Origin of the sequence: Microbispora sp. NPDC049125 (genome assembly GCF_040802045.1) — a bacterium.
Classification (GTDB): Bacteria; Actinomycetota; Actinomycetes; order Streptosporangiales; family Streptosporangiaceae; genus Microbispora.
On record NZ_JBEZDW010000003.1, the window covers coordinates 226,527 to 283,123 of the forward strand.

The following is a 56,597-nucleotide window of genomic DNA, read 5'->3' on the forward strand; positions in this document are numbered from 1 at the left end:
AACCGCCTGGTCATCGAGAACGCCCACATCGTGCCCGTGGTCGGGGACGAGATCCCCTCCGGTCACATCGTCGTCGAGGGCGACCGCATCACGGCCGTCGGCCCGGGGGCGGCGGGAGCCGTGCCCGAGGGGGCCGAACGGGTCGACGCGGCCGGCTGCCTGGCGACGCCGGGGCTGGTCAACACCCACCACCACCTCTACCAGTGGGCCTCCCAGGGCGTTACGCCCGACGGGACCCTGTTCGAATGGCTGGTGGCCAGCTACCGCCTGTGGGCCGGGATGGACGCCGAGGTCGTGTCGGGCGCGGCGACGGCGGGGCTGGCGTGGCTGGCCAGGTCGGGCTGCACGACGTCGACCGACCACCACTACATCTTCCCCAAGGGGCGGGGCGACCTGTTCGACGCGGAGATCGAGGCCGCCCGCCGGGTGGGCCTGCGCTTCCACCCCTGCCGGGGCTCCATGGACAGGGGGCGGTCCCAGGGCGGGCTGCCGCCCGACGACGTCGTGGAGGAGATGGACGAGGTCCTCCAGGCTACCGACGACGCGATCCGGAAATATCATGATCCGTCGTTCGGGTCGATGCTGCGGATCGCGGTGGCCCCGTGCTCGCCGTTCTCGGTCAGCGGGGAGCTGATGACCCGCTCGGCCGAGCTCGCGCGCTCCCACGGCGTACGGCTGCACACGCACATCGCCGAGACCGCCGACGAGGACGAGCACTGCCGGGAGCAGTTCGGCGTGCTCCCGGTCGAGTACCTCGACCGGCTCGGCTGGCTCGGCCCGGACGTCTGGCTCGCCCACTGCGTCCACCTGACTGACAAGGACGTCGCCCGGTTCGCCGAGACGGGCACGGGGACCGCCCACTGCCCGTCGTCCAACGGCCGTCTCGGCGCCGGGATCGCCCGCGTGAGCGACCTGCTGCGCGCCGGCGCCCCCGTGGGGCTGGGCGTGGACGGGGCCGCCTCCAGCGAGATGACACCGCTCGCCGGCGAGATCCGGATGGCCATGCTCATGCAGCGGGCACGGTACGGCCCCCGGGCCCTGACCGCGAGGCAGGCCCTGGAGATGGCGACCCTCGGCGGCGCCCGCTGCCTCGGGCGGGAGGCGGAGATCGGCTCGCTGGAGCCCGGCAAGCTCGCCGACGTGGCCCTGTGGCGGCTCGGCGGCTACCACGCCGCGATCGACGACCCGGTCGTCGCCTTCGCGTACGGCCAGACCCCGCCGCTGGCCCGGCTGCTCGTCGGGGGCCGCACGGTCGTGGCGGACGGCGAGCTGCGCACGGTCTCCGACGCGGAGGCCGCCGAACAGGGGGCCCGCGCGCACCGCCTGCTCACCAGCGGCGATCATTCATAGCGTGAGTCGTCGCCGAGCACGAGGTGTGAGCGCATGAACGGGCACGTCGTCATCGCCCCGGACAAGTTCAGAGGGTCGCTGACCTCCCCGGAGGTGGCCGGGCACGTCGCGGCCGGGCTCGGTGACGTGCCGGTCGTCCGCCTGCCGGTGGCCGACGGCGGGGACGGCACCATAGACGCCGTCGTGGCCTGCGGCTTCGAGCGGGTCGAGGTGGAGGCGACCGGCCCGGCGGGTGAGCCCGTCACCGCCTCCTACGCCGTGCGCGACGAGCCGGGCCACGGCCGCGTCGCGGTGGTCGAGCTGGCCGAGGCGTCGGGCCTGCGACGGCTGCCGGGCGGCTCGGGGGCCGGCTCGGGGGGCGGGCTCGCCCCGCTGACCGCCACCAGCCGCGGGACCGGCGACCTGATCGCGCACGCCGTACGGCACGGCGCCACACGGGTGGTCCTGGGGCTCGGCGGCAGCGCGTGCACCGACGGGGGCGCCGGGATGGTCCAGGCCCTCGGAGTGCGGCTGCTGGACGCCGCGGGCGCCGAGCTGCCGCCGGGTGGCGCGGCCCTGCGCGACCTGCACGAGATCGACGTCTCCGGATGCCTGCGCGGCTTCGAGGTCGTCGTGGCGAGCGACGTGGACAACCCGCTGCTCGGCCCGTACGGCGCCGCCGCCGTCTACGCGCCGCAGAAGGGCGCCGGCCCGGCCGACGTGGCGGTGCTGGAGGCGGGCCTGGCCCGGCTGGCCGCCGTCGCCGCCCACACCCACGGGCTGGCGGGCGCCGCCGAGCACGACGGCGTCGTGCGGAGCATGGGCGTGGCGGGCATGCCGGGCGCGGGCGCGGCGGGCGGGGTCGGCTTCGCCGCGCTGGCGTTCCTGGGCGCCGACCTCCGCCCGGGCATCGACTACCTGCTGGAGCTGCTGGAGTTCGACCGGCACGTGCGCGGCGCCCGGCTGGTCGTGACGGGGGAGGGCTCGCTCGACGAGCAGTCCCTGCGCGGCAAGGCCCCGGTGGGGGTGGCCTCGGCCGCCGCCCGGCACGGCGTACCGGTGGTCGCCGTCTGCGGCCGGCGCGCGGTGACCGGCGAGGAGCTCAAGGCGGCCGGGATCGAGGCGGCCTACGCCCTGACCGACATCGAGCCCGACGTGGAGCGGTGCATGACCGAGGCAGGCCCGCTCCTCGAACGGCTCGTGCGGGAGTCGGTCGCCGTCCATCTGGGAAGGGGATGACGCCCATGACGCCTGATGACGTGACGCCTGCTGACATGACGCCGTACGACCTGGTGGTCCGGTCGCGGCGGACGGTGACGCCGGAGGGAGAGGGTCCGGCGGCGGTGGCGGTGCGGGACGGCCGCATCGCGGCCGTTCTCGGCTACGGCGAAGACGTCCCGGCCAGACAGGCGGCCGACCTGGGCGACGTCGCGCTGCTCCCCGGCCTGGTCGACTCCCACGTGCACGTCAACGAGCCGGGCCGCACCCACTGGGAGGGCTTCGCCTCCGCCACCAGGGCGGCGGCGGCCGGGGGAGTGACGGCGATCGTCGACATGCCGCTCAACTCGCTGCCGCCCACGGTGAACGTGCCCGCGCTGGAGGTCAAGCGCAAGGCCGCCGCGGGGCAGTGCCACGTCGACGTCGGCTTCTGGGGCGGCGCGATCCCCGGCAACCTGGCGGACCTGAGGCCGCTGCACGACGCGGGGGTGGCGGGCGTCAAGTGCTTCCTGTCCCCGTCGGGCGTCGACGAGTTCCCCGCGCTCGACCGCGACGGGCTGCGGGCCGCGCTGGCGGAGGTGGCCTCGTTCGGCGGTCTGCTCATCGCGCACGCCGAGGACCCGGGGCTGCTCGCCGAGCCCGGCGGCCCGACGTACCCGGAGTTCCTCAGGTCCCGGCCCCAGGACGCCGAGCGGCGGGCGGTGGAGCAGGTGATCGAGCTGGCCGCCGAGACCGGCGCCCGCGCGCACATCGTGCACGTGTCGGCCGCCGCGTGCCTGGAGCCGCTGCGCCGGGCCCAGGCCGCCGGGGTGCGGATCACGGCGGAGACCTGCCCCCACTACCTGACGCTGAGCGCCGAGGAGGTCAGCGGGCCCGCCTACAAGTGCTGCCCGCCGATCAGGGAGGCCGCCAACCGCGACGCCCTGTGGGAGGCGCTGGCCGAGGGCGTGCTCATCGGCGTCGTCTCCGACCACTCGCCTTCCACGCCCGACCTCAAGGTGCCCGACTTCGCCGCCGCCTGGGGCGGCATCTCCTCGCTGCAGCTCGGCCTGCCCGCCGTCTGGACCGCCGCGCGGTCCAGGGGGTACGGCCTGGGTGACGTGGCGCGCTGGATGGCCGAGGGGCCGGCGCGGCTGGCCGGGCTGTCCGGCAAGGGCGCGATCAGGGTGGGCGCGGACGCCGACCTGGTGGCGTTCGACCCGGACGCCGAGTTCACCGTCGACGCCGGCGCGCTGCACCACAGGAACGCGGTCTCGCCGTACCACGGCAGCACGCTGGCCGGGGTCGTGCGGACCACCTGGCTGCGCGGCGCGCCCGTCGACTTCACCACGCCTCGCGGCCGGTTCCTGAGCAGGGAGACCCGATGAGCAGGACGATCCGGTGAGCGCCTTCACCCGGCTGCCCGACCTCGCCCTCCGGACGTACGGCGGGTCGGTCGTGGCGGCCAACGACGAGTCGTTCGCCGAGCGTGAGGCCCTCATCCGGCCCGGCCCTGCGCAGTTCCGGCCGCACACGTTCGGAGCCAAGGGCCAGGTCTACGACGGATGGGAGACCAGGCGGCGCCGGGAGCCCGGCCACGACTGGGCGATCGTCCGGCTCGGCCTGCCGGGGGTCGTCAGGGGCGTGGTGATCGACACCGCGTGGTTCACCGGCAACTACCCGCCGTACGCGTCGGTGGAGGCGTGCGCGGCCGACGGCCATCCGGCGCCCGAGGAGCTGGACGGCTGGGTGGAGATCGTGCCGAAGAGCCCGCTCAAGGGCGACGCGGCGCACGAGTTCCCCGTCACCGACCCCCGGCGCTTCACCCACGTGCGGCTGAACATCCACCCGGACGGCGGCGTCGCCCGGCTGCGCGTCCACGGCGAGGTCGTCCCCGACCGGGCGTTCCTCGACGGGCTCACGATCGACCTGGCCGCCCTGGAGAACGGCGCGCTCGTCACCGCGTGCTCCGACGAGTTCTACTCCTCGCCGAACAACGTCATCGCCCCCGGGCTGGCGAGGAACCAGGCCGAGGGCTGGGAGACGTCCCGGCGGCGCGACGGCGGCAACGACTGGCTCGTCGTCGCGCTGGCGGGCGCGGGCACGGTGGCCGTGGCCGAGCTGGACACGACGAACCTGCTGTTCAACGCGCCCGGCTGGGCGTCCGTCCGGGGCGCCGACGCCGGGTCTGCCTCGCTCGACGACCCCGGCGCCTGGTTCACGCTCCTGCCGAGGACGCGGCTGCAGCCCGACACCCGCCACCGGTTCCGGCTGGACGACGACCGCAAGGTCACCCACGCGCGCCTCGACATCTACCCCGACGGAGGGCTCGCCCGGCTGCGGCTGCTCGGCTCGCTGGCCGCCGGAGGGGCGTGATCAGTGCCAGACGGTGATCGTGGAGCCCATCGGCTGCTGGCCGGTGGGGTTCTCCTGGACCACCCTGCCGGTCCCGACCAGCTTGCGAACCTTGACCCGGAACCCGGCCGCCCGCAGCTCGGACACGGCGTCCTTGAGGTCCTTGAACCGCACGTCCGGCACGTTGACGAAGTCGGGCGGCGCCTGCGAGTTGTCCTTCTCCCAGGGCCAGTGCCACCCTTCGTCGGGCCCCTTGGAGACCGTGAGGTGGACGACCGCCCCGGCCACCACCTCGGCGCCGCCTGAGGGGTCCTGCGCGATCACCGTGCCGGGCTGGGCGTCGTCGACGGTCTCGTCGATCTGGACGTTGAAGCCCTTCTCGCGCAGGAAGGGCTCGGCCTGGTCGCGCATCATCTGGCGGACGTCCGGCATGAGCAGCCCGGCGCTGAGGACGATGTTGACCGTGCCGCCCTTCTTGACCCGCTTGCCCACCATCGGGCTGGTGCGCAGGACCTGGCCGCGCGGCACGGTGTCGCTCGGAGTCTTGCTCACCCTGCCGACGCTCAGCCCCACGTTGGCGATCGTCGCGCGGGCGTCCGCCTCGCTCAGGCCCTCGACCTTCGGCACCGGCACCGTCTCGGGCCCGGCCGACGGGATCAGCGTGAGCACGGAGCCCTTCTCCACCTCGGCGCCGGCTCCCGGCTCGGTGTCCAGGATGTTGTCCTTGTCCACCTTGTCGTCGAACCGGGCCTTGCCGATGCGCACCTCGAACCCGGCCGTCAGCGCCGCCTGTCTGGCGATCTTGACGTTCTGGCCGAGCAGGTCGGGCACCTTCGTGTACCGGCCCTGGGAGAACCACCAGCCGCTGAACGCGATCCCCGCGACCATGACGACGGCCAGGGCGATGAGGAACCAGCTCGGCCGGAACCCGCGCCGCCGCCGCGAGCCGCCCGCGTCGGCGGGGCCCGCCGGCAGCTCGGAACGCGGCTGGATCATCGTGTGGCCGGCCGTGCCGTACGGCGCGGCCGGCGAGGGGTAGGAGCCCGACGCGTGCGGCGGGGCCGCTCCGGCCGCGGCGGCGGGCGGCGGGGAGGAGTGCCGGCCCGTGTTGCCGGTCCGCGGCAGCGTGCGGTGGATCTCGACGGCGGCGACCAGCATGGCGGTCGCGTCGGCCGGGCGCCTCGCCGGGTCCTTGTCGGTGGCCGCCGCGACCAGCGCGTCGATCGACGGCGGCACGTCGGGGGCGATCGACGAGGGCGCGGGGACCGTCTCGTGGACGTGCCGGTAGGCGATGGACATGGGGGTCTCGCCCCCGTACGGCTGGGCCCCGGTGAGCAGCTCGAACAGCATGATCCCGGTGGCGTAGACGTCGCTGCGCGCGTCCACGAGCCCGGTGGTGACCTGCTCGGGAGACATGTAGCCGATCGTCCCGATCATCATGCCGGTCTTGGTCTGGTTGCTGGCCTCGACGGCGCGGGCCAGGCCGAAGTCCACCACCTTGACCCGGCCGTCGTCGGTCAGCAGCACGTTCTCCGGCTTGACGTCCCGGTGGACGAGCCCCGCCTGGTGGGCGGCGCCCAGCGCGGCGAGCACCGGGATGACCATCTCCAGGGCCTCGCGGGCCGGCAGCCGGCCTCGCCGGCCGAGGACGTCGCGCAGGGTCTTGCCCGGGACGTACTCCATCGACAGGTAGACGTGGGCCCCGTCGGTGCCCTGGTCGAAGACCTGGACGACGTTGGGGTGGGAGAGGCTGGCCACCGACTTCGCCTCGCCGATGAACCGCATGACGAACTGCGGATCCCCCGCGAGGGAGGGATGCATCACCTTGACGGCGACCGTGCGATCGAGCCGGACGTCCAGGGCCAGGTAGACGGAGGCCATGCCCCCCCGGGCGATCCGGGACTCGACGCGGTATCGCCCGTCGAGCAACTGCCCCACGAGCGGGTCCGTCAGCGTCGTGTCCACTCGCCTGAGTTTACGGGTGATTTGCCACTCCCAGGCTTCGGGAATCCCAAACCGAGACCTATTCCAGGGCCATTGCGTACCATCCGAAACGCCCGCCGCAGGCGAAACGGGGCCTTACCGTCCTGCCGATATCGCCGAGGACATCCCTCACGCGGGCCGGGCGGGGGAGGACGCCTCGGCGTACCGCCGCCGCGGGATGCGGCCCGCCTGCCTGGCGAGCCTTCCCGACTCCACCGCCGAGCGCATCGCCGCGGCCATCAGATCGGGCCTGCGCGCCCGGGTCACCGCGCTCGCCAGCAGCACGGCGTCGCAGCCGAGCTCCATCGCCAGCGCGGCGTCGCTCGCCGTGCCGATCCCCGCGTCGAGGATCACCGGCACCGTGGCGGCCTCCACGATCAGCTCGATGCTGTGCGGGTTGCGGATGCCGAGCCCGGAGCCGATCGGCGAGCCCAGCGGCATCACCGCCGCGCAGCCCGCCTGCTCGAGGCGGCGGGCCAGCGCAGGGTCGTCGCCGATGTACGGAAGCACCACGAAGCCGTCCGCGACCAGCCGCTCCGCCGCGTCGAAGGTCTCGATCGGGTCCGGCAGCAGCGTCCGCTCGTCGGCGATGACCTCCAGCTTCACCCAGTCGGTCTCCAGGGCCTCGCGGGCCAGCCGGGCGGTCAGCACGGCCTCCCCGGCGGTGAAGCAGCCCGCGGTGTTCGGCAGCACCTTGATCCGGCGCGCGCGCAGCAGGTCGAGCACCGATCCGCGTGACGCGGGGTCGAGCCTGCGCATCGCCACCGTCGTCAGCTCGGTGCCGGACGCCTCCAGGGCCTGGTCGAGCACCTCCAGCGAGGGCGCCCCCCCGGTGCCCATGATGAGCCGGGACCCGAACTTCTCCCCGCCCAGCACGAACACGTCGTCCGCGGTCTCCGTCATGCCATTCACGCCGTTCTCACCCTCACTGTGTGCGTCACCGTCACCGGCATGATCACCCTCCCTGCACGGCCGTCAGCACCTCGACCAGGTCGCTCTCCGCGAGAGGCGTGGAGTCCCACGCGCCCCTGCTGACCACCTCGCCGTTGACCGCCACCGCGACGCCCGACGTCAGCGGCGTCAGCGCGCGTACGGCATGGCTCACCGTCGCCCCGTCGGGCAGCTCGAACGGCCCTCCGTTGACCACGACCCTCATCCGCCGAACCTCCCTGGATCACACGACTTCACGACCTGTGGCACCTCGCCGCCGGTGAGGAACGCCACGACCGCCTCGGCGGTGACCGGGGCCAGCAGCACGCCGCTCCTGTGGTGCCCGGTGGCCGCCAGCACGCCGGGCGGCCCGGCGGGGCCGATCAAGGGGAGGTTGTCCGGGGTCCCCGGGCGGAAGCCGACCGTGGTCTCGGCCAGCTCCAGCTCGGTGATGCCGGGGACCAGCTCACGGGCGTCGCGCAGCAGCTCGTAGACACCGCCCGCGGTGACCCTCCCGTCGAAGCCCAGCTCCTCCACCGTGGCCCCCAGCGTGATCTCGCCGTCGCCCCTCGGCACGAGATAGGCCGGCGAGCCGTGCACCAGCCCCCGTACGCAGCGGGTGAGGAACCCCTCTGGCCCGCGCAGCCGCAGGATCTGCCCCTTGACCGGCCGTACGGGCAGGCCGGGCAGCAGCGACGGCGACCAGGAGCCCGCGGCCACGACCACCTGCCCGGCCCGCGCCTCCCCGCCCGAGCCGAGACGTACGGCGAGGCCCCCGGCGTCCAGGGGGACGATCCCGGCGGCGCGGTCGGGGACGAGCTCCCCACCGGCCCGGCCGAGCGCGGCGAGCAGGGCGCGGACGACGCGGCGGGGGTTGACCCAGGCGTCGCCGGAGGCCAGCAGCCCTCCACGGACTGACGGCGCGAGCATCGGCTCCAGCGCCCGGCACTCCCGGCCGGTGAGCCGCTCCACCGGCAGGCCCAGCGTCCGCTCGAACGCGCCGAGCTCGTCGAAGTACGCCATGTCGTCGGCGCTGTGGGCGACCTCGAGCGTGCCGTCCGCGCGGTGGTCGAGGGAGGCGCCGCTCTCGTCCTCCAGCTCGGCGCGGAACGCGGGCCACGCGGCCAGGGACGCCAGGCCGAGCCGCAGCAGCGGCTCCTCGGTGTAGGTCACCTCGCTGACGGGCGCGAGCATGCCGGCCGACGCGTGGGACGCCCCGCTCCCGGGGGCGGGATCGACGACGGCGACCGACAGGCCCGCACGGGCCGCGCGCCACGCGACGGCCAGCCCCACCACGCCGCCGCCCACCACGATCACGTCGCGGGACGCCTGACGGGTCGCGTCGAAGGGCTTTTCGCGGGCCACGTCGCCGGGGGAGACCCCCGTACGGGCTCGCCGCGGATCGGCCACAGCGCTCCCTTCGCCGGCATTACCCGGATCAGGTCGTATGGCGGTCGAGAGCCTCACGCTCTCCTCTCAGCCCGGTCAGCCGGGCTCCCGCGCGTCTTACGGCCCCAGCCTAGTCCCGTTCGCCCGTGTCACGCACAACACCTGCTTCTACGGCTGTGCGCACTACTTGCCCAACTCGTTATCAGGACTCCATTGGCGGGCGGCCCCGCTGACAATCTATGGTCAGGAGGTGGATCACGTAGTGGTGGTGGGCGCCGGTCTGGCCGGCGTACGGAGCATCGAGGCACTTCGGGCCCACGGATTCCCGGGCCGGATCACGCTGATCGGCGAGGAACGCCATCGCCCCTATGACAGGCCGCCGCTGTCCAAGGCGGTGCTGCTCGGCGCGGCCGACTCCACGGTGGTGGACTCCGACCTCGACGCCCTCGACGTACGGCTGTGCCTGGGGACGGCGGCCAAGGGCCTGCGCCGAGGCGTGCTGGAGACGACCGAGGGCGAGCTGGAGTACGACGGCCTCGTCCTCGCCACGGGCGCCTCCCCGATCCGGCTGCGGGGGGAGGGCCGGCAGTACGTGCTGCGGACCATCGACGACGCGCTCGCGCTGCGTGAGCGGCTCGTCCCCGGGGCGCGGGTCGCCGTCGTCGGGGCCGGGTGGATCGGCGCGGAGGTCGCCACGGCGGCCGCGCGGGCGGGCTGCTCGGTGACGGTGGTGGAGGCCGGTGAGGGCCCGCTGGCGGCCGCCGTGGGCTCGGTGGGCTGCTACACGATCCCCTGGTACGCGCAGGCGGGCGTGGAGCTGAGGCTCGGCGCGAAGGTCGGCAGCGTCGACCCCGGCGGCCTGACCCTCATGTCCGGCGCGCACGTCACGGCGGACGTGGTGGTCACCGGCGTCGGCGTCCGGCCGGCCGTCGAGTGGCTGAAGGGATCGGCCGTGGAGCTGGACGACGGCGTGGTCGTCGACGAGCACCTCCGGACGTCCCTGCCCGGCGTCGTCGCGGTCGGCGACTGCGCGAGCTGGTGGTCGCGCAGGTTCGGCACCCGCCTGCGGGTCGAGCACTGGGACACCGCGCTGCAGGCCCCCGACACCGCCGCCGCCGCCCTGCTGGGGGAGGACGCGGTCTACGACCCCGTGCCGTACTTCTGGTCGGAGCAGTTCGGCCACATGGTGCAGTTCGCCGGCCACACCCAGGCGGGCGACCGGATGGTGCAGCGCGGCGACCCCCGATCCGACGGGAGGTGGGCGATGTGCTGGCTCACCGCCGACGACCGGCTCGCGGCCATCCTCACGGTCGACCGGCCGCGCGACGTGGTCCAGGGACGGCGGGTGGTGGAGGGCGGCCGCAGGCTCGACCCGGCCCGGGTGTCCGACCCCACGGTGCCGCTTCGCGACTGCATTCTGACGTGACCGAGGTGTTTCTTCCCGGCCTGCCTGTGGTAATGGTGGATTCGTGACGCTTACTGTTGCGCAGATCGACCGGGAGACCGACCAGTTGGTGGGGGAGTGGCTTCCTCTCTCGGAGGTCGCGAAGATGCTTGACATCAGCATCGGCCGCGCCAAGCAGCTGCTCAAGGACAAGAAGCTCGTCGGCGCCCGCAGGGGTGGCGGCGCGCCGCAGATCCCGGCGGTGTTCATCGCCGAGGGTGACGTGCTCAAGGGCCTCCCCGGCACGCTGACCGTGCTCGGCGACGCCGGGTACGACGAGGTCGAGTCGATCCGCTGGCTTTTCACGCCGGACGACTCGCTCCCCGGAGCCCCCATCGACGCCATCGCCGCCGGACGCCACACCGAGGTCAAGCGGAGGGCGCAGGCACTGGGGTTCTGATCGCGCCACCCGTGGCATTGTGGTCGGGTGACCGACACCCGGCGAGAGCGCCTCGCGCAGGCCAGGCTCTACCTCTGCACCGACGGCCGCAGGGACCGCGGCGACCTGGAGAAGTTCCTCGACACGGTCCTCGCGGCCGGGGTGGACGTCGTCCAGCTCCGAGAGAAGGGCCTGGAGGCGCGTGAGGAGCTGGAGCTGCTTCAGGTCTTCCGTGCGGCCTGCGACAGGCATGGCGCCCTGCTGGCGGTGAACGACCGGGCGGACGTCGCGTACGCCGCCCGGCCGGACATCCTCCACCTCGGGCAGGACGACCTGCCGGTGCCGGTCGCCCGCGAGCTGCTCGGCTCCGGCGTGCTCATCGGCAGGTCGACGCACTCGGCCGCCGAGGCGTCCGCCGCGGCGCGGGAGGCCGGCGTCGACTACTTCTGCTGCGGGCCCGTGTGGCCCACGCCCACCAAGCCGGGGCGGCCCGCGCCGGGCCTGGCGCTGCTGGAGCACGCCTCCGCCCTGCGCACGCCGCGGCCGTGGTTCGCCATCGGCGGCGTCGATCTGGGCAACCTGGACGCGGTCATCGCGCACGGCGCCCGCAGGGCTGTCGTGGTGCGGGCGATCACGGAGGCCGCCGACCCGGGGGCCGCGGCGGCCCAGTTCCGTGCCCGGCTGGGCGCGGTCCCGCTCTGACCCGCCCGTCCCGCGGCTCAGCTGCCAGGTGCCCGGTGTCAGGTGCGCCGGGTTGTGGCGGCGACGGCCAGGGCGGCCAGTGCCGTACGGGCCGACTGCTCGATGGGCGCCTGCTCCAGGGCGTGCAGCGCGTCGTCGAGGTAGCGCTTGATCATGTCCTCGCACGCCGTCAGGGCGCCGGTCTCCTCGATCACCGTCCTGAGCCGCTGGACCCCCTCGGCGTCGAGCGCGGGGTCGCCCAGCAGGTCCCGCACGGCCTCCGCCTGGGACGGGGAGGCGGCGGCGAGCGTCCGCGCGATGAGCATGGTCCGCTTGCCCTCGCGCAGATCGTCCCCGGCGGGTTTGCCGGTCTCGGCCGGGTCGCCGAAGACGCCGAGGATGTCGTCGCGGAGCTGGAAGGCGATGCCCACCTGCTGGCCGTACTGGACGCAGAGCCGGTCGATCCACGCGGGCTGGGCCCGGGCCGCCAGGACGAGCCCCAGGCGGAGCGGCCGCTCCACGGAGTATTTGCCGCTCTTGAACAGGGCGACCCGCAGCGCGCTGTCGAACGTGCTGTCGCCCCTCGCCTGCTCGAGCAGGTCGAGGTACTGGCCGCACATCAGCTCGGTGAGCATGTCGTCGTGCACGGGCTGGGCGGCGGCCATCGCCTCGGGCGCCAGCCCGCTGGTGCGCCACATCTCTCCCGACCACACCAGCAGCAGGTTGCCGAGCAGGACCGCCGTGCCCTCCCCGAACTGCTTGGCGGACCCGTGCCAGCCCGACTCCAGGTGCATGCGCTCGAACCGCCGGTGCGCCGACGGCATCCCCCTGCGCACGTCGCTGGCGTCCATCACGTCGTCGTGGATGAGCGCGCTCGCCTGCAGCAGCTCCAGCGAGGCGGCCGCGGTGTGCAGCGCCGGCTCGTCGCCCCCGCCCGCCGCTCGCCAGCCCCAGTGGCAGAAGGCCGGGCGGAGCCGTTTCCCGCCGGCGAGGAAGTCCTCCGCGGCGGCGAGCAGGACGGCCACGTGCGGGTCGGCGAAGATCGGTCGCTGCCGATCAAGGAACTCCCGGATCGCGCGGTCCACCTGCGAGCGGACGAGATCCAGCGGAGCGTCGGAAGCGGTCATGGTCTGAGAGTAACCGCCGTTGATCCAGGCCCCTACGGGAGAGACCCCTGATGTGCGGACGGGCGATTCGAACGGCCGGCGCTCACATCGCGAGACGGGCGAGGGGCCCGGCGTGGAGGCGTCACAGGGGGGATCCACGGGGGATCCCCAGGAGAGGCCGGGACCTGTAATCTTGGCCCATGGCTCTCGGTCTGCCCTCCCGGCTTCCTGATCGCGTCCCGACGATCCGTGAGCTGCTGGCCATGGGGGAGCGGTCGTTCTCCTTCGAGTTCTTCCCCCCGAAGACCGATGAGGGCGAGCGGCAGCTGTGGCGGGCGATCCGCGAGCTGGAGGCGCTGCGGCCCACGTTCGTGTCCGTGACGTACGGCGCGGGGGGCAGCACCCGCGACCGCACGGTGGACATCGTCGAACGGCTGGCCCACGAGACGACGCTCACCCCCGTCGCCCACTTCACGGCGGTCGACCACTCGGTGCGCGAGCTGCGCCACCTCGTCGGCAGGTTCGCCGACGCCGGGGTGCGCAACATCCTCGCCGTGCGCGGCGACCCCCGGGGCGGCAACCCGCTGGACGAATGGGTCAGGCACCCCGAGGGCGTCCTGTACGCCGAGGACCTGGTGCGCCTCATCCGCCAGTCCGGCGACTTCTGCGTCGGCGTGGCGGCCTTCCCGTACAAGCACCCCCGCTCGGCCACGATCGAGGACGACACCCGGTTCTTCGTGCAGAAATGCCGTGCGGGCGCGGACTATGCGATCACCCAGATGTTCTTCCGCGCGGAGGACTACCTGCGCCTGCGCGACCGGGTGGCCGCCGAGGGCTGCGAGACGCCGATCATCCCGGGCATCATGCCGGTCACCCAGATGAGCACGATCGCCCGTTCGGAGCAGCTGTCGGGTGCGCCCTTCCCGCCGGACGTGGCGGCCCGTTTCGAGGCCGTCGCCGACGACCCGGTGGCCGTCCGCCGGCTGGGCATCGAGCACGCCGTGGAGATGTGCCGGGTCCTGCTCGACGAGGGCGCGCCCGGCATCCACTTCATCACCTTCAACAGGTCGAGCGCCACGCGCGAGGTGTTCCAGGCGCTCCACCCGGCCCCGGCCTCCCGCTCCTGACCCCGCCCCGCGGGGCCCGGTCCAGACGTCCTCAGGACGTCCTGAGGACGTCTTCCGGGCGAGGCGTGAGGGGCAGCCGCGTCCCGGCGATGATGTAGTTCTCATAGCCGCCGGGGAACACGAAAGCCGTCATCAGGTCGACGAAGCCCACGTCGCGGTAGAGGTGGCGGGCCGCGGTCGGGGCGTCGTGCGTCGACAGCACGGCGGTCCGCTCCGGGCGGCCCGCGCAGATCTCATGGATCATGCGGCGGCCGAGCCCCTTGCCCTGGTAGTCCGGGTGGACGTGGATCTCGGCGATCTCCAGCGCGTCGCCGAACCACTCCTCCGACACGCGGGGACCGGCCTGGTCCTGCAGGGCCCGGCGGACCACGTCGTGCCACCACTGCCCGGGGGTGCCGTGGAAGCCGTAGACGAACCCGACGATCTGCGGAGCCTCGGCGAGCAGGCAGACGAAGTCGGGGTACGTCGCGTGGTTGCGCATTATCGCCATCCGGCCCGTGAGCTGGTCCGACGGCGGCCGCATGGCCTGCGTGTAGATGTCGAGCACCGTGTCGAGGACCCCGGCGAACTCTTCCGGCCCCACGCGTCGCAGCTGGATCACTTTCCGGAGACTAGCAAAGCACCCTGAGGGCGCCTCGCCCCCGCCGCCGCCGGCTCTCAGGACGCCGGCGGGCCCTCGTCCGGTCCGCGCTCCACCTCGGCCGGCGTCCCACCGGTGATCCTCATGAGCTCGTCGAAGCTCGTGGGGAACACCGTGTGCGGGTGCCCGGCCGCGGCCCACACCACGTCGTACTTCCCGAGCCAGATGTCCACCAGCGTCCGGACCGGGGCCGGATGCCCGACGGGGGCCACCCCGCCGATCGGCTGGCCGGTGTGCTCGCGGACGAACTCGGGCGTGGCCCGCCGGACCTTGCCCGCGCCGACCAGGCTCGCGACCAGAGCCGTGTCCACGCGGTGGGCGCCGCTGGTCAGCACCAGCAGCGGGGCTCCGTCGGCGTCGAAGATGAGGCTGTTGGCGATCGCGCCGATCTCACAGCCGAGCTGGGCGGCCGCCGTCGCCGCCGTCGGGGCGGCGTCACCGAGCACGACGATCTCGCCCGTGGCCCCGAGTGAGCGCAGGGCCTCTTCCACGCGGACGGCGTTCGGATGCAACTTATCTGGCACGCGGCCACTCTAAAGGGATGACCAGGCAGTGGGTGGCGCATTACCGCCCCATGTCTCGCAAGTGGCTCGCAAGTCATCTGCGTTAGGGTCCATTGTTCCAAGAGTGAGTTGATTGAGAGGTTGGTCACGATGGGAGGTCGACGGCAGTTCGCCGCCGCCGCGCTGATCACGATGGGGGCGCTGACGTTCGCCACGGCCGGCGCCGCGGGCGCCGCGCAGGCCAGGACCCCGGTGAGCGCGATGACCCCGGTGAGCGCGATGACCGAGGTGACCGCGATCCCGCGCACCGCCTCGGCGTCCACGGCGTCTCCCGGGCCGTTCATCGCGCCGGGCAAGACGCTGAAGCTCGGCGCCAAGGGCGCCGCGGTGAAGACGCTGCAGGCCCGGCTGAAGGAGCTCGGCTACGTCCCCGGCAAGCTCGACGGCAAGTACGGCGGGGCGACCCTCACGGCGGTGTGGGCCTTCCAGAAGGTGCAGGGCATCAAGCCCACCAGCACGGTCGCGAGACGCACGTGGAGGGCGCTGGAGAGCCCGAAGGCGCCCAGGATCCTCGTGCCGAAGGGCAAGCAGGACCGCGTCGAGGTGAACCTGACCCTGCAGGTCATGGTGCTGTACAGGGGCGGCGTGCCCAAGCTGATCACGCACATCTCCAGCGGCAGCGGCATCCCGTACACCGAGCACGCCATGTGGAACGGCAAGCTGCAGACGTTCAGCGGCGACGCGCGCACGCCCACGGGGAACTTCAAGACGACCTGGCGGCGCAGCGGCTGGCACCGGTCCTATCTGGGGCAGCTGTACAACCCGATCTTTTTCTACAACGGGATCGCGTTCCACGGCGCGCTGTCGGTGCCGCTCTACCCGGCATCCCATGGCTGTGTCCGGCTGCCCATGCACGTGGCGGAGATCCTGCCCGGCATGCTCGGCACCGGGGTGCCCGTCCACGTCCGCGGGAGGTTCATCCGCTGACCTCCCGACGCCGGCTGAGGGCCGGCTGACACACGTGGCGCAGGCCCGGCCTGACCGGCCGGGGAGGGCCCCGAGCGAGATCGTCGCCCGGGGCCTTCGGCGTTTCCGGCGCCCTTACGCCCCGTCCTATCGAACCCTTGTTCGTTGACAGTCTTGACAATGAGCATGATCGAATCTATGTTCGATGCTAGTGGGCGCGGGACTCGCGGCCTGCGCCCACTCCGTTGGACCCGTGCCTTCGTCGTCGGCGGAGACGAGTGCGGCACGGCCCGCGGCGTGGGCCGGACGGGGAGAGGGGAAGCTCCTCGTCCGGTCGCCCACGGGAGCCCGAGCAAGTGATGGGCGATCCCACCCGATACATGGGATCGCTCACCCGGCGGAATTGTCGGTGCGGTCTGCGACTGTGATGTCACCGGCGAGGCTCGCCGGGTGCCACGACTCAAGGAGGCGGGCATGACGGAACAGAGCGGTGAGCAGCGAAACGGGCCCCGGCTCTCGCAGACCGTCCTGGCGCATCTCGCGGACGCCAGGGCGTGCCTGGCGGACGCCACCATGGGGCCGACCCCCGCGGACCGGTACGTGTCGGCGCACCTGGCGGCGCTGCGGGCGGCCGCCGGGATCCTCGCCGCGCGTCCCCGGCCCATGGACGGCCGGAGGCGCCGGCTGCGCAGCGCGTGGGAGCTGCTGCCCGAGGCCGAGCCGAAACTCGCGGACTGGGCGGCCTACTTCGCGGTGAGCGCCACCAAGCGCGCCGCGGCGGAGGCCGGCATGGTCCGCGCCGTGACCCCGACGGACGCGGAGGAGCTCATCGTGGAGGCCGACAAGTTCGTGGGAGAGGTCGAGTCGATCCTCGGTGTGCCCGGCAAGCCTACCCTGCCCATGGCCGGCTGACGACACCGGGCCGCCCTCCGGCCCGGCGTCCTCCGGCCCGGCGCCCGTCGAGCCGGGGCGGGCGACGGGCGGTCCACGGCTCGACCGTGCCTGCCCGCGGGTGCGGCTCGCTCCTCGGGGCGCGGCCGGGCGGCTCACCGGGCAGCTCACCGGGCGGCGTCAGATGGGGTCCCGCTCCAGGGGGCAGCTCATGCAGCGCGGCCCGCCGCGGCCCCGGCCGAGCTCACTGCCGCGGATCGTGATGACCTCGATCCCGTTCCTGCGCAGGTAGTTGTTGGTCGTGGTGTTGCGCTCGTAGGCCACCACCACCCCCGGCTCCAGCGCCAGCACGTTGCAGCCGTCGTCCCACTGCTCGCGCTCGGCCGCGTGGACGTCCTGGGTCGGGGTCAGGACCTTGATGTCGTCCAGCCCCAGCGCCTCCGCGATGGCCTTGTGCATGTCCTCCGGCGGATGGTCGGTGACCTTGAGCTCCTTGTCGTTGTCGCCCGGCTCGATGGTGTACGACGGGAGCATGCCGAGCCCGGCGTACTTGGTGAAGACCCCGATGTCCACGTTGGTCATCACGGTGTCGAGGTGCATGAAGGCCCGGGCCTTGGGCATGTCCAGCGCCACGATCTTCGTCGCCGAGCCGGCCCTGAACAGGTTCGTCGCGAGCATCTCGACCGCCTGCGGCTGGGTGCGCTCGCTCATCCCGACGAGCACCGCCCCGCGCCCGATCACCAGGACGTCGCCGCCCTCGATGGTCGCCGGAGCCATCCGCACCCCGCGGTACCAGACGTTGAAGCCGCCGTCGCCCGGCCTGTCGTATCCGGGGGCGAACAAGGGATGCCAGCGGTAGACCGCCTCGTAGTTCACCGTCTCCCGCCTGCGCGCCTTCTTGCGCATGGCGTTGATGGACACCCCGTCGTACACCCAGCAGGAGGTGTCGCGCGAGTACAGGTGGTTGGGCAGCGGAGGGAGGACGAAGTCGTCCATGCCGAGCGTGTGGAAGGCGACGGACCGGGGGTCGCAGCCCAGCTCCATGATCTCGCGCTTGGTGATGCCCCCCGTCAGGAACGGGGCGAGCACCGAGCCGTCGAGCGTGTCGAGGGTGTTGCGGACGGCGTCGGCGGTGAGCGGGCCGAGCCAGTGCTCGTCCACGCTGCCGTCGAGGATGTGCTTGCGCCCGTCGGGAACGGCGACGGTCTCCTCGAGGAGGTCCCCGAGGAGGTGGACGCGCACGCCCCGGGCGGCGAGCACCTCGCGCCACTCCTCGTGCTCCTCCAGGGCGCGGTGGACCCACAGCACGTCGTCGAAGAGCAGGTCGTCCTTGTTGCTCGGGGTGAGCCGCTTCAGCGCCAGCTCGGGGATGTGCACGAGGACCTGGTGGAGCCTGCCCACCTCTGACCCCACATAGAACGTCATCTCCTGCATATCCCCCTGCCGCAGGAATCAGTCATGTCCCCGCTGTGACGTTCATCGCGAGCCGGCGGGCGCCTCGCCGGCCGCCGGGGCAAGGGGGTGCGGGCCTGCGGGTGCGGGCCGGGAGGCGCGGGCGAGGGCCCGGAAGCTCAGAAGGACTCCACGGCGCGGCGGGCCTCCGCGTCGAGCACGCCCCAGCTGATGAACTCCTCGGTCAGCTCGACCGGCGACTTGTCGTAGATGACCGCCAGCGAGCGCAGGTCCTCCTGGCGGATGGACAGCACCTTGCCGTTGTAGTCGCCGCGCTGGCTCTGGATCGTCGCCGCGTAGCGGGCCAGCGGGCCGGCCTTGTCCTTGGGCAGCTGGGAGAGCCGTTCGAGGTCGATGACGAGCTTCGGAGCGGGAGCGAGCGGGCTGGGCGCGGCGCCGCCGGGAAGGAGCTCCGACACCGGCACGCCGTAGAAGTCGGCGAGCTCGGCGAGCTTCTGCACGGTCACCGCTCGGTCGCCACGCTCGTAGGACCCCACCACCACGGCCTTCCACCGGCCGCGGGACTTCTCCTCGACCCCGTGCAGGGACAGCCCCTGCTGGGTCCGGATCGCGCGCAGGCGTGCGCCTAGCGACTTGGCGTAGTCAGACGGCATTGTGTGGCCCCCGGCTTTCTATGTCTCTTCTCACTTGATTGTGCGTCCTTGTCCTAAGCGTTCCGAACACCGGGGTTGATGCCCTGCCAGGCACCTTCGGTGACCGTTGCGTCGGGTTTTACCCAGGAAGGTCGCGAGTTGTGGTTACGGACAGTGACGGTAAAGCCGTCACACCCAAAGGTCAAGCTGATTCGAAAAAAGAGCGCCAAACAGTGCTCTGCCCGAAATCACCGACACCGGGGACGTTCCCGGCCGGTCACCTCCACGGCCCTCCTGTGCAGCCGCCCCCGGCCGCATCTCCGCTGGCGGGAGGGGGTGCCGGGCGGTGCTGGTAGGCTGTGGCGACCGGACACCCTTTTAAGACCCGTCCAGTGAGGCGGGAAAGGTGGTGACTTTTTCATGTCCGATGCCCGAAATCCGGCGCGTGCCGTGCTGGAGGGGCCCGACATCCACCGGGCGCTGACCCGCATCGCGCACGAGATCCTCGAACGCACCAAGGGCGCGCAGAGCGTCGTCCTCCTCGGCATCCCGACGCGCGGGGCCACGCTGGCCCGCCGGATCGCCGAGCGCATCGCGCAGTTCGAAGGGGTCGAGGTCCCCGTCGGGGCCATCGACATCACGATGTACCGCGACGACCTCCGCCTGCGGCCCGCCCGCCCGCTCGGCCGCACGGAGCTGCCCGCGGACGGCGTCGACGGCCGGACCGTCGTCCTCGTCGACGACGTGCTCTTCTCGGGCCGCACCGTCCGGGCCGCCCTCGACGCCCTCAACGACGTCGGCCGGCCCCGGGCCGTCCAGCTCGCCACGCTCGTCGACCGCGGGCACCGCGAGCTGCCCATCCGCGCCGACTACGTGGGGAAGAACCTGCCGACCTCCAAGAGCGAGACGGTCAAGGTCTACCTGGAGGAGACGGACGGCCGCGACGCCGTCGTGCTCATCAAGGAGGAGCCCCGATGAAGCCGCACCTGCTCTCCGCGGGGGACCTCACCCGCGACGACGCGCTGCTCGTCCTCGACACCGCCGAGGAGCTGGCGAGGGTCTCCGAGCGCTCGATCAAGAAGCTGCCGACGCTGCGCGGGCGCACGGTGGTCAACCTCTTCTACGAGGACTCCACGCGTACGCGGATCTCGTTCGAGGCCGCGGCCAAGCGGCTGTCGGCGGACGTCATCAACTTCTCGGCCAAGGGGTCGAGCGTGTCGAAGGGCGAGTCGCTCAAGGACACCGCGCTCACCCTTGAGGCCATGGGCGCCGACGCCGTGGTCATCAGGCACGGCGCCTCAGGGGCGCCGCACCGGCTGGCGAACTGGGTCCGGGGCAGCGTGGTCAACGCGGGCGACGGCACCCACGAGCACCCCACCCAGGCCCTGCTCGACGCGTTCAGCATCCGCAGGCGGCTCGGCAGGCTGGAAGGCCTCAAGATCGCGATCGTCGGCGACGTGCTGCACAGCCGGGTCGCCCGATCCAACGTCCTGCTGCTGCGCACACTGGGCGCGGAGGTCACGCTGGTCGCGCCGCCGACCCTGCTGCCGGTGGCGGTCGAGACGTGGCCGTGCCAGGTCTCCTACGACCTCGACTCCGTGCTGCCGAAGTCCGACGTGGTGATGATGCTCCGGGTCCAGCTGGAGCGGATGAACGCCTCGTACTTCCCGTCCGCCCGGGAGTACAGCCGGCGCTACGGTCTCGACCGCGACCGCTTCTCCCGGCTGCACGACGACGCGATCGTCATGCACCCCGGCCCGATGAACCGCGGCATGGAGATCTCGGCGGAGGTCGCGGACTCGCCGCGCTCGACCATCGTGGAGCAGGTCGGCAACGGCGTGACCGTCCGCATGGCCGTCCTCTATCTGCTGCTGGGCGGGTCTGAGCCCGCGATCGGAGGCGCCGAGTGAGCGCCGTACGGAACCTGTCCGGGGGAGAACTGTGACGACCATCCTGATCAAGGGCGCCCGCGTCCTGGGCGGCGAGCCGCGCGACATCCTGGTCCGCGACGGCCTGGTCGCCGAGACCGGCGCCCTCGCGGGCACGGCGGCGGACCTGACCGTCGAGGCCGGCGGCCTGATCGCCCTGCCCGGCCTGGTGGACCTGCACACCCACCTGCGCGAGCCCGGCAGGGAGGACGCCGAGACCGTCGAGACCGGCACCCAGGCGGCGGCGCGGGGCGGGTACACCGCCGTCCACGCCATGGCCAACACCTCGCCGGTCGCCGACACGGCCGGCGTGGTGGAGCAGGTCTGGCGGCTCGGCCAGGAGCACGGCCACTGCGACGTCCAGCCGGTCGGCGCGGTGACCAGCGGCCTGGAGGGCAGGCAGCTCGCCGAGCTCGGCGCGATGGCCGATTCGGCCGCCCGCGTCCGCGTCTTCTCCGACGACGGCAAGTGCGTCTCCGACGCCGTGCTGATGCGCCGGGCGCTGGAGTACGTCAAGGCGTTCGGCGGGGTCGTCGCCCAGCACGCGCAGGAGCCCCGGCTGACCGAGGGCGCCCAGCTCAACGAGGGGGAGGTCTCCGGCAGGCTCGGCCTGACCGGCTGGCCCGCGGTCGCCGAGGAGGCGATCATCGCCCGCGACTGCCTGCTGGCCGCGCACGTCGGCTCGCGGCTGCACGTCTGCCACGTCTCGACCGCCGGCTCGGTGGAGATCATCCGCTGGGCCAAGTCGAAGGGCTGGGACGTGACCGCCGAGGTCACCCCGCACCACCTGCTGCTCACCGACTCGTGCGCCGAGCGCTCGCCGCTCGGGCCGTACAACCCCATCTACAAGGTGAACCCGCCGCTGCGGACCGCCGAGGACGTCCGCGTGCTTCGCGAGGCGCTGGCGGACGGCACGATCGACTGCGTCGCCACCGACCACGCCCCCCACCCGGTGGAGGACAAGGAGACCGAGTGGGGCGCGGCGGCCATGGGCATGATCGGGCTGGAGACGGCCCTGCAGGTGGTCCAGGAGGCCATGGTCGACACCGGCCTGCTCGACTGGGCGGGCGTGGCCGACCGCATGTCGGCCAGGCCGGCGCGGATCGGCCGCCTGCCCGGCCACGGCCACCCCGTCGAGGCCGGCGCCCCCGCCAACATCACGCTCTACGACCCGTCTGCGCGGCTGCCCGTCGACCCCTCGGGGATGGCGTCCAAGAGCCGCAACACCCCGTACGAGGGCATGACGCTGCCCGGCCGCGTCGTCGCCACGTTCCTGCGCGGACGCCCCACGGTTCTGGAAGGAAAGCTCGTATGACAGCGCTGCTCGTGCTCGAGGACGGCCGCGTCTTCGAGGGGACGGCCTACGGCGCCGAGGGGGAGACCTTCGGCGAGATGGTCTTCAACACCGGCATGACCGGCTACCAGGAGACGCTCACCGACCCCTCCTACCATCGCCAGATCGTCGCGATGACCGCCCCCCACATCGGCAACACCGGCGTCAACGACGAGGATCCCGAGTCCGGCAGGGTATGGGTCTCCGGCTACGTGGTGCGCGAGCCGGCCAGGATCCCGTCCAACTGGCGGTCCACCCGGACGCTCGACGACTACCTGCGCGACCAGGGCGTGGTGGGCATCGCCATGCGCGGCACCCGTGCCCTCACCCGGCACCTGCGCGAGCGCGGCGCCATGCGCGCGGGCGTCTTCTCCGGCGACGCCGCCGGCCCCGTGGACGAGCTGGTCGAGCGCGTGCTGCGCTCACCCGGCATGGAGGGCGCCGACCTGGCGAGACAGGTGAGCACCGCCGAGCCGTACGTCGTGGAGGCGGTGGGCCGCAAACGCTTCACCGTGGCCGCGGTCGACCTGGGCATCAAGTCGATGACCCCGCGGCGGATGGCCGAGCGGGGCTGCGAGGTGCACGTCCTGCCGGCCGGCGCGACGGCGGAGGACATCCTCGCCACCGGACCCGACGGTGTGTTCTTCTCCAACGGCCCCGGCGACCCGGCCACCGCGGACTACGCCGTCGACGCCATGCGCGGGGTGCTGGCCGAGGGGCGGCCGGTCTTCGGCATCTGCTTCGGCAACCAGATCCTCGGCCGCGCGCTCGGCCTCGGCACGTACAAGCTGCGGTACGGCCACCGCGGGGTGAACCAGCCGGTGCAGGACCGCAGGAGCGGCAAGGTCGAGATCTCGGCCCACAACCACGGTTTCGCCGTGGACGCGCCGCTCGACGGGCCGTTCGAGACGCCGTACGGCAGGGCCGAGGTGAGCCATGTCAACCTCAACGACGACTGCGTCGAGGGGCTGCGGCTGCTCGACCGGCCCGCGTTCAGCGTCCAGTACCACCCGGAGGCGGCCGCCGGCCCGCACGACGCCGCGTACCTGTTCGACGAGTTCTGCGACCTGATGGAAGGGGAGAAGGGTGCCTAAGCGCACGGACATCAGGTCCGTCATGGTGATCGGCTCGGGCCCGATCGTGATCGGGCAGGCCTGCGAGTTCGACTACTCCGGCACCCAGGCCTGCCGCGTCCTGCGGAGCGAGGGCTTCCGGGTGGTGTTGGTCAACAGCAACCCGGCCACGATCATGACGGACCCCGAGTTCGCCGACGCCACGTACGTCGAGCCGATCACCCCGGACATCATCGAGAAGATCATCGACAAGGAGCGGCCCGACGCGCTGCTGCCGACGCTGGGCGGCCAGACGGCGCTCAACGCGGCCGTGGCGCTGCACGAGGCCGGCGTCCTGGAGCGGTACGGCGTCGAGCTGATCGGCGCCAACTTCGACGCCATCCAGGCGGGGGAGAACCGCGAGAGGTTCAAGGAGATCGTCGGCAAGGTGGCGGCGGAGCGCGGCCTGAACGCCGAGTCGGCCCGCAGCGCGGTGTGCCACACGATCGACGAGTGCCTGCGGGCGGCCGGCGAGCTGGGCTACCCCGTCGTGGTGCGGCCCAGCTTCACGATGGGCGGCGCCGGCTCCGGGTTCGCCCACGACGAGGAGGATCTGCGCCGCATCGCCGGCGCCGGCCTCGACGCGTCCCCGACCACCGAGGTGCTCCTGGAGGAGTCGATCCTCGGCTGGAAGGAGTACGAGCTGGAGGTCATGCGCGACCGCGCGGACAACGTCGTCATCGTCTGCTCGATCGAGAACATCGACCCCATGGGCGTTCATACGGGCGACAGCGTGACCGTCGCCCCCGCGCTGACCCTGACCGACCGCGAGTACCAGAACATGCGCGACGTCGCGATCGCGGTCATCCGCGAGGTCGGCGTCGACACCGGCGGCTGCAACATCCAGTTCGCGGTCGACCCCGCGACCGGCCGGATGATCGTCATCGAGATGAACCCCCGGGTGTCGCGGTCGTCGGCGCTGGCGTCGAAGGCCACCGGCTTCCCGATCGCGAAGATCGCCGCCAAGCTCGCCGTCGGGTACACGCTCGACGAGATCCCCAACGACATCACCAAGGAGACCCCGGCGTCGTTCGAGCCGTCGCTCGACTACATCGTGGTCAAGATCCCCCGGTTCGCGTTCGAGAAGTTCGCGGGGGCCGACCAGACGCTCACCACGCACATGAAGTCGGTCGGCGAGGCCATGGCCATCGGCCGGTCGTTCCCCGAGGCCCTCCAGAAGGCCCTCAGATCGCTGGAGAAGAAGGACTCGTCGTTCTCCTGGGCGGGGGACCCGGGCGAGGCGTCCGCGCTGCTGGAGGCGTGCCGCACGCCGCACGACGGACGGCTGCGCACCATGCAGCAGGCCATCCGCGCCGGCGCCACCCCCGGGCAGCTCCACGAGGCGACCGCCGTCGACCCCTGGTTCGTCGACCAGCTCTTCGCCATCGACGAGGTGGCCCGTTCGATCACCACCCTCGACGCGCCCACCCTCACGGCCGCGAAGCGGCACGGCTTCAGCGACGCGCAGATCGCCGAGATCCTCGGCGTGTCCGAGGCCCGGGTCCGCGAGGCGCGCCACGAGCTGGGCCTGCGGCCGGTCTACAACACCGTCGACACGTGCGCCGCCGAGTTCGCCGCCCGCACGCCGTACCTGTACTCGACCTACGACGAGGAGACCGAGGTCCCGTACGGCGACCGGCCGAAGGTCATCATCCTGGGCAGCGGGCCGAACCGGATCGGCCAGGGCATCGAGTTCGACTACGCCTGCGTGCACGCGTCGTTCGAGCTGGCCAGGGCCGGCTACGAGACCGTGATGGTCAACTGCAACCCGGAGACCGTCTCGACCGACTACGACACCTCCGACCGGCTCTACTTCGAGCCGCTCACGCTGGAGGACGTCCTGGAGGTCGTGCACGCGGAGCAGGCGACCGGGCCCGTGGCGGGGGTCATCGTGCAGCTCGGCGGCCAGACGCCGCTCGGCCTGGCCCAGGCGCTCAAGGACGCCGGGGTGCCCGTGGTCGGCACCTCTCCCGAGTCGATCCACCTGGCCGAGGAGCGGGGCGCCTTCGGGCGGGTTCTGGCCGAGGCGGGGCTGCCCGCCCCCAAGCACGGCACGGCGACGACCGTGGCAGGGGCGCAGGAGATCGCCGCCGAGCTCGGCTACCCCGTGCTCGTCCGGCCGTCGTACGTCCTCGGCGGGGCCGGCATGGCCATCGTCTACGACGACGACACCCTGCGGACGTACATGGCGAGGGCGGCCTCCGACCATCCCGTGCTGATCGACAGGTTCCTCGACGACGCGATCGAGATCGACGTCGACGCGCTGTTCGACGGGGAGGAGCTCTACCTCGGCGGCGTGATGGAGCACATCGAGGAGGCCGGCATCCACTCCGGCGACTCGGCGTGCGCGCTGCCGCCGATCACGCTGGGCAGTTTCGACATCAAGCGGATCCGCACCGCCACCGAGGCGATCGCCCGGGGTGTCGGCGTCCGGGGGCTGCTGAACGTCCAGTACGCCATGGCGGCCGGCGTCCTCTACGTGCTGGAGGCCAATCCGAGGGCCAGCCGTACGGTCCCGTTCGTGTCCAAGGCGACGGCGGTGCCGCTCGCCAAGGCGGCGGCCCGGGTCATGCTGGGCGCGACGGTCGCCGAGCTCCGCGCGGAGGGCATGCTGCCCGCCACGGGCGACGGCGGCACGCTGCCGCTGGACGCGCCCATCGCGGTCAAGGAGGCGGTGCTGCCGTTCAACCGGTTCCGGGGGGTGGACACGATCCTCGGGCCGGAGATGCGCTCCACCGGCGAGGTGATGGGCATCGACGAGTTCTTCGGCACCGCGTTCGCCAAGTCGCAGGCCGCGGCGTACGGCGCGCTGCCCACCAAGGGGCGGGCGTTCGTGTCGGTCGCCAACAAGGACAAGCGGGCCGCCATCTTCCCGGTGAAGGCGCTCGCCGACCTCGGGTTCGAGATCCTGGCGACCGACGGCACGGCGGAGGTCCTGCGCCGCAACGGCGTCCATGCCAAGATCGTGCGCAAGCACAGCGACGGGCCGGGGCCCGACGGCGAGCCGACGATCGTGCGGCGCATCCTGGACGGCGAGGTGGATCTGATCGTCAACACGCCGTTCGGCAGCCCCGGGCAGTCCGGGCCGAGGCTCGACGGGTACGAGATCCGCACGGCGGCCGTGCTGCGGGGGATCGCCTGCATCACGACCGTGCAGGGGCTCGCCGCGGCCGTCCAGGGCATTCAGCACATCGTCCGGGGGGACATAGGCGTACGGTCGCTCCAGGAGCACGCCCGCCGCCTGCGAAACTGACCCCAGCGGTCCCGACGCGAGCGGAGCGAGGGCCATGAACAGGGAGGAAGGGAGTGGCCGCCAGCCCGGTGCAGGTGACCGGCACGGTGCTGACGACGCGCCGGGTGGACGCCTACCATGCGCTCACCGTCGTCGCGCCGGGCATCGCCGACCGCACCCGGCCCGGCAACTTCGTCACGGTCGCCGTGGGAGGGCACAACACGTCGATGCTCACGCGGCGGGCTTTCGCGATCCACGAGGTGAAGCCGGACTACGGTGGCACGGTGGAGCTGGTCTTCAGCGTGCGCGGCGCGGGAACGGCCTGGCTGGCCGACCTGCGCGTGCGGGACACCCTCGACCTGGTGGGCCCGCTGGGCCGTCCCTTCCCGCTGCCCCGCGATCCGTGCACGTGCGTGCTGGTCGGCGGCGAGTACGGCTCGGCGTCGCTGTTCGCGCTGGCCGACGCCCTGCAGCGGCGCGGCTGCCGGATCGACTTCGTGCTGGGGGCCCCCAGCGCCGACCGGGTCTTCGGTGCGCTGCGGGCCCGCAGGATGGGCGAGACGACGACGCTGACCACCGAGGACGGGTCGCTCGGCATGCGGGGCTCGGTGACCGACGTGCTGCCCGGCGTGATCGCCGACGCGCGGGCCGACGTGGTGTACGCGTGCGGGCCGATGGAGACGCTGCGGGGGGTCACCGCGGTCGCCGTCGACTTCGGCATTCCCGTGCAGGTGGCCGTGGAGGAGTCGATGGCCTGCGGCATCGGCGTCTGCATGACGTGCGTGCTGCCGGTGATCGGTGACGACGGCGTGACGCGGATGGTCCGGGCGTGCACCGAGGGCCCGGCCTTCCGCGGGGAGCGGGTCCGGTTCGACGACGTCGGGACGATCCCGTTCGACGCCTTCGGCGCCCCCGGTGGACGGCATGCCTGAGCCGGAGCGTCCTGGTCGGCGGCGCAGGCCCGGAGGGGCCGTACTGCGGGGCGGGCGAGCGGGCTGGGAGCGAGGCCATGAGCGCTGACCTGCGGACGTATCTCGCGCACGTGGAGTTGCCCAACCCGGTGCTGACCGCGTCCGGGTGCGGGGGGACGGGCCGCGAGCTGGCCCAGTTCTTCGACGTCACCCGGCTGGGGGCGTTCGTCACGCGGTCGATCACGATGGCGCCGCGCGCCGGGCGGCCGACGCCGCGGATGGCGGAGACGCCGTCGGGCCTGCTGAACGCGGTGGGGCTGCAGGGCCCCGGAGTCGACGCGTTCCTCGAACGTGAGCTGCCCTGGCTGGCGGAGCGGGGGGCGCGGACCGCCGTGTCGATCGGCGGCGGCACGGTCGCCGAGTACACGGCGCTGTCGCGGCGGCTCGCCGACGTGGCCGGGATCACGGCCGTGGAGGTCAACCTGTCGTGCCCGAACGTCGAGGACCGGGGCCGGGTGTTCGCCCGTGACGGGTCGGCGGCGGCCGAGGTGGTGGCGTCGGTCCGCGCCGCGACGCGCTACGACGTCCCGGTGATCGCCAAGCTGTCGCCGGACGTGGCGGACGTGGTCGCCGTGGCGCGCGCGTGCGTGGACGGCGGCGCCGACGCCCTCGCGATGATCAACACGCCGGTCGGCATGAGCATCGACATCGACACCATGCGCCCGTCGCTCGCCGCGGGCACGGGGGGCCTGTCCGGCCCCGCCGTACGGCCCCTGGCGGTGCGCTGCGTGTGGCAGGTCCACGCCGCGCTCCCGGGGGTCCCGATCATCGGGATGGGCGGCGTGGCGACCGGCAGGGACGCGCTGGAGCTCATCTTGGCGGGCGCGTGCGCCGTCGCCGTCGGCACCGCGCTGTTCCACGACCCGTATGCCTGCCCGCGCATCCTGCGGGAGCTCGAGGAGCTCCTCGCCGAGCGCGGGTTCGACCGGCTGGCCGACGCCGTAGGGCTCGCCCACCGGCCCATGGGGGCGCAGCCCCGCACCAGAACCGATCTCGAGGAGAGTTCCCTGTGACCACGCCCGCTCCCATCGCCGTCGCCCTGGACGCACCTGATCTGGAGACCGCGGCCCGATGGGCGGCCCTGGTGACGCCGCACGTCTCCACCGTCAAGGTCGGGCTGGAGCTGTACCTGCGCTACGGGCCCGACGTGATCGCGTCCGTGCGCGGCGCGAGCGGTGTGAACGTCTTCCTCGACCTGAAGCTCCACGACATCCCGAACACGGTCGCGGCCGCCGCCCGCGCGGTGGCGCGGCTCAAGCCGACGATCCTGACGGTCCACGCCGCGGGCGGGCCCGCGATGATCCGGGCGGCCGTGGAGGCGGCCCCGCAGGCGCGCATAGCCGCCGTGACGCTCCTGACGTCCCTCTCAGAGGCCGATCTCGCCGGGATCGGCATCCAGGGACCACCCGACCAGGCCGTCCGCCGTATGGCCGCTCTGGCGGTCGGGGCGGGGGCGCAGGCGCTCGTCTGCTCGCCCCGCGAGGTGGCCGCCGTACGGGCGGAGGTCGGCCCGGGGGTCATGCTCATCACCCCGGGCGTGCGGCTCCCGGGAGGCGACACGCAGGACCAGGCGAGGGTGGCGACTCCGGAGGACGCGATCAGCCAGGGGGCCGATCTCCTCGTGATCGGGCGGCCCATCACGGGCGCCCCGGACCCGGGCGCCGCGGCCGCCGCGATCGCCGCCGCGCTGCGCCGTGTGAGCGCCTGAGGGCCTTCGGGGCGGCGCCGGTCGTCACCAAGCGTTATCGGGGTCGCATCGCTGATGAGGCCGTTTTGATCGACAAAGAGTAACTTTTCCATTACCAAAAGTAGTAAAATCAATTTTGTAGTCAGAGAAACAAGTCTTGACGTTGCCTGATGGGGCATAGACCAGCTAGTTTCCCCTCCCGTCCGAGTACATCGACAAGAAATTCGAGGTGACCCGGCGTGGCTCTTCCTCCCCTGACCCCCGAGCAGCGCGCCGCAGCACTTGAGAAGGCCGCCAAGGCACGCAAGGAGCGTGCCGAGGTCAAGAACCGGCTCAAGCACGGCGGGGTTTCTCTGGCTGAGGTGCTGAAGGATGGGCAGACCGACGACGTCATCGGCAAGATGAAGGTCTCGGCTCTGCTGGAGTCGCTCCCTGGCGTCGGCAAGGTCCGCGCCAAGCAGCTCATGGAGAAGCTCGGTATCGCCGAGTCCCGCCGCGTGCGGGGTCTCGGTGCCAACCAGCGTGCCTCCCTTGAGCGGGAGTTCGGCGGCGCCGAGAGCTGATCTCGGCGACGCACGAGCACGTACACGGGGGTACGGAGTGACCGACACGTCCTGGTCCGCTGGAGATCGGGCCCACGAGGCAGACGCTTCCAGCGGGTCCGGGGCGCACGGCGGTGACTCCGCGCCTCGCAGCCGGCGCCTGACGGTCCTTTCCGGTCCGTCGGGTGTCGGGAAGTCCACGGTCGTCGCCGAGCTCCGGCGGTCCCACCCAGAGGTGTGGCTGTCGGTCTCGGTGACAACCAGGAGACCCCGCCCGGGGGAGACGCACGGCGTTGAGTACTTCTTCGCCGACGACGCCGAGTTCGACCGGCTGATCTCCTCGGGAGAGCTCCTGGAGTGGGCCGAGTTCGCCGGCAACCGGTACGGCACGCCCAGAAGGCCCGTGCTGGACAGGCTGGCCGCCGGCGTGCCCACGCTGCTTGAGATCGATCTTCAGGGCGCGCGGCAGGTGCGTTCCACCATGCCCGCCGCGCTGCTCGTCTTCCTCGCCCCCCCGAGCTGGGAGGAGCTGGAGCGGCGGCTGCGCGGACGGGGCACCGAGCCTCCCGACGTCATCGCCCGCCGCCTCGAGGTCGGCCAGGTCGAGATGGCGGCGGAGAAGGAATTCGACCTCACCATCGTCAACACGTCCGTCAAGGACGTGTGCCTCCGGCTGATAACCTTGATGGGAAACTCACCTAGCTAGGGGAATCAACGACGTGGCAAGCAACGCCGCATATGCCGAGGGCATCACCAACCCGTCGATCGACTCGCTTCTCGACATCGTCGACAGCAAGTACAGCCTCGTGATCATGGGTGCGAAGCGGGCGCGCCAGATCAACGCCTACTACTCCCAGCTCGGCGAGGGCCTGCTGGAGTACGTCGGTCCCCTTGTGGAGACCCACGCCCAGGAGAAGCCGCTGTCCATCGCGCTGCGCGAGGTCGCCGAGGGCCTGCTGTCCTCCGAGCCCATCGAGGGCTGACAGCCGTGGCGCTCGTCCCGCCGTTGCGGCTCCGGGCGCCCTGGGGCCCGTGCGACGTCGTATCCGCCGTGACGCCGGTGCGCGGGGCGGCCGGTGAGGTCCCGGCGGCCCGGGCGGTTCCCCGGGTCGCGGAGCACTGACGGTGACCTCGGTCGTCCTGGGAGTGGGCGCCGGCATCGCCGCCTACAAGTCCTGCGAGCTGCTGCGCCTGTTCACCGAGTCCGGGCACGACGTGCGGGTCGTGCCGACGCGTGACGCCCTCCGGTTCGTCGGCGAGCCGACCTGGGCCGCCCTGTCGGGCAACCCGGTCACCTCAGAGGTGTGGGAGTCCGTCCACGAGGTGCCGCACGTCCGCATCGGCCAGCACGCCGACCTCGTGGTCGTCGCGCCCGCCACCGCCGACGTGCTGGCCCGGGCGGCCGGTGGTCTCGCGGGCGACCTGCTCACCAACACGCTGCTGACCGCCCGGTGCCCGGTGGTGTTCGCCCCCGCGATGCACACGGAGATGTGGGACCACCCGGCCACCCGGGCGAACGTGGCCACCCTGCGGGAGCGCGGTTCCATCGTGATCGAGCCGGCCGTGGGCCGGCTGACCGGCGCCGACACCGGCCCCGGGCGCCTGCCCGACCCCGCCGAGATCTTCGAGGTCTGCCGCCGGGTGCTGGCCGGCCGCGGCGCCGACCTCGCGGGCCGGCACGTGGTGGTCTCCGCCGGCGGCACCCGCGAGGCGATCGACCCGGTCCGGTTCATCGGCAACCACTCGTCCGGCCTGCAGGGCTACGCCCTCGCTCGTACGGCGGTCGCGCGGGGCGCCGAGGTGACGCTCGTGTCGGCCAACGTGGCGCTGCCCGACCCCGCGGGGGCGAAGGTGGTGCGGGTCGACTCGGCGCGCCGGCTCCGTGAGGCCGTGCTCGCCGCCGCAGGCCATGCCGACGCCGTCGTCATGGCCGCCGCCGTCGCCGACTTCCGTCCCGTGCGGACGAGCGATACGAAGATCAAGAAGTCGGCGGCCGAGCCGGACGCCATCCATCTGACGCGGAACCCGGACGTGCTCGCCGAGCTGGGAGAGATCCGCCGGGCGAGGCGGGAGCCGTACGGGGACGCGGAACGGGCGGCAGGCCGGGGCGCCTCCGAGGGCGTCGCGCCGCCGTACCCCCGGGTGATCGTGGGCTTCGCCGCGGAGACCGACGACGTGCTGGCCAACGGCCGAGCCAAGCTGGAGCGCAAGGGCTGCGACCTGCTCGTCGTCAACCAGGTGGGGCACGGCCTCGCCTTCGGCACCCCCGACAACGCCGCCGTCGTGCTCACGGCCGAGGGCGGCTCCGTGGAGATTCCGCGGGGTCCCAAAGAGGATCTCGCCGACGTAGTGTGGGACCTGGTGGCGGCCCGCCTCTCCTGACTGCCCGCATGTCGTGCCGTGGACGTCCGGTGGGATGCCGCGCCCGGCCGTTGCGGCCGTCAGTGGGGTAGTGCGTGCGAGGGAGCGATCGCCATGCCGGTGTCCGCCGCGATCAGGCAGCGCTGCCGGGCGATGCTCGGCCCGGGTGAGGACATCCGCTACGTGTTCCCGGCCCTGTCGCTGCCGCCTCCCGCCACCATGGGCTTCCTGGTCGTCGTCACGGACCGGTCGATCACGCTGTTGTCGATCAAGATGTTCAGTCGCGACGAGCCGTCGGCGGTGTGGGCGACGTACCCGCGCCGCACGCGGCTGGGGCCTGTCGAGTTCGGCGCGGGGCCGAGGATCGAGATCGGCGGGATGGTCCTGGAGGTCGACGACGAGTACGTCGCGGTGGTCGCGGCGGCCGACGCCGAGGCGTTCTCGCCGGGCGATCTCCCCCGTGATCCGTTACCGGATCTCTGATCCGCCGCCTCCGGGGCCGTCCCCACGGCCGGATCGGCAGGCCCTGGAGCGTTTTCCGGGGTTTCCGGCATCCGGACGGACTTCGCGGTGCCGCACCTGGTGCGGCTAGACTCGCCTGAGCATCGGAGTGACCACCGATAGGGCTCTATCGGCGGTCATTTCTGGACGTCAGCAGCCGCTGCATGAGGAGCCCTGAGTTGTCCCGTCGCCTGTTCACCTCCGAGTCGGTCACCGAGGGCCACCCGGACAAGATCGCAGACCAGATCAGTGACGCGATCCTCGACGCCATGCTCAAGGACGACCCCAAAAGCCGGGTCGCCGTCGAGACGTTGATCACCACTGGCCAGGTCCACGTCGCGGGCGAGGTGACGACGGAGACCTACGTCGACATCCCCGCTCTGATTCGCGAGAAGATCCTAGAGATCGGCTACGACGCGTCCCACAAGGGCTTCGACGGCGCCTCGTGCGGGGTGTCGGTGTCGATCGGCGCGCAGTCGCCGGACATCGCCCAGGGTGTCGACGACGCCTACGAGCACCGCGCGGGCGAGGGCGCCGACGACTTCGACCGTCAGGGCGCCGGAGACCAGGGCCTGATGTTCGGCTACGCCTGCCGTGAGACCCCTGAGCTGATGCCCCTGCCGATCACCTTGGCGCACCGGATGGCCCGCCGGCTGTCGGAGGTCCGCAAGAACGGCACCGTCCCGTATCTGCGGCCGGACGGCAAGACGCAGGTCACCATCGAGTACGACGGGGACACGCCGATCCGTCTCGACACGGTGGTGGTGTCCACCCAGCACGCCCCCGAGATCGACCTGCTGCAGATGCTGGCGCCCGACATCCGTGAGCACGTGGTGGAGCCGGTGCTGGCGGATCTGGAGCTGGAGACCGAGGGCTACCGGCTGCTGGTCAACCCGACGGGCCGGTTCGAGATCGGCGGCCCGATGGGCGACGCTGGCCTGACCGGCCGCAAGATCATCATCGACACCTACGGCGGCATGGCCCGCCACGGTGGGGGCGCCTTCTCCGGCAAGGACCCGTCGAAGGTCGACCGGTCGGCGGCCTACGCCATGCGGTGGGTGGCCAAGAACGTCGTGGCGGCCGGCCTGGCCGACCGGTGCGAGGTCCAGGTGGCCTACGCCATCGGCAAGGCGCAGCCGGTGGGGTTGTTCGTCGAGACCTTCGGGACCGAGAAGGTGACGGTGGAGAAGATCCAGGACGCGGTGCTGCAGGTGTTCGACCTGCGCCCGGCCGCGATCATCCGCGACCTGGACCTGCTGCGTCCCATCTACTCCGAGACCGCCGCCTACGGCCACTTCGGCCGTGAGGGCGTCTCATGGGAGTCGACCGACCGGGCCGACGCCCTGCGCACGGCCGCCGGTTTCTGACGGCCTGCCGCTGCTCGCCTCCGTACGGCGCCCCCTCGCGGCGGGCGCCGTACGCATGCCCGGACGTGCGATTCCCGTCGCCCGGGTCTGATAGGACGTAGACGTGACCGAGTCCATCTCGTCCGCCGCATCCGAAGGCGCCGCGGGCGCGCACCCGCAGGAGGCCCTCATCCCGGCGCCGCCCCCGGTCCGGGGAGCGGCGGTCCGGGGGCCGGCGGCCCGGGGAGCGGCGGCCCGTGAGGCGGCGTCCGGGCGGTCGCGGGGCGGCGCGCGGAAGGGGGCCCGCGAGGCGGCGGAGAGCCTGCCGGTCGCGCGGGTCGTGGTGGACATCCCGCTGCCCCATCTCGACCGGCCGTTCGACTACCTCGTCCCTACGACGATGGACGCGGAGGCGGTGCCGGGCTGCCGCGTGCGGGTGCGCTTCGCGGGGCAGCTCGCCGACGGGTTCCTGCTGGAGCGGGTCGCCGAGAGCGCGCACCAGGGGAGGCTGGCCTTCCTGGAGAGGGTGATCTCGCCTGAGGCGGTCCTCACTCCTGAGATCGCCGGCCTGGCCAGGGCGGTGGCCGACCGCTACGCCGGGACGATGTCCGACGTCCTGCGGCTTGCCGTGCCGCCCCGTCACGCCCGGGTCGAGGCCGAGGCGCGGTCCCCCGCCCGCCGTACCGGAAGCCCGGGAGGCGACGCGGCCGAGGGGGCCTGGGGTGGCGTGCCCGAGCATGGTCTGGCCGGCGGTCCCGATCGCGATGTGCCGGACGGCGCTCTGGGCGGCGCGGCCGGCGGTTCGGCGCGCGCGGACGACGTCCGCAGTGAAGCCGCCGAGGACGGTGAAGCGGCCGCAGACAGCGAAGCGACCGAAGACGGTGAAGCGGCCGCAGACAGCGAAGCGACCGAAGACGGTGAAGCGGCCGGGGACGGCGCGCCGGAGCGCCACGTGGCCCCCGGCCCCGCGCTCGCCGTTGCCGGCCGCGCGGTCTGGAGGGCGTATCCCACCGGGGCGTCGTTCCTGGAGGAGCTGGCCGGGGGAAGGTCGCCTCGCGCGGTGTGGACGGCCCTTCCCGGGACGGACGCCATGGGCCCCACCTGGCCCCACGCGATCGTCGCGGCCGTGCGGGCGGCGCTGGCCGGCGGCCGGGGCTCCGTCGTGGTCGTGCCCGACGGCAAGGACGTGGCGCTGGTCGTCGGCGCGCTGGGGCAGACGCCCCATGTGGCGATCACCGCCGATCTCGGTCCGGCCGAGCGCTACCGGCGCTGGCTCAAGGCGTTGCGCGGTGAGGTCAGGGTCGTGGTCGGCAACCGTCCGGCCGCCTTCGCCCCGGTCGCGGACCTCGGGCTGGCCGTCGTCTGGGACGACGGGGACGATCTGCACGCCGAGCGGCACGCGCCGTACCCGCACGTGCGCGAGGTGCTGGCGCTGCGGGCGTTCAGGGCGGAGGCCGGCCTGCTGGTCGGCGGCTACGCCCGGACGGCGGAGGCCACCGCGCTGATCGAGAGCGGCTGGGCCGGCCCGCTCGTCCCAGGGCGGGACGCGGTGCGGGCCAGGGCGCCCAGGGTCCATCCCGCCGGCGACGACTCCGAGCTCGCGCGCGATCAGGCGGCCCGCGCGGCCCGGCTCCCCAGCCTCGCGTGGCGCACTCTGCGGCAGGGCCTGGAGCACGGGCCGGTGCTCGTCCAGGTGCCGCGCAGGGGCTACCTCCCGGCGCTCGCCTGCCAGCACTGCCGTGCCCCCGCCCGGTGCTCCGGCCTTCCTCCGGTGCGGATCGCCCCCGCCCCCGCCCCCGCCCCCGCCCCCGGCCTCGGCCCGCACCACGCCCCCGGCCCGCACCACGGCCCCGCCCCCGGCCCCGGCCCGCACCACGGCGTGTCCAGGGCCCTCCCGGCGCCTGCCGCCGGGCCGCCGGGGGCCGCCGCCGCGATGCCGCGCCCGCCCGCGGCGGACGCGCCGCCCGTCTGTTCGGGGCCGCTGGCGCTGCGCGGCGGCCACGCCGTGCCGTACTGCCGCTGGTGCGGTCGGATCGCCGGCGACTGGCGCTGCCCGTCCTGCGGCGGCAGGCGGGTCCGGGCCATGGTGGTCGGCGCGCGCCGCACCGCGGAGGAGCTCGGCCGGGCCTTCCCGTCGGTGGCCGTGCGGACCTCCGGCCGCGACGGCGTGCTCGCCACCGTCGGCCGCGCCCCCGCGCTCGTCGTGGCGACGCCCGGCGCCGAGCCCGTCCCCGAGGACGGCTACGCCGCGGCCGTGCTGCTCGACGGGTGGGCGCTGCTCGGCCGCCCGGACCTGCGCGCGGCGGAGGAGACGCTGCGGCGCTGGATGAACGCCGCGGCCCTGCTGCGGCCGGCGGCCGACCTCGTCGTGCTGGCGGACGCCGCGATGCCCGCCGTTCAGGCGCTGCTGCGCTGGGACCCGGTCACCTTCGCCGAGCGGGAGCTCGACGACAGGACCGAGCTCGGCTTCCCCCCCGCCGTGCGGATGGCGACGCTGACCGGGACGGGTGCGGCCGTGCGGGAGATGCTGGCGGACACCGACCTCCCCGGAGGCGCGCAGGTTCTCGGGCCCGTACCGGTGGAGGGCGGGCAGGAGCGCGCCATGATCCGCGTGCCCAGGTTCGGCGGCCCGGCGCTCGCGCGTGCGCTGAAGGGCGCCGGGGGAGTCCGGTCGGCGCGCAAGGCGGCTGACGTGGTGAGAGTGAGCATTGATCCGCTCGACCTCATCTGACCGATTCGCGATGCTGTTAGTAACCCGTTAGCGTCTCCCTGTGTCGATCGAATGGGTGAACCGGGCCATCGACGGCCTTCGCGCCTGGGGGCGCGAGAAGGACGTCGAGGTCGACGTCGACGAGGTGCGGCTGCTCTGCGACTACGCCAGCGACTATCTGGAGGTCAACGAGCTCGGCGACTTCCGGCCGGGCACGTTCGAGGAGCTGCTGCTGGAGATCTACCCGCGGAAGGTCATCGCCCCGCCGGAGAGCGCGGCGGAGACCGTCGCCGCGGCGCGCACGCTGGTCGGCTTCCTGCTGGACACAGGCGAGATCGGCAGCAAGACCGCCGCCCGGATGCTGGCGACGATCGAGGAGATCGAGCCGGAGATGCCCCGCGCGCTGGCCGACACGACGAAGTTCGGCATGGCCAAGAGCCTGTTCAGCGCGATCGGGCCCGACTCGCTGGAGCTCTCCGAGGACGGGACGCCCCAGCGGGCGTCCGGCGAGGACGCGGACGACTGCGACTGCCCCGGATGCGCGCCCCTGCCCGCCGTGCGGCTCGTGCCGCAGGAGGAGGTGGCGCGCGCCGCGCGGGAGGTGCCGCTGCTCCACGACGCCCACCGGGTGGCCGCCTGGATGGCCGAGGGGGGCCGCTCGACGACCGTCCGCAGGGCGCTGCGGGTGAGGGACGCCCGTGCGATGTCCGCGGAGCTGGGCATCGAGCGCCCGGCGCTCGCCTGGCGGCTCGCCCTGGAGCTGGGCCTGGCCCGGCTGGACGGCACGGCGGTCGTGGCGGGCGACGATTTCGGCCCGCTGGCCCTGCGCGCCGACGAGGAGGTGCTCGACCTGTGGGCGGGGACGCTGGAGTTCCTGATCGACTCGCCGGTGGCCGTCACCGGTGAGGACGTGGTCGACGACGAGATCTCCTCGATCCACGACCTGCTCTACCGCCTCCAGTCGCCCGTGCCGGTGGAGGCGTTCGCCGAGTATCTGCGGGAGGTCGCCGCGGGCCGCCAGGTGGGGCGGCTCGACGAGGCGCTCGGCGGGCTTACGTACGCGGGAACGGTCCAGAGGACCGAGGACGGCGTGTCCCTCACCCCGCACGGGCTGTGGGGGCTTCGCGAGGCGTACGCGGCGATGGGCATGGACGCCCCCCTCGCCCCGGACCTCGCGGAGGGCGACGCGAGCGGGCTGATCGCCGGCCTGATCGGCGACGGGCTCGCGGCGGAGGCGGCCGAGCGGGACATCGCCGCCTGGCTGTCCCGGCGCACCCCCGAGGAGGCCGTGGCGGAGCTGCTGACCGCCGTGGCGGGGGCGCCGGCCGAGGTGCGCGGGGTGGCCGTCACGATCGTGGACAGGCTGGGGCCGGAGGCCGCCCCCGCCGTACGGTCCTATCTCGGCGACGCGGAGCTGCGGCCGCACGTCATCCACTGGCTGTCCTCCCGGGGGCTGGACGCGCCCGCGCTGACCCCGGAGGAGGTGCTGTGGCTCAGCGTCGACATGCTGGCGCTCGCCCTTCCCGCGGCGGAGGCCGACCCGGAGGGCTTCGCGGAGAACATCGCGGCCTCCGGGCCCCCGGCTCACCTCATCGAGGACATGTGGCGGGTCGACCACCCCGATGTGGTCGAGGTTCTGGAGCTGCTCGGCGGCGCGCTCGCCGACCAGGCCGCCGCCAAGGCCGCCCGGAAAGCCGCCTTCAAGGCACGTTCGAGGGGCATCAGGTGACTGGTGTGGAGTAAGTTGCTGGAATGGCCGACAGCGACGTCCTCACATTTCCGCCGGTCGAGCTCGTCCGCGACGAGGAGCTGGTCGACGCGGTGCGCTCGGTCCCCCTCGTACGGGACGCCGAGCGCCTGGCCGGATGGACGGGTGTCCGGGAGGTCACCGAGGAGGGCCTGCTGACCGAGGCGGACGGCCTCGCCGCCGCCGCCGAGCTGGAGATCGAGGCCTCGCGGCTGCGCCTGCTGTGGGTCGTCGCGGTCAACGGCCGCCTCATCGAGGTCACGCTCGAAGGCGCCCGCCCCGGCCCAGGCACCGACGACCTGATGGACTTCTGGGACGGCGTGGTCATGGACGTGCTCGACCGCACGGAGGAGGGCCTGACGGGCTCCGCCGTCGTCGACGAGCACCTGACCGAGATCCTCGCCACCATCTACAGCGTGAAGGAGGGCATGTCGCTGGTCTCGCTGGCCGGCGGCATCCTCCAGGCCCACGAGGTCGGCTGCGAGGCCCGCCAGCCCGAGCTGCGGCGGCTGCGGATGACCCTCCCCGGCGAGCTGGCCGAGGCCATGAGGCTGCTGGAGTACTGCGGGCTGATCGAGCTTTCCGGCGACCTCGTCAGGCTCACCCCGCCCGGGGTGTGGGCCGTACGCCGCGACCTGCTCCGTGAGGGCCACGACGCGCCCTCCCTGAGCGAGGTCGCCGCGTTCGCCGAGCTGGGGGCGGCCGAGCTGATCGACGCCATGCTGTCGGGCAGGGCCTCCGCCAGCGCCGCCACCCTGTGGCTGGAGCGGCGGGTGCCCGAGGACGCGGCCCGCGAGCTCATCAAGATCGCCGCCTCCGGCAACGCGGCGCAGCGCGGCACGGCCGGGACCGTCCTGGAGGAGCTGGGCCCCGAGGCCGAGCAGGCCGTGCGCGAGGCGCTCGACGAGCCGATGATGTGGCGGTACGCCGCCGCGTGGCTGGGCGTGCGGGACCTGGAGGCCCCGGCTTTGGGCGAGGGCGACGGGGCCTGGGTGGCCGTGGACACCCTGGCGGCCCTGCTCTACATCGGCGCCCCGGTCGACTCCGTCGCGCACCTGGACATCCTGGGGGAGGACCTGATCGCGCTGGTCCCCGAGATGAGCCGGGCCGACCACCCCGACGCGCTCGCCGTGCTGGAGATGCTCGGCAGGCACCACCCCGACCCGGTGATCGCCAAGACGGCCAGAAAGACGGCGATGAAGGCCCGCTCCCGAACGTAGACTGTGGTGATCCCCTCCACGTGACGTGAACGGAGTTCCACGTTGGCCATTCAGCCGATCCGCCTGTTCGGCGACCCGGTGTTGCGCACGCCGGCGGAGCCGGTGGTCGACTTCGACAAGGAGCTGCGCAAGCTCGTCAAAGACCTGACCGACACGATGATGGACGCCCCCGGCGCGGGCCTGGCGGCTCCCCAGATCGGCGTCGGCCTGCGGGTCTTCACCTACTACGTCGACGAGCAGCTCGGGCACCTGATCAACCCCGACCTCGACCTGTCCGACGAGCTCGACGAGGAGGGGGAGGAGGGCTGCCTGTCCTTCCCCGGGCTGACCTACCCGACTCCCCGCGCCATCCGGGCCGTGGCCAAGGGCTTCGACATGTACGGCGAGCCGGTCACGCTGGAGGGCACCGACATCATGGCCCGCTGCTTCCAGCACGAGACCGACCACCTGGACGGCGTGCTGTTCATCGACCGGATGGACGTCAAGCAGCGCAAGCTCGCCATGAAGGCCATCCGGGAGGCCGAGTGGAGCGGCCTGTCGGCTCCGGCGGTCAAGCTGTCCCCGCACGCCACCCACGGGAGGGCCCTGTAGTGCGCCTGGTCTTCGCCGGCACCCCGGAAACCGCGCTCCCGTCGCTGCGCGCCCTGCTGGACTCGCCCCGGCACGAGGTGGCGGCCGTCGTCACCCGGCCCGACGCGCAGTCCGGCCGGGGGCGGAAGGTCCACCCCAGCCCGGTGGCCCAGCTCGCGGAGGAGTCCGGCATCGAGGTGCTCAGACCGGCGAAGGCCGGCGACCCGGTGTTCCTCGACCGCCTCCAGGTGATCAAGCCGGACTGCTGCCCCGTCGTGGCGTACGGGGCGCTGCTGCCGCAGGCCGCTCTGGACATCCCGCCGCAGGGGTGGATCAACCTGCACTTCTCGCTGCTACCCGCCTGGCGGGGGGCGGCGCCGGTCCAGCACGCCGTGCTGCGCGGCGACGAGATCACCGGCGCCTCGACGTTCCGCATCGTCAAGGAGCTCGACGCGGGGCCCGTCTTCGGCGTGGTCACCGAGGAGATACGCGCGGACGACACCAGCGGCACCCTGCTGGGCAGGCTCGCCGAGTCGGGGGCCGGGCTGCTTCTGGCCACCCTCGACGGCGTGGAGGACGGCACGCTGGAGGCCCGCCCGCAGCCGGCCGAGGGGGTCACCCTCGCGCCGAAGATCGAGGTCGAGGACGCCCGGGTCGACTGGACGGCCCCCGCCATGCGGGTGGACCGGCTGATCCGCGCCTGCACTCCCGCCCCCGGCGCGTGGACCGAGTTCGCCGGCCGGCGGGTCAAGCTCGGCCCGGTACGGCCGGCTCCCGAGGCCGGCGGGCTCGCCCCCGGCGAGATCGCCGCCACCAAGGGCGCCGTCCTCGTGGGCACCGGCACCCACCCGGTGGAGCTGGGCGAGGCGCAGCCGCAGGGCAAGCGGCCGATGCCGGCCGGCGACTGGGCCCGGGGCGTCCGCTTCGCCGCCGGCGACGCCTTCTCCTGACGCGCAGCGCCGTTCGTAAACCCAGGGCTCCCTCCATGGTGCCGGGTCTGCGGGGGTGCGCGGGTGGCGGCGAGGGTCACTAAGCTGGGGGACCGCGCCGGCGAGGGCGGGTACGGGTGCCCGCCGGCGAACTAGCCGAAAGCGGGACGGATGAGCAATCGGGGGGAGCGGCTCCACGGCGGGGCGGGCGGCCGGCCCGGTGGCCGTGGCGCGGGTTCTGGCGGCGCGTCGGGCGGCGGCCGTGCCGGCGGGCGGGGCGACGGGCGTCGCGGCGGAAGCCAGCGCGGCGGCCAGGGTGGCCCGGGCCAGGGTGGACAGGGCGGCCGGGGCAGGCCCACGCGCGATGAGGCGCGCAACGCCGCCTACGACCTGATGAGGGCCGTCGACGAGCGCGACGCGTACGCGAACCTGCTGATGCCGACGCTGCTGCGCCAGCGCGGGATCGCGGGCCGGGACGCCGCGCTCGCCACCGAGCTCGCCTACGGCACGCTGCGCGGGCTCGGCACCTACGACGAGATCATCGCCGCCTGCAGCGACCGCCCGCCCGAGGAGGTGGACCCGCCGCTGCTCGACGCGATCCGGCTCGGCGTCCACCAGCTCCTGCGCACGCGCATCCCCCCGCACGCGGCGGTCAGCGCCACCATCGACCTCGTACGGCTCCGCGTGGGCCCCGGCCCCTCCCGTTACGCCAACGCCGTGCTCCGCAAGATCGCCGGCCGGACGGTGGAGGAGTGGCTGCCCATCGTCGCCCCGCCCCGGGACGAGGACCCGGTGGGCAACCTCTCCGTCTCCTACAGCCACCCGCGCTGGATCGTCAGCGCCCTGCGCGACGCGCTCGGCGGCGACTGGGACGAGACCGCCGCCCTTCTCGAAGCCGACAACGAGCGGCCTCGGGTGGCCCTGGTCGCCCGGCCCGGCCGCGCCTCGGTCGAGGAGCTCGTCGAGGCGGGCGCCGAGCGGGCCTCCTACTCGCCGTACGCGGCCTACCTGACCGAGGGGGACCCCGGGGCCCTGCGCGCCGTCGGCGAGGCGAGGGCCGCCGTTCAGGACGAGGCGAGCCAGCTCGTCGCGCTCGCCCTGACCCGCGTGCCGCTGGCCGGGGACGGCCGCTGGCTGGACATGTGCGCCGGTCCGGGAGGCAAGGCGGGCCTGCTCGACGCGCTCGCCGTCCAGGCGGGTGCCCACCTGCTCGCGTCCGATCTGCAGTACCACCGCGCCCGGCTGGTCTGGGGGGCCACCAAGGAGGCCGCCGTGGTGACGGCGGACGCGACCGAGCCGCCGTGGCGGCCCGGCGTCTTCGACCGGGTGATGCTCGACGCTCCCTGCACGGGCCTCGGCGCCCTGCGCAGGCGTCCCGAGGCGCGCTGGCGGCGCGACCCCCGCAGCGTCCCGGAGCTGGCCGCGCTGCAGCGCCGGTTGCTCGACTCGGCGCTGGAGGCCGTACGGCCCGGCGGCGTCGTCGCGTACGTGACCTGCTCGCCGCACCTGGCAGAGACCCGGGCCGTGGTGGACGACGTGGTGAGTCGCGGGGCCGGTGACGAGGCGATCAGGGCCGAGGCGCTGGACGCCCGCGAGTACCTGCCCGAGGTGCCGGGGCTGGGGGACGGCCCCTACGCCCAGTTCTGGCCGCACCGGCACGGCACCGACGCCATGTTCCTCTCCCTGCTGCGCCGCCTCTGACCGGTCCGGGGCCGGTCCGGGGCCGGTCAGGGCCGGGTCAGGTCCGGGCCGGACGGCGGCCGATCGGTGAATAGACTGCTGGCACTATGGCCGTACAGATCTCGCCCAGCATCCTGTCCGCCGACTTCGCCCGCCTCGCCGACGAGGCCGCCCGGGTGGAGGGGGTCGCCGACTGGCTCCACGTCGACGTCATGGACTACCACTTCGTGCCGAACCTGACCCTCGGCCTGCCGGTCGTGGAGTCGCTGCTCAAGACGACCACCACGCCCGTCGACTGCCACCTCATGATCGCCGATCCGGACCGCTGGGCCCCTGGGTACGCCGAGGCCGGCGCGGCCAGCGTGACGATCCACGCGGAGGCGGCCAAGGCCGCCGTCCGGACGCTGCGGGCCATCCGCGCGGCGGGAGCGCGGGCGGGCCTGGCGCTGAACCCGGCCACCGCGGTGGAGGGCTACGAGGACCTGCTGCCCGAGATCGACATGCTGCTCGTCATGACCGTCGAGCCCGGGTTCGGCGGCCAGCGCTTCCTCGACATGGTGCTGCCGAAGGTGAGCCGGGCACGCGGTCTGATCGAGAAGCACGGCGGCGAGATCTGGCTCCAGGTCGACGGCGGCGTGTCCGCGGAGACCATCGAGCGCTGCGCCGAGGCGGGGGCCGACGTGTTCGTCGCGGGCAACGCCGTCTACGGGGCCGACGACCCCGCCAAGGCCGTGCGCGAGCTGCGCGCTCTGGCAGAGCGGACCGGAAGCGGGCCTTCAGTCTGATCAGCGAGCGGACCACGGCATCGCGCCACGGGTTGGCGTGGGACGCGACAGGAAGAGCGGCGAGGCCGGGTGCGCGTGCCGCCCCGGGAGACGACGCCGGCCGTCAGCCGCCGGAGGCGCGTTCGTACGCCTTCGGATCCTGCCGCCGCCAGTCCTGGTAGCCGGCGCCCAACGCGCCGGAGCCGCCGACGTACAGGGAGCGGTACCGGCTGGTCCTCGTGCCCCACTTGCCGCCGTCGTCGTCCAGGAGAAGCGCGCTCACGCGGAACGGCCGGCCCCGGTCGTCCACAGGCAGCGTCTCCTGCACTCCGCCGGTCAGCGTCTGCACGGTGAGGGTGAACTCGCAGTAGTGCGCGTCGGTCCTGGCCACCATCTCCAGCACCACGTCCTCCCCGCGGTCCAGCGAGATCGTCTTCGACCGGAAGTAGTCGCCCTTCCAGCCGCCGTGCGCGACCAGCCGGGCCGCCGGGTCGGGCGAGTCGAGGTCGAAGCCGATGCGGATGCTCGGTTCGTCGCCCCCCGGCGGGTTGAAGAACAAGGCGCCGTCGAGCGGCCGGGTGCAGCGGGGCTCGGCCCGGATGCCCGTCACGCGGACCCGCTCGTCCCGGTTGCCCCGCAGGACGATCTTGGCGTACGTCCGCAGAGGGTCGACGGCCCCCTGGCGGCGGAACCAGGCGGCCTCACTCCTGGACCACATGGGTCTGCGGTTCAGATCGGCGAGCGCCGCCGCGGACAGGGACGCCGGGTCCGCCAGCAGCCACGTGTCCCCCTGGACGCCGTACACCCTCTCCGGCTCGACCATGTCCACCAGCACCGCGGGCGACCGGGACGCGCTCGCCCGCGGCGACGGGGAGACCCGCGAGGAGACGGGAGGGGAGACCGCGGGGGAGGGGCCGCTCGCGCGTGCCGTGGGACCGGCGCCGGGTGCCGCCGCGGGAGTGAGCGAGGTCTGGATCATCCACGTCAGCACCCCCACGAGGACGGGGGTGGCGACCGCGCCGCCGATCCATCTCGCCACCGGCCGCTGCCACCAGCGAAGCGGACGCCGATCCCGTCGCGTGCGCCGCGCCGTCACGGATCGCGGTCGTGGAGTCCTCACGGTCAGTGAAGACGCGCGGAAGGATCGCCGGGATTACCCCCGGAGGCGTCACCCGCCGGATGTGGGTCAGGCCAGCGCGGGGTCGAGCACGACGTCCTCGCCCTGCACCGTCGGCGCCTCGGGGAAGTGGCAGGCGGTCAGGTGACCCTCGCGGTTGCCGCTCAGCCGGACCAGCGGCGGCACCTCCGTGGCGCACTTGTCCTGGGCCTTCCAGCAGCGCGTCCTGAACCGGCAGCCCGACGGCGGGTCGATGGGGGAGGGGACGTCGCCGGCGAGGCGGATCCGCTCCCTCGGCTCGCTCATCAGGTCCGGGTCCGGCACGGCGGACAGCAGGGCGTGCGTGTACGGATGCCGGGGCCGCTCGTAGATCGACTGCCGGTCGCCGACCTCCACGATCTTGCCGAGGTACATCACCGCGACCCGCTCGGAGAAGTGCCGGACCACGGCGAGGTCGTGGGCGATGAACAGGAACGCGATGCCGAGGTCGCGCTGGAGCTGCTGCAGCAGGTTGACCACCTGCGCCTGGATCGACACGTCGAGCGCCGACACCGGCTCGTCCGCGATGATCAGCTTGGGGTTGAGGGCCAGCGCGCGGGCGACGCCGATGCGCTGGCGCTGCCCTCCGGAGAACTCGTGGGGGAAGCGGTTGTAGTGCTCCGGGTTGAGCCCGACGATCTCCAGAAGCTCCTGCGCCCGCTTCTTGTAGCCGCCCGGCGGGTCGATGCCGTTGATCTGCATCGGGCCGCGGATGATCGTGCCGACCGTCTGGCGGGGGTTGAGCGAGCTGTACGGATCCTGGAAGATCATCTGGATCTCCGGCCGGATGGGCTTGAGCTCGCGCCGGGAGCTGTGACTGATGTCACGCCCCTGGTAGAGGATCTTGCCGGAGGTGGGCTCCAGCAGCCGGGCGGCGAGGCGGCCGGTGGTCGACTTGCCGCACCCCGACTCGCCGACGAGGCCGACCGTCTCGCCCTCGCCGACCGACAGGTCGATCCCGTCCACCGCGTGGACGCTGCCGACCTGGTGCTTGATGAGCGCGCCGCCCCGGACGGGGAAGTGCTTGACCAGGCCCTGGAGCTCCAGCAGGCTCTCGTTCATGCGCGTTCCTTGATCTGGGTACGGAGGTCCTTCTTCTGCTCAAGGGTGAGGTAGCAGGCGTCGCCGTGACCGGTCTCCGGGGAGACGTCCGGACGCTGGTGGAAGCACAGCTGTGGCCCTGCCAGCTCGGGATAGTCGCACCGGGGGTGGAACGGGCAGCCGGACGGCGGGTTGAGCAGACTCGGGGGAGTGCCGCGTACGGGCTTCAGCGGGACGTTCACGTCGGCGGTCAGCCGGGGCATCGACGAGAGCAGGCCCCAGGTGTAGGGGTGGCGCGGCTCCCGGAGCACCTCGCGCACGGTCCCGCGCTCGACCGCCCGGCCCGCGTACATCACCAGGACGTCGTCGGCCGTGTTGGCGACCACGCCGAGATCGTGGGTGATCAGGATGATGGCGGTGCCGAACTGCTGCTGCAGGTCCTTGAGCAGGTCGAGGATCTGCGCCTGCACGGTGACGTCCAGTGCGGTCGTCGGCTCGTCGGCGATCAGCAGATCGGGGTCGCAGACCAGCGCCATCGCGATCATGGCGCGCTGCCGCATGCCGCCCGAGAACTCGTGCGGATAGCTGTCCACCCGCCGCTCCGGCTGGGGGATGCCGACGCGCTTGAGCATCTCGACGGCCCGGTCCCGGGCCTCCTTCTTGCTCGCGCCCTTGTGCTTGCGGTACACCTCGGAGATCTGCCTGCCGATGGTGTGGAAGGGGGACAGCGAGGTCAGCGGGTCCTGGAAGATCATGGCGACGCGGTCGCCGCGTAGCTTCTCCATCGCGGACTGGTCGGCCGAGATCAGCTCCTTGTCCTCCAGCCAGATCTCGCCCCCGATCTTCGTGTGCACGGGGTCGTGCAGGCCGAGGATCGTGAGGTTGGTGACCGACTTGCCCGACCCCGACTCACCCACGATGCCGAGCGTGGTGCCCTTCTCCAGATCGAAGGACAGGCCGTCGACGGCGTGGACGACGCCGTCCTCGGTGCCGAACTCGACGGTGAGGTCGCGGACGGACAGGAACGGCCCGGGGCCGCGCGAGGTCCCCGGCTCGCCGCTCCACGACACGGTGGTCACTGACTGCTCCTGTTCCCCGCCCCCGCGGGCGCGGAGGCGTGTTCTGTACGGATCGACTGCGGGCGGGCCCGGCGGCTCATCCCAGTCGGACGCGCGGGTCGATGAACGCGTAGAGCACGTCCACGAAGATGTTGAGCAGGACGATCGCGGCCGCGCCCACGATGGTCACGCCGAGCAGCATCGGCAGGTCGGTGTTCTGCACGGCCCGTACGGCGAGTTCGCCGATGCCGTGGAGGCTGAACGTCTGCTCGGTGATGATCGCTCCGCCGAGCAGGGTGGCGAGGTCCACGCCGAAGATGGTGAGGATGGGGATCATCGCCCCGCGCCAGGCGAACCGGAAGAACACCGACCGGCCCGACATGCCCTTGGCCCGGGCGGTGCGCACGTAGTCCTCGGCGAGCTGCTCCACCATCTGCGAGCGGGTCATGCGGGTGTAGTTGGCGGTGAAGATGATCGACAGCACCACCCACGGGAGCAGCAGGTGGGTGAACCAGCTCAGCGGCTCCTCGGTGAACGGCACGTAGGACGGGCGTGGTATCAGCCCGAGCGTGTCGACGAGGTAGAAGGCGAGCAGCGGGCCCACGAAGTAGATCTGCAGCGAGGCCCCGATGACCGACGAGCTGCTGGCGATCTTGTCGATCGGCCGGCCGGCCTTCCACGCGGCGAGCATGCCGGTCAGGATGCCGAAGGACAAGATGACCACCGACGCCCCGATGGTGAGCGACAGCGTCACCGGGAACCGGTCGACGATGGCGCCGAACACCGGCTCCTGGGTGGCGAAGGAGTAGCCCAGGCAGGGGGCGGGGCATTCGCCGAACTGGACGAACTCCCGGCCCGTGAAGATGCCGGCCAGCCAGTGCCAGTACTGCACGAACAGCGGCTCGTCCATGCCCAGGTTGTGCCGGATCAGCGCGAGCGTCTCCGGGCGGCAGATCTTGCCGCAGAAGGCTCGGGCGGGGTCCCGGGGGACGGCATAGAAGAGATAGAACGTGACGGCACTGATGATCAGAAGGATCACGAGTGCGCCGAGCACGCGGCGTAGCAGAAAGCTGGTCATGATCTCGCACTTGCTCCTGCGTGGGCTGAACTTGCCGGGGGCCGCCGCCCCACCGAGGTGGGAGCGGCGGCCCGGATGAGAGCTACTTGACCCAGATGTCGAGGGCCGACTGCTCGCCCTGGATCGGGTCGAACTTCACGCCGCCGAGGCCGGAGCCGTAGAGGCCGAAGTACGTCTGGTAGTGCTCGGGCACGATCGCCGCCTGGTCCATGATCTGCCGGTCGATCGCCGCCCACGCCTTGCCCGCTTCGGCGGCGTCGGTGATGGTGTTGGCCTTGTCGATGGCGTCGTTGATCTCGGGGACGTTCAGGTGGCTGTAGTTCGCCGCGCCGTCCGCGATCTGGCGGCCGTCGAACTGCGGCTGGATCGCGGTCGAGCCGGTCGGCCAGTCGGCCGCCCAGCCGCCCCAGTAGATGTCGTACTTGTTGTCCACCTGGCCGATGGCGTCGTAGAACGTCGTCGGGTTGAGCGGCTTGGCCACCACCTTGAAGCCGGCCTTGGTGAGCGCCTCCTTGATGGCGATCGTGACCTTCTCCTGGACCGGCGTCTGGTTGTAGGCGTAGACGACGGTCGGGTTCGGGGTGCCCGACTTGGCCAGCAGCGCCTTGGCCGCCTCCGGGTCGCCCTGCGGCGTCTTGAGCTTGCCGTACAGGTCGAAGGCCTCGTAACCGAGGACGGTCGGGCTCATGACGGTCGTCGCGATCTTACCGGCGCCGAGCTCGCCGCCCTGGAGCTGCTGGACCTGCTGGGACGGCCACGCGGTGCTGATCGCCTTGCGGACGTTGACGTCGGTGACCCGCTTGGTGTTGATGTTGTAGAAGGTGGTGAACGGCGTCAGGCCCTGCAGCGACCGCTTCATCGCCTCCGGGTTGTTCAGCACCTCCTGGATGCGCTCGGGCGCCACCGGGTTGTGGAACGTGAACGCCTGCTTGTCGCCGCCGGCGTCGGCCAGGAAGCGCTCGGTGGTCTGCTGGGACTGCAGGCCGAACTCCATGTGGAACTTGTCCGGGTACGCGTGCCGGATCGGGTCGGTGGCCTTGTCCCAGTTCGGGTTGCGCTCCAGGTCCAGCGACTTGTCGGTGACGTGGCTGACGATCTGGTACGGCCCCGAGGAGAACGGCTGCTTGTCGTACTTCTGCTTGGTGTCGTGCGCCTTCGGCACCGCGCCGTAGCCGGTCATGGCCACGGTGAAGTTGAAGTCCGGGTGCGCCGCGTTGAGGTGGAAGATCACCGTCTTGTCGTCCGGAGTCTCGATGGTGTCGAGCTCCTTGCCGTCGTACGGGCCCTTGTACTGGTCGCGGTACGGCTTGGCGGCGTCCGGGACCAGCCACGCCTGGGCGTACGTCGGGCCCTCGGTGATGAAGTCGGCGTACAGGCGCTCGAAGCTGTACTTGACGTCGGCGGCGGTGATCGGCGCGCCGTCCTGCCACTTCAGGCCGTCCTTCAGCGTGAACTTCCAGGTCTTGCCGCCGTCGGTGGTCGAGCCCGTGTCCGTGGCGAGGTCGCCGACGAGCTTGATGCCCGAGTCGTCCTTCTTGTAATTGGTGAGCTGGCGCGTGAACAGCGCCGACACCGAGGCGTTGTAGTTGAGGTAGACCCGCCCCGGGTCAAGGTGGCTGAAGTCGTCGCGGTCGATCATGTTGACCGTGCCGCCCGGCTTGGCGCCTGGGACCTCGGGGGCCGGGCCGGTGGAGTCCTGGGCCGTGCCGACCGTGATCGCGCTGACCGCCTTGTTGTCCACGGGCTTCTGCGAGGTGGCCGTCTCGCCCTGGGGGGCGCCGCCGCCTCCGCCCTTGGCGCAGCCGGCCAGGGCCAGCGCTCCCACCGCCAGTACGGCGGTGAACGAGGCGAATCGCCTGTTATGCGATCTCATGTGGTCCTTCCTATGGGGGTCAGCGCTTCGTCTTGGGGTCGAAGGCGTCGCGAATCGAGTCCCCGAGCAGGTTGAAGGCGATCACGAAGATCAACATCGACACGCCGGGGAACAGGAGATAAGTCACATCGGAGTGGTAGACCTGGGCGCCGACCTGGAACATCCGGCCCCAGTCGGGGGTCGGCTCGGTCATGCCGACGCCCAGGAAGCCCAGGCCCGCCTCGGCGCCCACGTACAGCGGCAGCGCGAGCGTGGCCTGGATGATGATCGGGGTCCACAGGTTGGGCAGCAGCTCCTTGAAGATGACGCGGCCGGGTGAGGCCCCCGTCACCTTCGCCGCCTCGATGAACTCGCGGGTCCGCAGGGACAGCACCTGCGCGCGCAGCAGCCGGGCGATCGTCGCCCAGCCGAGCACGGTGAGCACGAGGCAGATGGAGGCGTACCTCAGCCAGATGGGCGTCTCCTCCTCGGGCAGCACGATGGCCGCCTCGACGACGGGCAGGAAGACGATCAGGAACAGCTGGGAGGGGAAGGCGAGCAGCGTGTCGATGACGCGGCCGATCAGGTAGTCGGTCTTGCCGCCGAGGTAGCCGGAGGTGATGCCCGCCGTGACACCGATGATCGTGGACAGCACGGTCACGATGACGGCGATGCTCAGCGACGTCCTGATGCCGTACACGAGCTGGGTGAACACGTCACGGCCCAGGCCGGGTTCCAGCCCGAACCAGAAGTCGCCGCTGATCCCGCCGTTGGGCGCGATCGGGTAGCCGTAGGGGTTGAGCAGGCCCGGCTGGTTCTGGCCGTACGTGGTGTACGGGTCCTTGCCGTAGAGCGCGGCGATGACCGGGGCCAGGAGCGCCACCAGGAAGAACGCGAGCACGATGATGGCCGACACGACGCCGGTCCTGTCGCGCCGGAAGCGGCGCCACATGAGCTGGCCCGGCGAGCGGCCGACGATGGCGGGACCCGATCCGGCAGGGCTCGCGGCGTCAGGGGCGTCCGCGGCGATGTCGGTCGTGGTCGAGGAGGGGAACGTCATGGTGCGGTGCTCCCGGATGGACCAATAACGATCGGAGGAGATCCGACTATAGGGAACCCTGGCAAGTAACTTCGCAGGGGTCAATCACTTCCGTGAGGGATCGGTGTTCTTGCTTGCTTCGTTGTGCAAAGTAAATCACCTCGTGTCCGCAACATCGTTGACCTTGCGGTTTGCGTAGAGAGACACTCCATATTACATAAAGGGTTTTGTGTCTTGATTTTGTGACACAACCCTTACAGTGCCCGGACATTTCGGTCGGATGTTGCCGATCATTGCCGCGCATTTAGCGATCTTCATCCATGTCGGGTGATCTCCGCAATCCCGCCCTTCGGTCACCACCCGGGGCATGGCACACTGGTGGGGACAGAGCACGCGTGCTCCGGGGTCGGTGTAATTCCGAACCGGCGGTGACGCCCCTGCGGGGGCGGCAGTCCGCGACCCGGCCGAAGCCATCGGCCGGTGGACCTGGTGTGATTCCAGGACCGACGGTGAAAGTCCGGATGGGAGGCAGCGCGCGAGCGGGCGACCGTGCCGTTGGGCACCGGTCCGCCCGTTGACGTGATGCGACGCCGCATCCGCACACCCCCGGGGCCCGTCTCACCGCACAGGCGAGAGGAAGACCGGGGTGACCTCGCGGGACATCCTTCACATGCGGCGCGCGGTCGGGCTGGCGGCCCGCGGCCAGGGCGGCACCAGCCCCAACCCCGTCGTCGGATGCGTGGTCCTCGACTCCTCGGGCGACGTGGCCGGAGAGGGCTTCCACGAGTACGCCGGCGGTCCCCACGCCGAGGTCGCGGCCCTGCGCGAGGCCGGGGAGCGGGCCCGGGGCGGCACGGCGTACGTGACGCTCGAACCCTGCGACCACACGGGGAGGACCGGCCCCTGCACCGGCGCGCTCCTCGACGCGGGGGTGGCCCGGGTCGTGGTCGCCGTCACCGATCCCAACCCCGTCGCGGCAGGCGGCCTCGACACGCTCCGGCGGCACGGCGTCGAGGTGGACACCGGTGTGCTGGCGGAGGAGGCCGAGCGGGTCAACGCCGCGTGGCTCACCTTCATCAGGCGCGGCCGGCCGTACGTGACCTGGAAGTTCGCCGCGACGCTCGACGGCAGGTCGGCCGCGGCCGACGGCACCAGCCAGTGGATCACCTCCCCGGAGGCGCGGGCCGACGCGCACCGCCTCAGGGCGGAGAGCGACGCCGTGCTGGCCGGCGTCGGCACCGTCCTGGCCGACGACCCCCGGCTCACCGCACGCGCCGCCGCGCCGCGACGGGCCAGGCCCGTGCTGCGCGTCGTCGCCGACTCCGCCGCCCGGACCCCCGCGTCGGCCCGTGTCCTGGACGGCGAGGCCCCCTCGCTCGTCGCCGTCGCCGACGACGCCGCCGTGCCCCCTCATCTCGCCGGCGCCGTACGGCTCCCGCGGGCCGGCGGCGGAATAGATCTCCACGCACTCATGGCTGAGCTGCGCGGGAGGCAGATCGTGAGCGTGCTGCTGGAAGGCGGCCCCACCCTCGCGGGCTCGTTCTTGCGGGAGGGCCTGGTCGACCGGGTCGTGGGCTTTCTCGCTCCGGCGTTGCTGGGCGCGGGGGCCGCGGCGCTCGGGCCCGCCGGAGTGCCGACGATCGGCGACATCCACCGCCTCGAATTCGAAGAAGTCACCCCTGTCGGGCCGGACCTGCGAGTCGTCCTCCGCCCGCTACCCCCGAAGGAGAGCTGAGATGTTCACGGGAATAGTGGAGGAGCTCGGCGAGGTCGTCGCCGTCGAGCCCCTCGGGCGGGCGGCGCGCCTCACCGTCCGCGGCAAGACGGTCACCGGTGACGCCGGCCACGGCGACTCGATCGCCGTCAACGGCGTCTGCCTCACGGTGGCGGGCATCGACGGGGAGGCCTTCACGGCCGACGTGATGAAGGAGACCCTCGACCGCTCGTCGCTGGGCGCGCTCCTCCCCGGCTCCCGGGTCAACCTGGAGCGTGCCGTACGGGCCGACCAGCGGCTCGGCGGGCACATCATGCAGGGGCACGTGGACGGCACCGGCACGGTGCTGTCCCGCGAGCCCGGCGAGCACTGGGAGGTGGTGCGGATCTCGCTCCCGGCCGGCCTCGCCAGGTACGTCGTGGAGAAGGGGTCGATCGCGGTCGACGGCGTCAGCCTCACCGTGGTCGGCGTGGACGGCGAGTCCTTCTCCGTCAGCCTCATCCCCACCACGCTGGAGCTCACCACCCTCGGCCGCAAGGGGCCCGGCGACCCGGTCAACCTCGAGGTCGACGTGATCGCCAAGTACGTGGAGAAGCTCCTCCCCGGGGCCCGCTCATGAGCTGGACGGACGCGGGGTTCGACGTGCTGGGCCAGCACGTGCTCTGGACCGACCTGGTGGGCAACGTCTGCGCGCTGAGCACGGTCTGGCTGGCGATCAGGAAGACCATCTGGACGTGGCCGGTGCAGCTGGTCGGCTCCGTGCTCCTGTTCGCCGCCTCGATCAGCGCGCACATCACGGGCAACGCGCTCAAGCAGGCCATGTTCGGCCTGCTGGCCGTCTACGGCTGGGTGAAGTGGTCGCGCGGCCTGCGCGACGGCGCCGGGTTGCGGATCCGCTCCGCGACCGCCCGGCAGCGGACGTGGCTGGTCGTGGCGACGGTCGCCGGCACGGCCCTGGTGGCGCTGCTGTTCACGTTCCTCAACGCCCGGGGCCTGAACATCTCCTGGGCCCCCTGGCCGGACGCCTACATCTTCGTGGGCAGCGCGGTGGCCACCTGGGCGCAGGGCAGGGCCCTCGTCGACTTCTGGGTGGTCTGGGTGGCCGTGGACCTCGTCGGGGTGCCGCTGGCCTTCACGTCCGGCCTGGTGGTCTCCGGCCTCGTCTACGGATTGTTCTTCGTGATGGTGTGCATCGGATTCCGTGACTGGCTGCGCCAGTCGCGCACGTTGGAGGCGGTGACCGTATGACCGGCATCAGGCTCGACCCGGTCGAGCGGGCCATCGCCGACATCCGCGACGGCAGGGCCGTCGTGGTCGTCGACGACGAGAACCGGGAGAACGAGGGCGACCTCATCTTCGCGGCCGCCAGGGCCACCCCCGAGCTGCTCGCCTTCATGATCCGTCACACCAGCGGCGTCATCTGCGTCGGGATGGAGGGCCCCGCCCTCGACCGGCTCGGCCTGCCGCTCATGGTCCAGGAGAACAAGGAGCGCCTGCGCACGGCGTACACGATCAGCGTCGACGCCCGCGACGGGGTGACCACCGGCATCTCGGCGGCCGACCGGGCCAGGACGATCCGCACCTTGTGCGACTCGGCCACCGAGCCGTTCGAGCTGGTCCGTCCCGGGCACGTCTTCCCGCTGCGATACCGGGAGGGCGGGGTGCTCGCGCGGCGGGGGCACACCGAGGCGTCCGTCGACCTCGCCCGCCTGGCCGGGCTGACCCCGGCGGGAGGGCTCGCGGAGATCGTGAACGACGACGGCACCATGGCGCGGCTGCCCCGGCTGCGCGAGTTCGCCGACGAGCACGACCTCGCGCTGATCTCGATCGAGCAGCTCGTCGAGTGGCGGCGCAGGTCCGAGACGATGGTGACCCGGGTGGCCGAGACCCGCATCCCCAACCGGTACGGCATGTGGCGGGCCTACGGCTACGCCAGCGCGCTCGACGGGGGCGAGCATCTCGCTCTGGTCTACGGCGACCTGGCCGACGGCGAGGGCGTGCTGGTCCGGGCGCACTCGGAGTGCCTCACCGGCGACGTGCTCGGCTCGCTGCGGTGCGACTGCGGGGTGCAGCTCGACGCGGCCATGCGGGCCGTGGCCGAGGAGGGCCGGGGGGTCATCGTGTACCTGCGCGGCCACGAGGGCCGGGGCATCGGCCTGCTGGCCAAGCTGAGGGCCTACGGCCTGCAGGACAACGGCAGCGACACCGTCGACGCCAACGTCGAGCTGGGGCTCCCGGTGGACGCCCGTGAGTTCTCCAACGCCGGGCAGATGCTCGCCGACCTCGGCGTGAAGTCGGTCCGCCTGCTGACCAACAACCCGGCGAAGGTGCGCGGCATGGACGGCTACGGGATCAAGGTGCTCGGCCGTGAGCCCATGCCGGTCACGATGAACCCGTACAACGAGAAGTACCTGACGGCCAAGCGCGACCGCCTCGGCCACGACATTCCAGTGGAGGAGGACCGATGAGCGGTGACGGACGTCCGGACGCCCCGGCGGTGGACGCGAGCGGGCTGACCGTCGGCATCGTCGCGGCGCGGTGGCACGAGAAGATCACCGACCAGCTCCTCGCCAGAGCCGCGCGGGCGGCGGAGGACAGCGGCGCGGCCGTCGTCACGGTCAGGGTGGCGGGGTCGCTGGAGATCCCCGTGGTGGCCCAGGCGCTGGCGCGCCGGTGCGACGCGGTGGTCGCCCTCGGGGCGGTGATCCGCGGCGACACCGCGCACTTCGACTACGTGTGCGACTCGGTCACGTCGGGGCTGACCAGAGTGTCCCTGGACGAGCGCACCCCGGTGGGCAACGGGGTCCTCACCTGTGACACCCTTGATCAGGCGGTCGAGCGGTCCGGCGTGCCGGGCAGCAAGGAGGACAAGGGATACGAGGCCACCGTCGCCGCCCTGGAGACCGCCCTCGTCCTCCGCGGCCTCGCCACCTGACCGGGCTCACGGCGGGTGGGCCCGGCCGCCGTCCCGGCGACGCATTCGAGCGGGAAGACTCCATTGGTGATCATCAAGACTCCGGCGCGGCGCCTCCAAGCCGGCTCCGCGCCCGATCGCGGGGCGAGCCGCCATGCCTGACGGCAAGGCGCCCCCGCTGCCGGTGACCTGGCGTCCCCGCCGTGCCAGGGTCATCGCGTACGGCCTGGCGGGCGTCATGGTCGCCGGGTCGGTGCTCCTGGCGGTCATCATGCCCGAACAGTTCAAGCTGCCCGACCGGCTCGCGCTGGTGGTCTTCGGCGTGCTGGTCGCGGCCATCCTGCACCTGCTCGGCCGGCTGCGGGTGCACGCCGACGACCGGGGGCTCACGGTGGTCAACGCCCTGCGCGTGCACCGCTTCGAATGGGCCGAGGTGCTCGACGTGACCATGGTCGAGGGCGACCCGTGGCCCAAGCTCGACCTGGCCAACGGGCTCACCCTGGGCGTGATGGGCATCCAGAGCACCGAGCGGGAGCGCTCCCGCCAGGCCCTGTCGGAGCTGAGCGCGCTCATCCGCGAGCGCGGCGAGGCCCCCGACCGGGCGTGAGGTCAGGTCAGGCCCGCCCAGCCGCGCAGCGCCGCCGTCGCGGTGCGGCGGTCCCGGGAGGACAGGGTCGCGATCTCCGTGCTGTGGTTGCCGGTCGTGGCGGTGAACACGTACGTGTCCGCGGCCTCGGGCGTGAACCGCTCGGCGCTCCACGGGTCGCGCCCGCCGTAGACGAACATCATCTGGGTCGCCTCGTTCGTCACCCACCTGTCGACGTCCCGCATGGCGGCGCCGTCGTAGGAGGAGCGCAGCGACGCGGGCAGCATCGAGTTCGGCTGGTAGAGCCCGGGGTGCCGCGTCAGGCCCTTCAGGTGGGCGAAGCGCGGTGACGCCCAGCCGAGCTGCCTGGCCGCCTGGTAGTAGTACCCGACATACGGCCGCACGCCCTGGTCGGTGTACTGGCTCCAGTCCTGGATCCGGCCGACCCAGTCGAAGATCGCCTTGTCGGACGCGCTCCGGCGCGGGATCGAGCCGCACTCCTCCGCGCCGAAGTACTGCCAGAACGTCCAGACCGAGTCGAGCACGCTCATCTCGAACGAG

General features: G+C 72.5%; 54 protein-coding genes and 2 riboswitches (3 of these 56 running past the window's edge). Of the genes, 38 read left to right on the top strand and 16 right to left on the bottom strand.

The window, feature by feature from the left end:
- Position 1, top strand: partial view of a (2Fe-2S)-binding protein gene (locus AB0B72_RS05270; RefSeq protein WP_367737057.1) — a 1-nt sliver only. The gene continues 539 nt to the left of window position 1, outside the view; just 1 of its 540 coding nucleotides falls inside the window; its start codon lies beyond the left edge, outside the window; its stop codon straddles the left edge of the window (only 1 of its three bases is visible, at position 1).
- Positions 1–1,350: the 3' portion of an 8-oxoguanine deaminase gene (locus AB0B72_RS05275; protein WP_367737058.1), read on the top strand. The gene continues 3 nt to the left of window position 1, outside the view; 1,350 of the gene's 1,353 nt are visible here — the last part of the coding sequence; its start codon lies beyond the left edge, outside the window; the stop codon is at positions 1,348–1,350. Before AB0B72_RS05270 ends, AB0B72_RS05275 begins: the two co-directional genes overlap by 4 nt.
- Before the next feature lie 33 nt (positions 1,351–1,383).
- A complete protein-coding gene (locus tag AB0B72_RS05280; protein ID WP_367737059.1) occupies positions 1,384–2,568 on the top strand; it encodes a glycerate kinase in 1,185 nt (394 codons plus the stop codon).
- A gap of 5 nt (positions 2,569–2,573) precedes the next feature.
- Entirely contained in the window at positions 2,574–3,914 is a 1,341-nt protein-coding gene (allB, locus tag AB0B72_RS05285; RefSeq protein WP_367737060.1) for an allantoinase AllB, read from the top strand.
- 13 nt (positions 3,915–3,927) lie between these two features.
- On the top strand, positions 3,928–4,902 hold the full coding sequence (alc, locus tag AB0B72_RS05290) for an allantoicase (protein ID WP_367737061.1): 975 nt from the start codon (positions 3,928–3,930) through the stop codon (positions 4,900–4,902).
- On the opposite strand, the gene pknB is transcribed toward alc, so the two are convergent.
- The 4 genes from pknB to thiO all read right to left on the bottom strand — a co-directional run bounded on the left by pknB (position 4,903) and on the right by thiO (position 9,204).
- A complete protein-coding gene (gene pknB / locus AB0B72_RS05295) occupies positions 4,903–6,846 on the bottom strand; it encodes a Stk1 family PASTA domain-containing Ser/Thr kinase (RefSeq protein WP_367737062.1) in 1,944 nt (647 codons plus the stop codon). It abuts the gene before it with no gap.
- 147 nt (positions 6,847–6,993) lie between these two features.
- Complete coding sequence (locus AB0B72_RS05300; protein WP_367737063.1) at positions 6,994–7,767, bottom strand: thiazole synthase; 774 nt, start codon at positions 7,765–7,767, stop codon at positions 6,994–6,996.
- Between the two features lie 52 nt (positions 7,768–7,819).
- Positions 7,820–8,020 carry a sulfur carrier protein ThiS gene (gene thiS / locus AB0B72_RS05305; RefSeq protein ID WP_367737064.1) on the bottom strand — a complete coding sequence of 67 codons (201 nt, stop codon included), beginning with the start codon at positions 8,018–8,020 and terminating at the stop codon, positions 7,820–7,822.
- Positions 8,017–9,204, bottom strand: a complete 1,188-nt coding sequence (gene thiO, locus AB0B72_RS05310) for a glycine oxidase ThiO (protein WP_367737065.1) — start codon at positions 9,202–9,204, stop codon at positions 8,017–8,019. Before thiO ends, thiS begins: the two co-directional genes overlap by 4 nt.
- Positions 9,193–9,305, bottom strand: a riboswitch (TPP riboswitch). Its footprint overlaps the gene before it by 12 nt.
- Before the next feature lie 128 nt (positions 9,306–9,433).
- On the opposite strand from thiO, the gene AB0B72_RS05315 reads away from it, so the two are divergent.
- The 3 genes from AB0B72_RS05315 to thiE are packed head-to-tail and all read left to right on the top strand — an operon-like array spanning position 9,434 to position 11,708.
- On the top strand, positions 9,434–10,609 hold the full coding sequence (locus AB0B72_RS05315; RefSeq protein WP_367737066.1) for an NAD(P)/FAD-dependent oxidoreductase: 1,176 nt from the start codon (positions 9,434–9,436) through the stop codon (positions 10,607–10,609).
- Between the two features lie 43 nt (positions 10,610–10,652).
- On the top strand, positions 10,653–11,027 hold the full coding sequence (locus tag AB0B72_RS05320; protein WP_367737067.1) for an Rv2175c family DNA-binding protein: 375 nt from the start codon (positions 10,653–10,655) through the stop codon (positions 11,025–11,027).
- 27 nt (positions 11,028–11,054) lie between these two features.
- The gene (gene thiE, locus AB0B72_RS05325; RefSeq protein ID WP_367737068.1) at positions 11,055–11,708 is read left to right on the top strand and encodes a thiamine phosphate synthase; all 654 of its coding nucleotides are present in this window, start codon (positions 11,055–11,057) and stop codon (positions 11,706–11,708) included.
- 38 nt (positions 11,709–11,746) lie between these two features.
- On the opposite strand, the gene AB0B72_RS05330 is transcribed toward thiE, so the two are convergent.
- Positions 11,747–12,814: a polyprenyl synthetase family protein gene (locus AB0B72_RS05330; protein ID WP_367737069.1), complete on the bottom strand. Its 1,068-nt coding sequence runs from the start codon at positions 12,812–12,814 to the stop codon at positions 11,747–11,749.
- A gap of 179 nt (positions 12,815–12,993) precedes the next feature.
- On the opposite strand from AB0B72_RS05330, the gene metF reads away from it, so the two are divergent.
- The gene (gene metF / locus AB0B72_RS05335) at positions 12,994–13,920 is read left to right on the top strand and encodes a methylenetetrahydrofolate reductase [NAD(P)H] (RefSeq protein ID WP_367737070.1); all 927 of its coding nucleotides are present in this window, start codon (positions 12,994–12,996) and stop codon (positions 13,918–13,920) included.
- A 31-nt stretch (positions 13,921–13,951) separates the two neighbouring features.
- Here metF and AB0B72_RS05340 read toward each other — a convergent pair whose 3' ends face one another.
- Together AB0B72_RS05340 and AB0B72_RS05345 are read right to left on the bottom strand one after the other, a co-directional pair.
- Complete coding sequence (locus tag AB0B72_RS05340) at positions 13,952–14,521, bottom strand: GNAT family N-acetyltransferase (protein ID WP_367737071.1); 570 nt, start codon at positions 14,519–14,521, stop codon at positions 13,952–13,954.
- Between the two features lie 56 nt (positions 14,522–14,577).
- Positions 14,578–15,084 carry a YbaK/EbsC family protein gene (locus AB0B72_RS05345; RefSeq protein WP_367737072.1) on the bottom strand — a complete coding sequence of 169 codons (507 nt, stop codon included), beginning with the start codon at positions 15,082–15,084 and terminating at the stop codon, positions 14,578–14,580.
- A gap of 129 nt (positions 15,085–15,213) precedes the next feature.
- On the opposite strand from AB0B72_RS05345, the gene AB0B72_RS05350 reads away from it, so the two are divergent.
- Both AB0B72_RS05350 and AB0B72_RS05355 read left to right on the top strand, forming a co-directional pair.
- Positions 15,214–16,050 carry a L,D-transpeptidase family protein gene (locus AB0B72_RS05350; protein ID WP_367737073.1) on the top strand — a complete coding sequence of 279 codons (837 nt, stop codon included), beginning with the start codon at positions 15,214–15,216 and terminating at the stop codon, positions 16,048–16,050.
- A gap of 453 nt (positions 16,051–16,503) precedes the next feature.
- Entirely contained in the window at positions 16,504–16,941 is a 438-nt protein-coding gene (locus AB0B72_RS05355; RefSeq protein ID WP_367737074.1) for an SAV_6107 family HEPN domain-containing protein, read from the top strand.
- Between the two features lie 159 nt (positions 16,942–17,100).
- Here the strand turns inward: AB0B72_RS05355 and AB0B72_RS05360 are convergent, their stop codons facing one another.
- Entirely contained in the window at positions 17,101–18,345 is a 1,245-nt protein-coding gene (locus AB0B72_RS05360; RefSeq protein ID WP_367737075.1) for an arginine deiminase, read from the bottom strand.
- Positions 18,346–18,491: 146 nt separating this feature from the next.
- Complete coding sequence (locus tag AB0B72_RS05365) at positions 18,492–18,986, bottom strand: transcriptional regulator (RefSeq protein WP_036321552.1); 495 nt, start codon at positions 18,984–18,986, stop codon at positions 18,492–18,494.
- 399 nt (positions 18,987–19,385) lie between these two features.
- On the opposite strand from AB0B72_RS05365, the gene pyrR reads away from it, so the two are divergent.
- From pyrR to rpe, 21 genes are all read left to right on the top strand, one after another.
- Positions 19,386–19,943, top strand: coding sequence for a bifunctional pyr operon transcriptional regulator/uracil phosphoribosyltransferase PyrR (gene pyrR / locus AB0B72_RS05370; RefSeq protein WP_367737077.1), 558 nt, complete (start codon positions 19,386–19,388; stop codon positions 19,941–19,943).
- Entirely contained in the window at positions 19,940–20,875 is a 936-nt protein-coding gene (locus tag AB0B72_RS05375) for an aspartate carbamoyltransferase catalytic subunit (protein ID WP_367737078.1), read from the top strand. The genes pyrR and AB0B72_RS05375 overlap by 4 nt, the downstream gene beginning before the upstream one ends.
- A gap of 31 nt (positions 20,876–20,906) precedes the next feature.
- Positions 20,907–22,208, top strand: coding sequence for a dihydroorotase (locus AB0B72_RS05380; protein WP_367737080.1), 1,302 nt, complete (start codon positions 20,907–20,909; stop codon positions 22,206–22,208).
- Positions 22,205–23,320, top strand: coding sequence for a glutamine-hydrolyzing carbamoyl-phosphate synthase small subunit (gene carA, locus AB0B72_RS05385; RefSeq protein ID WP_367737081.1), 1,116 nt, complete (start codon positions 22,205–22,207; stop codon positions 23,318–23,320). Before AB0B72_RS05380 ends, carA begins: the two co-directional genes overlap by 4 nt.
- A complete protein-coding gene (gene carB, locus AB0B72_RS05390) occupies positions 23,313–26,591 on the top strand; it encodes a carbamoyl-phosphate synthase large subunit (protein ID WP_367737082.1) in 3,279 nt (1,092 codons plus the stop codon). The genes carA and carB overlap by 8 nt, the downstream gene beginning before the upstream one ends.
- Before the next feature lie 53 nt (positions 26,592–26,644).
- The gene (locus tag AB0B72_RS05395; RefSeq protein ID WP_367737083.1) at positions 26,645–27,502 is read left to right on the top strand and encodes a dihydroorotate dehydrogenase electron transfer subunit; all 858 of its coding nucleotides are present in this window, start codon (positions 26,645–26,647) and stop codon (positions 27,500–27,502) included.
- Between the two features lie 77 nt (positions 27,503–27,579).
- Entirely contained in the window at positions 27,580–28,554 is a 975-nt protein-coding gene (locus tag AB0B72_RS05400) for a dihydroorotate dehydrogenase (protein ID WP_367737084.1), read from the top strand.
- Complete coding sequence (gene pyrF / locus AB0B72_RS05405) at positions 28,551–29,249, top strand: orotidine-5'-phosphate decarboxylase (protein ID WP_367737085.1); 699 nt, start codon at positions 28,551–28,553, stop codon at positions 29,247–29,249. The genes AB0B72_RS05400 and pyrF overlap by 4 nt, the downstream gene beginning before the upstream one ends.
- Before the next feature lie 218 nt (positions 29,250–29,467).
- A complete protein-coding gene (gene mihF / locus AB0B72_RS05410; RefSeq protein ID WP_204010346.1) occupies positions 29,468–29,791 on the top strand; it encodes an integration host factor, actinobacterial type in 324 nt (107 codons plus the stop codon).
- 139 nt (positions 29,792–29,930) lie between these two features.
- Complete coding sequence (gene gmk / locus AB0B72_RS05415) at positions 29,931–30,476, top strand: guanylate kinase (RefSeq protein WP_367737175.1); 546 nt, start codon at positions 29,931–29,933, stop codon at positions 30,474–30,476.
- A 13-nt stretch (positions 30,477–30,489) separates the two neighbouring features.
- Positions 30,490–30,753, top strand: coding sequence for a DNA-directed RNA polymerase subunit omega (gene rpoZ, locus AB0B72_RS05420; RefSeq protein WP_367737086.1), 264 nt, complete (start codon positions 30,490–30,492; stop codon positions 30,751–30,753).
- Between the two features lie 142 nt (positions 30,754–30,895).
- Positions 30,896–32,152, top strand: a complete 1,257-nt coding sequence (gene coaBC, locus AB0B72_RS05425) for a bifunctional phosphopantothenoylcysteine decarboxylase/phosphopantothenate--cysteine ligase CoaBC (RefSeq protein WP_367737087.1) — start codon at positions 30,896–30,898, stop codon at positions 32,150–32,152.
- Between the two features lie 93 nt (positions 32,153–32,245).
- Complete coding sequence (locus AB0B72_RS05430; RefSeq protein WP_367737088.1) at positions 32,246–32,614, top strand: hypothetical protein; 369 nt, start codon at positions 32,246–32,248, stop codon at positions 32,612–32,614.
- A 197-nt stretch (positions 32,615–32,811) separates the two neighbouring features.
- Positions 32,812–33,999, top strand: coding sequence for a methionine adenosyltransferase (gene metK, locus AB0B72_RS05435; protein WP_367737089.1), 1,188 nt, complete (start codon positions 32,812–32,814; stop codon positions 33,997–33,999).
- Between the two features lie 301 nt (positions 34,000–34,300).
- A complete protein-coding gene (locus AB0B72_RS05440; protein ID WP_367737177.1) occupies positions 34,301–36,709 on the top strand; it encodes a primosomal protein N' in 2,409 nt (802 codons plus the stop codon).
- 40 nt (positions 36,710–36,749) lie between these two features.
- On the top strand, positions 36,750–38,417 hold the full coding sequence (locus AB0B72_RS05445; protein ID WP_367737090.1) for a hypothetical protein: 1,668 nt from the start codon (positions 36,750–36,752) through the stop codon (positions 38,415–38,417).
- Between the two features lie 23 nt (positions 38,418–38,440).
- The gene (locus AB0B72_RS05450) at positions 38,441–39,655 is read left to right on the top strand and encodes a hypothetical protein (RefSeq protein WP_367737091.1); all 1,215 of its coding nucleotides are present in this window, start codon (positions 38,441–38,443) and stop codon (positions 39,653–39,655) included.
- Positions 39,656–39,697: 42 nt separating this feature from the next.
- Positions 39,698–40,246 carry a peptide deformylase gene (def, locus tag AB0B72_RS05455; protein ID WP_367737092.1) on the top strand — a complete coding sequence of 183 codons (549 nt, stop codon included), beginning with the start codon at positions 39,698–39,700 and terminating at the stop codon, positions 40,244–40,246.
- Entirely contained in the window at positions 40,246–41,175 is a 930-nt protein-coding gene (fmt, locus tag AB0B72_RS05460) for a methionyl-tRNA formyltransferase (RefSeq protein ID WP_367737094.1), read from the top strand. Before def ends, fmt begins: the two co-directional genes overlap by 1 nt.
- Positions 41,176–41,325: 150 nt before the next feature.
- Positions 41,326–42,855 (top strand): RsmB/NOP family class I SAM-dependent RNA methyltransferase, encoded by a 1,530-nt coding sequence (locus AB0B72_RS05465; protein WP_367737095.1) that lies wholly within the window; start codon positions 41,326–41,328, stop codon positions 42,853–42,855.
- Positions 42,856–42,941: 86 nt separating this feature from the next.
- Complete coding sequence (rpe, locus tag AB0B72_RS05470; protein ID WP_367737096.1) at positions 42,942–43,619, top strand: ribulose-phosphate 3-epimerase; 678 nt, start codon at positions 42,942–42,944, stop codon at positions 43,617–43,619.
- Between the two features lie 103 nt (positions 43,620–43,722).
- Here rpe and AB0B72_RS05475 read toward each other — a convergent pair whose 3' ends face one another.
- The 6 genes from AB0B72_RS05475 to AB0B72_RS05500 form a co-directional block, all read right to left on the bottom strand.
- Positions 43,723–44,637, bottom strand: coding sequence for a hypothetical protein (locus AB0B72_RS05475; RefSeq protein WP_367737098.1), 915 nt, complete (start codon positions 44,635–44,637; stop codon positions 43,723–43,725).
- Positions 44,638–44,784: 147 nt separating this feature from the next.
- Complete coding sequence (locus tag AB0B72_RS05480) at positions 44,785–45,816, bottom strand: ABC transporter ATP-binding protein (RefSeq protein WP_367737099.1); 1,032 nt, start codon at positions 45,814–45,816, stop codon at positions 44,785–44,787.
- A complete protein-coding gene (locus AB0B72_RS05485; RefSeq protein ID WP_367737100.1) occupies positions 45,813–46,874 on the bottom strand; it encodes an ABC transporter ATP-binding protein in 1,062 nt (353 codons plus the stop codon). The genes AB0B72_RS05480 and AB0B72_RS05485 overlap by 4 nt, the downstream gene beginning before the upstream one ends.
- A 76-nt stretch (positions 46,875–46,950) precedes the next feature.
- The gene (locus AB0B72_RS05490) at positions 46,951–47,931 is read right to left on the bottom strand and encodes an ABC transporter permease (protein WP_367737101.1); all 981 of its coding nucleotides are present in this window, start codon (positions 47,929–47,931) and stop codon (positions 46,951–46,953) included.
- Positions 47,932–48,013: 82 nt separating this feature from the next.
- Positions 48,014–49,804: an ABC transporter substrate-binding protein gene (locus tag AB0B72_RS05495; protein ID WP_367737102.1), complete on the bottom strand. Its 1,791-nt coding sequence runs from the start codon at positions 49,802–49,804 to the stop codon at positions 48,014–48,016.
- A gap of 19 nt (positions 49,805–49,823) precedes the next feature.
- Entirely contained in the window at positions 49,824–50,843 is a 1,020-nt protein-coding gene (locus tag AB0B72_RS05500) for an ABC transporter permease (RefSeq protein ID WP_367737103.1), read from the bottom strand.
- A gap of 370 nt (positions 50,844–51,213) precedes the next feature.
- Positions 51,214–51,361, top strand: a riboswitch (FMN riboswitch).
- 107 nt (positions 51,362–51,468) lie between these two features.
- On the opposite strand from AB0B72_RS05500, the gene ribD reads away from it, so the two are divergent.
- From ribD to AB0B72_RS05530, 6 genes are all read left to right on the top strand, one after another.
- Positions 51,469–52,557: a bifunctional diaminohydroxyphosphoribosylaminopyrimidine deaminase/5-amino-6-(5-phosphoribosylamino)uracil reductase RibD gene (ribD, locus tag AB0B72_RS05505; protein WP_367737104.1), complete on the top strand. Its 1,089-nt coding sequence runs from the start codon at positions 51,469–51,471 to the stop codon at positions 52,555–52,557.
- 1 nt (position 52,558) lies between these two features.
- Positions 52,559–53,155 (top strand): riboflavin synthase, encoded by a 597-nt coding sequence (locus tag AB0B72_RS05510; RefSeq protein ID WP_367737105.1) that lies wholly within the window; start codon positions 52,559–52,561, stop codon positions 53,153–53,155.
- Positions 53,152–53,784, top strand: coding sequence for a nicotinamide riboside transporter PnuC (locus tag AB0B72_RS05515; RefSeq protein ID WP_367737106.1), 633 nt, complete (start codon positions 53,152–53,154; stop codon positions 53,782–53,784). The genes AB0B72_RS05510 and AB0B72_RS05515 overlap by 4 nt, the downstream gene beginning before the upstream one ends.
- The gene (locus AB0B72_RS05520) at positions 53,781–55,004 is read left to right on the top strand and encodes a bifunctional 3,4-dihydroxy-2-butanone-4-phosphate synthase/GTP cyclohydrolase II (protein ID WP_367737107.1); all 1,224 of its coding nucleotides are present in this window, start codon (positions 53,781–53,783) and stop codon (positions 55,002–55,004) included. The genes AB0B72_RS05515 and AB0B72_RS05520 overlap by 4 nt, the downstream gene beginning before the upstream one ends.
- On the top strand, positions 55,001–55,471 hold the full coding sequence (ribH, locus tag AB0B72_RS05525; protein ID WP_367737109.1) for a 6,7-dimethyl-8-ribityllumazine synthase: 471 nt from the start codon (positions 55,001–55,003) through the stop codon (positions 55,469–55,471). Before AB0B72_RS05520 ends, ribH begins: the two co-directional genes overlap by 4 nt.
- A gap of 133 nt (positions 55,472–55,604) precedes the next feature.
- Complete coding sequence (locus AB0B72_RS05530) at positions 55,605–56,057, top strand: PH domain-containing protein (RefSeq protein WP_367737110.1); 453 nt, start codon at positions 55,605–55,607, stop codon at positions 56,055–56,057.
- Between the two features lie 2 nt (positions 56,058–56,059).
- Here AB0B72_RS05530 and AB0B72_RS05535 read toward each other — a convergent pair whose 3' ends face one another.
- Positions 56,060–56,597: the final stretch of a S28 family serine protease gene (locus AB0B72_RS05535; protein ID WP_367737111.1), read on the bottom strand. The gene runs 809 nt beyond the window's last position; the window shows 538 of its 1,347 coding nt (coding positions 810–1,347); the start codon falls outside the window, past its right edge; it ends in the stop codon at positions 56,060–56,062.

Excerpts from the sequence above, each read along its gene's own strand:
- AB0B72_RS05365 (WP_036321552.1), bottom strand. The coding sequence starts at position 18,986 with ATGCCGTCTGACTACGCCAAGTCGCTAGGCGCACGCCTGCGCGCGATC.
- allB (WP_367737060.1), top strand. The coding sequence starts at position 2,574 with ATGACGCCTGATGACGTGACGCCTGCTGACATGACGCCGTACGACCTG.
- AB0B72_RS05330 (WP_367737069.1), bottom strand. The coding sequence starts at position 12,814 with ATGACCGCTTCCGACGCTCCGCTGGATCTCGTCCGCTCGCAGGTGGAC.
- AB0B72_RS05430 (WP_367737088.1), top strand. The coding sequence starts at position 32,246 with ATGCCGGTGTCCGCCGCGATCAGGCAGCGCTGCCGGGCGATGCTCGGC.
- AB0B72_RS05350 (WP_367737073.1), top strand. The coding sequence starts at position 15,214 with ATGGGAGGTCGACGGCAGTTCGCCGCCGCCGCGCTGATCACGATGGGG.
- AB0B72_RS05530 (WP_367737110.1), top strand. The coding sequence starts at position 55,605 with ATGCCTGACGGCAAGGCGCCCCCGCTGCCGGTGACCTGGCGTCCCCGC.
- AB0B72_RS05375 (WP_367737078.1), top strand. The coding sequence starts at position 19,940 with ATGAAGCCGCACCTGCTCTCCGCGGGGGACCTCACCCGCGACGACGCG.
- AB0B72_RS05360 (WP_367737075.1), bottom strand. The coding sequence starts at position 18,345 with ATGACGTTCTATGTGGGGTCAGAGGTGGGCAGGCTCCACCAGGTCCTC.
- AB0B72_RS05495 (WP_367737102.1), bottom strand. The coding sequence starts at position 49,804 with ATGAGATCGCATAACAGGCGATTCGCCTCGTTCACCGCCGTACTGGCG.
- AB0B72_RS05300 (WP_367737063.1), bottom strand. The coding sequence starts at position 7,767 with ATGACGGAGACCGCGGACGACGTGTTCGTGCTGGGCGGGGAGAAGTTC.
- carA (WP_367737081.1), top strand. The coding sequence starts at position 22,205 with ATGACAGCGCTGCTCGTGCTCGAGGACGGCCGCGTCTTCGAGGGGACG.
- AB0B72_RS05480 (WP_367737099.1), bottom strand. The coding sequence starts at position 45,816 with ATGAACGAGAGCCTGCTGGAGCTCCAGGGCCTGGTCAAGCACTTCCCC.
- AB0B72_RS05520 (WP_367737107.1), top strand. The coding sequence starts at position 53,781 with ATGACCGGCATCAGGCTCGACCCGGTCGAGCGGGCCATCGCCGACATC.
- AB0B72_RS05355 (WP_367737074.1), top strand. The coding sequence starts at position 16,504 with ATGACGGAACAGAGCGGTGAGCAGCGAAACGGGCCCCGGCTCTCGCAG.
- ribH (WP_367737109.1), top strand. The coding sequence starts at position 55,001 with ATGAGCGGTGACGGACGTCCGGACGCCCCGGCGGTGGACGCGAGCGGG.
- AB0B72_RS05400 (WP_367737084.1), top strand. The coding sequence starts at position 27,580 with ATGAGCGCTGACCTGCGGACGTATCTCGCGCACGTGGAGTTGCCCAAC.
- AB0B72_RS05450 (WP_367737091.1), top strand. The coding sequence starts at position 38,441 with ATGGCCGACAGCGACGTCCTCACATTTCCGCCGGTCGAGCTCGTCCGC.
- AB0B72_RS05500 (WP_367737103.1), bottom strand. The coding sequence starts at position 50,843 with ATGACGTTCCCCTCCTCGACCACGACCGACATCGCCGCGGACGCCCCT.
- AB0B72_RS05490 (WP_367737101.1), bottom strand. The coding sequence starts at position 47,931 with ATGACCAGCTTTCTGCTACGCCGCGTGCTCGGCGCACTCGTGATCCTT.
- pyrR (WP_367737077.1), top strand. The coding sequence starts at position 19,386 with ATGTCCGATGCCCGAAATCCGGCGCGTGCCGTGCTGGAGGGGCCCGAC.
- rpe (WP_367737096.1), top strand. The coding sequence starts at position 42,942 with ATGGCCGTACAGATCTCGCCCAGCATCCTGTCCGCCGACTTCGCCCGC.
- AB0B72_RS05510 (WP_367737105.1), top strand. The coding sequence starts at position 52,559 with ATGTTCACGGGAATAGTGGAGGAGCTCGGCGAGGTCGTCGCCGTCGAG.
- AB0B72_RS05515 (WP_367737106.1), top strand. The coding sequence starts at position 53,152 with ATGAGCTGGACGGACGCGGGGTTCGACGTGCTGGGCCAGCACGTGCTC.
- metF (WP_367737070.1), top strand. The coding sequence starts at position 12,994 with ATGGCTCTCGGTCTGCCCTCCCGGCTTCCTGATCGCGTCCCGACGATC.
- AB0B72_RS05280 (WP_367737059.1), top strand. The coding sequence starts at position 1,384 with ATGAACGGGCACGTCGTCATCGCCCCGGACAAGTTCAGAGGGTCGCTG.
- AB0B72_RS05465 (WP_367737095.1), top strand. The coding sequence starts at position 41,326 with ATGAGCAATCGGGGGGAGCGGCTCCACGGCGGGGCGGGCGGCCGGCCC.
- thiS (WP_367737064.1), bottom strand. The coding sequence starts at position 8,020 with ATGAGGGTCGTGGTCAACGGAGGGCCGTTCGAGCTGCCCGACGGGGCG.